This is a genomic window from Malonomonas rubra DSM 5091 (assembly GCF_900142125.1).
GTDB lineage: Bacteria > Desulfobacterota > Desulfuromonadia > Desulfuromonadales > Geopsychrobacteraceae > Malonomonas > Malonomonas rubra.
Map to the genome: position 1 here is coordinate 228,471 of NZ_FQZT01000005.1, position 55,748 is coordinate 284,218.

The 55,748-nt window shown below is 52.8% G+C and carries 56 protein-coding genes and 1 tRNA gene (2 of these 57 cut by a window edge); 42 read left to right on the forward strand and 15 right to left on the reverse strand.

Translation table 11 applies throughout. The features are described from left to right. The 5 genes from BUB13_RS09145 to xthA form a co-directional block, all read left to right on the forward strand. Positions 1-1,489, forward strand: partial view of an NADH-quinone oxidoreductase subunit M gene (locus BUB13_RS09145; protein WP_072908130.1) — the 3' portion only. The gene continues 98 nt to the left of window position 1, outside the view; 1,489 of the gene's 1,587 nt are visible here — the last part of the coding sequence; its start codon lies beyond the left edge, outside the window; the stop codon is at positions 1,487-1,489. A 46-nt stretch (positions 1,490-1,535) separates the two neighbouring features. Beyond that, positions 1,536-2,999 carry an NADH-quinone oxidoreductase subunit N gene (locus BUB13_RS09150; protein ID WP_072908132.1) on the forward strand — a complete coding sequence of 488 codons (1,464 nt, stop codon included), beginning with the start codon at positions 1,536-1,538 and terminating at the stop codon, positions 2,997-2,999. A gap of 88 nt (positions 3,000-3,087) precedes the next feature. Next, positions 3,088-4,398, forward strand: a complete 1,311-nt coding sequence (locus BUB13_RS09155) for a UbiD family decarboxylase (RefSeq protein ID WP_072908135.1) — start codon at positions 3,088-3,090, stop codon at positions 4,396-4,398. 10 nt (positions 4,399-4,408) lie between these two features. Further along, entirely contained in the window at positions 4,409-6,214 is a 1,806-nt protein-coding gene (recQ, locus tag BUB13_RS09160) for a DNA helicase RecQ (protein ID WP_072908137.1), read from the forward strand. A 12-nt stretch (positions 6,215-6,226) separates the two neighbouring features. Continuing rightward, positions 6,227-7,042 (forward strand): exodeoxyribonuclease III, encoded by an 816-nt coding sequence (gene xthA, locus BUB13_RS09165; RefSeq protein ID WP_072908139.1) that lies wholly within the window; start codon positions 6,227-6,229, stop codon positions 7,040-7,042. A gap of 259 nt (positions 7,043-7,301) precedes the next feature. Here xthA and BUB13_RS09170 read toward each other — a convergent pair whose 3' ends face one another. Continuing rightward, on the reverse strand, positions 7,302-8,459 hold the full coding sequence (locus BUB13_RS09170) for an MFS transporter (protein ID WP_072908141.1): 1,158 nt from the start codon (positions 8,457-8,459) through the stop codon (positions 7,302-7,304). An 11-nt stretch (positions 8,460-8,470) separates the two neighbouring features. Further along, positions 8,471-8,926, reverse strand: coding sequence for a YqaA family protein (locus BUB13_RS09175; RefSeq protein WP_072908143.1), 456 nt, complete (start codon positions 8,924-8,926; stop codon positions 8,471-8,473). 115 nt (positions 8,927-9,041) lie between these two features. Here BUB13_RS09175 and BUB13_RS09180 point away from each other — a divergent pair, with 115 nt between their 5' ends. Genes BUB13_RS09180 through BUB13_RS09210 form a run of 7 tightly spaced genes read left to right on the forward strand, consistent with a single transcriptional unit; the run spans position 9,042 to position 15,955 of the window. Next, positions 9,042-9,917 carry a UbiA-like polyprenyltransferase gene (locus tag BUB13_RS09180; protein WP_072908145.1) on the forward strand — a complete coding sequence of 292 codons (876 nt, stop codon included), beginning with the start codon at positions 9,042-9,044 and terminating at the stop codon, positions 9,915-9,917. Next, positions 9,917-10,510 (forward strand): UbiX family flavin prenyltransferase, encoded by a 594-nt coding sequence (locus BUB13_RS09185; protein ID WP_072908147.1) that lies wholly within the window; start codon positions 9,917-9,919, stop codon positions 10,508-10,510. The genes BUB13_RS09180 and BUB13_RS09185 overlap by 1 nt, the downstream gene beginning before the upstream one ends. 21 nt (positions 10,511-10,531) lie before the next feature. Beyond that, the gene (gene mqnE / locus BUB13_RS09190; protein WP_072908149.1) at positions 10,532-11,602 is read left to right on the forward strand and encodes an aminofutalosine synthase MqnE; all 1,071 of its coding nucleotides are present in this window, start codon (positions 10,532-10,534) and stop codon (positions 11,600-11,602) included. Between the two features lie 2 nt (positions 11,603-11,604). After that, positions 11,605-12,669, forward strand: coding sequence for a cyclic dehypoxanthinyl futalosine synthase (gene mqnC / locus BUB13_RS09195; RefSeq protein WP_072908151.1), 1,065 nt, complete (start codon positions 11,605-11,607; stop codon positions 12,667-12,669). Positions 12,670-12,717: 48 nt separating this feature from the next. Continuing rightward, on the forward strand, positions 12,718-13,767 hold the full coding sequence (gene hisC, locus BUB13_RS09200; RefSeq protein ID WP_072908153.1) for a histidinol-phosphate transaminase: 1,050 nt from the start codon (positions 12,718-12,720) through the stop codon (positions 13,765-13,767). Further along, complete coding sequence (gene mutY, locus BUB13_RS09205; RefSeq protein WP_084091904.1) at positions 13,760-14,833, forward strand: A/G-specific adenine glycosylase; 1,074 nt, start codon at positions 13,760-13,762, stop codon at positions 14,831-14,833. Before hisC ends, mutY begins: the two co-directional genes overlap by 8 nt. Continuing rightward, positions 14,834-15,955, forward strand: coding sequence for a ribonuclease D (locus tag BUB13_RS09210; protein ID WP_072908155.1), 1,122 nt, complete (start codon positions 14,834-14,836; stop codon positions 15,953-15,955). Here BUB13_RS09210 and BUB13_RS09215 read toward each other — a convergent pair. Next, positions 15,952-17,205 (reverse strand): YbfB/YjiJ family MFS transporter, encoded by a 1,254-nt coding sequence (locus tag BUB13_RS09215; protein ID WP_072908157.1) that lies wholly within the window; start codon positions 17,203-17,205, stop codon positions 15,952-15,954. The two genes, BUB13_RS09210 and BUB13_RS09215, sit on opposite strands and share 4 nt — an antisense overlap. A gap of 194 nt (positions 17,206-17,399) precedes the next feature. On the opposite strand from BUB13_RS09215, the gene BUB13_RS09220 reads away from it, so the two are divergent. After that, a complete protein-coding gene (locus BUB13_RS09220) occupies positions 17,400-18,737 on the forward strand; it encodes a hypothetical protein (RefSeq protein WP_072908159.1) in 1,338 nt (445 codons plus the stop codon). Positions 18,738-18,955: 218 nt separating this feature from the next. On the opposite strand, the gene BUB13_RS09225 is transcribed toward BUB13_RS09220, so the two are convergent. Beyond that, a complete protein-coding gene (locus tag BUB13_RS09225; RefSeq protein WP_072908160.1) occupies positions 18,956-20,011 on the reverse strand; it encodes a peptidase M42 in 1,056 nt (351 codons plus the stop codon). Positions 20,012-20,129: 118 nt separating this feature from the next. Next, positions 20,130-21,518, reverse strand: a complete 1,389-nt coding sequence (locus BUB13_RS09230) for a class II fumarate hydratase (RefSeq protein WP_072908162.1) — start codon at positions 21,516-21,518, stop codon at positions 20,130-20,132. Between the two features lie 114 nt (positions 21,519-21,632). Here BUB13_RS09230 and BUB13_RS09235 point away from each other — a divergent pair, with 114 nt between their 5' ends. The 4 genes from BUB13_RS09235 (at position 21,633) to BUB13_RS09250 (ending at position 25,248) form a co-directional block, all read left to right on the forward strand. Continuing rightward, entirely contained in the window at positions 21,633-22,505 is an 873-nt protein-coding gene (locus BUB13_RS09235; protein WP_072908164.1) for an EamA family transporter, read from the forward strand. Positions 22,506-22,509: 4 nt separating this feature from the next. Beyond that, entirely contained in the window at positions 22,510-23,220 is a 711-nt protein-coding gene (locus BUB13_RS09240; RefSeq protein ID WP_072908264.1) for a tRNA threonylcarbamoyladenosine dehydratase, read from the forward strand. Then, positions 23,220-23,975 carry a sulfite exporter TauE/SafE family protein gene (locus tag BUB13_RS09245; RefSeq protein ID WP_072908166.1) on the forward strand — a complete coding sequence of 252 codons (756 nt, stop codon included), beginning with the start codon at positions 23,220-23,222 and terminating at the stop codon, positions 23,973-23,975. The genes BUB13_RS09240 and BUB13_RS09245 overlap by 1 nt, the downstream gene beginning before the upstream one ends. Before the next feature lie 310 nt (positions 23,976-24,285). Then, complete coding sequence (locus BUB13_RS09250; protein ID WP_072908168.1) at positions 24,286-25,248, forward strand: porin; 963 nt, start codon at positions 24,286-24,288, stop codon at positions 25,246-25,248. 182 nt (positions 25,249-25,430) lie between these two features. On the opposite strand, the gene BUB13_RS09255 is transcribed toward BUB13_RS09250, so the two are convergent. Continuing rightward, a complete protein-coding gene (locus BUB13_RS09255; protein ID WP_072908170.1) occupies positions 25,431-26,087 on the reverse strand; it encodes a YccT family protein in 657 nt (218 codons plus the stop codon). 275 nt (positions 26,088-26,362) lie between these two features. On the opposite strand from BUB13_RS09255, the gene def reads away from it, so the two are divergent. The 6 genes from def (at position 26,363) to BUB13_RS09285 (ending at position 31,600) form a co-directional block, all read left to right on the forward strand. Continuing rightward, complete coding sequence (gene def / locus BUB13_RS09260) at positions 26,363-26,890, forward strand: peptide deformylase (RefSeq protein ID WP_072908172.1); 528 nt, start codon at positions 26,363-26,365, stop codon at positions 26,888-26,890. Then, positions 26,874-27,821: a methionyl-tRNA formyltransferase gene (gene fmt, locus BUB13_RS09265; RefSeq protein ID WP_072908174.1), complete on the forward strand. Its 948-nt coding sequence runs from the start codon at positions 26,874-26,876 to the stop codon at positions 27,819-27,821. The genes def and fmt overlap by 17 nt, the downstream gene beginning before the upstream one ends. A 39-nt stretch (positions 27,822-27,860) precedes the next feature. Then, positions 27,861-28,685 carry a zinc metalloprotease HtpX gene (locus tag BUB13_RS09270; protein ID WP_072908176.1) on the forward strand — a complete coding sequence of 275 codons (825 nt, stop codon included), beginning with the start codon at positions 27,861-27,863 and terminating at the stop codon, positions 28,683-28,685. Between the two features lie 268 nt (positions 28,686-28,953). Further along, a complete protein-coding gene (gene rsmB / locus BUB13_RS09275) occupies positions 28,954-30,312 on the forward strand; it encodes a 16S rRNA (cytosine(967)-C(5))-methyltransferase RsmB (RefSeq protein WP_072908178.1) in 1,359 nt (452 codons plus the stop codon). A gap of 26 nt (positions 30,313-30,338) precedes the next feature. Beyond that, complete coding sequence (gene rpe / locus BUB13_RS09280; RefSeq protein WP_072908180.1) at positions 30,339-31,004, forward strand: ribulose-phosphate 3-epimerase; 666 nt, start codon at positions 30,339-30,341, stop codon at positions 31,002-31,004. Next, positions 31,004-31,600: a CoA pyrophosphatase gene (locus tag BUB13_RS09285; RefSeq protein ID WP_072908181.1), complete on the forward strand. Its 597-nt coding sequence runs from the start codon at positions 31,004-31,006 to the stop codon at positions 31,598-31,600. Before rpe ends, BUB13_RS09285 begins: the two co-directional genes overlap by 1 nt. Here the strand turns inward: BUB13_RS09285 and grxC are convergent. Further along, the gene (gene grxC / locus BUB13_RS09290; RefSeq protein WP_072908194.1) at positions 31,585-31,848 is read right to left on the reverse strand and encodes a glutaredoxin 3; all 264 of its coding nucleotides are present in this window, start codon (positions 31,846-31,848) and stop codon (positions 31,585-31,587) included. The two genes, BUB13_RS09285 and grxC, sit on opposite strands and share 16 nt — an antisense overlap. Continuing rightward, a complete protein-coding gene (locus BUB13_RS18785; protein WP_139249341.1) occupies positions 31,823-32,137 on the reverse strand; it encodes a hypothetical protein in 315 nt (104 codons plus the stop codon). Before BUB13_RS18785 ends, grxC begins: the two co-directional genes overlap by 26 nt. Positions 32,138-32,139: 2 nt before the next feature. On the opposite strand from BUB13_RS18785, the gene BUB13_RS18790 reads away from it, so the two are divergent. The 3 genes from BUB13_RS18790 (at position 32,140) to BUB13_RS09305 (ending at position 37,262) form a co-directional block, all read left to right on the forward strand. Next, positions 32,140-32,373 (forward strand): hypothetical protein, encoded by a 234-nt coding sequence (locus tag BUB13_RS18790; protein WP_139249342.1) that lies wholly within the window; start codon positions 32,140-32,142, stop codon positions 32,371-32,373. Between the two features lie 246 nt (positions 32,374-32,619). Beyond that, positions 32,620-34,644: an FAD-dependent oxidoreductase gene (locus BUB13_RS09300; RefSeq protein ID WP_072908199.1), complete on the forward strand. Its 2,025-nt coding sequence runs from the start codon at positions 32,620-32,622 to the stop codon at positions 34,642-34,644. A gap of 68 nt (positions 34,645-34,712) precedes the next feature. Further along, positions 34,713-37,262 carry a molybdopterin-dependent oxidoreductase gene (locus BUB13_RS09305; protein ID WP_072908201.1) on the forward strand — a complete coding sequence of 850 codons (2,550 nt, stop codon included), beginning with the start codon at positions 34,713-34,715 and terminating at the stop codon, positions 37,260-37,262. A gap of 66 nt (positions 37,263-37,328) precedes the next feature. On the opposite strand, the gene mltG is transcribed toward BUB13_RS09305, so the two are convergent. The 3 genes from mltG to BUB13_RS09320 all read right to left on the reverse strand — a co-directional run bounded on the left by mltG (position 37,329) and on the right by BUB13_RS09320 (position 39,363). Continuing rightward, the gene (mltG, locus tag BUB13_RS09310) at positions 37,329-38,321 is read right to left on the reverse strand and encodes an endolytic transglycosylase MltG (RefSeq protein ID WP_072908203.1); all 993 of its coding nucleotides are present in this window, start codon (positions 38,319-38,321) and stop codon (positions 37,329-37,331) included. An 11-nt stretch (positions 38,322-38,332) separates the two neighbouring features. Next, positions 38,333-38,917: a glycerol-3-phosphate 1-O-acyltransferase PlsY gene (gene plsY, locus BUB13_RS09315; protein ID WP_072908205.1), complete on the reverse strand. Its 585-nt coding sequence runs from the start codon at positions 38,915-38,917 to the stop codon at positions 38,333-38,335. Between the two features lie 185 nt (positions 38,918-39,102). Then, entirely contained in the window at positions 39,103-39,363 is a 261-nt protein-coding gene (locus BUB13_RS09320) for a hypothetical protein (protein WP_072908206.1), read from the reverse strand. Between the two features lie 583 nt (positions 39,364-39,946). Between BUB13_RS09320 and BUB13_RS09325 the strand changes: the two genes are divergently transcribed. From BUB13_RS09325 to BUB13_RS09365, 9 genes are all read left to right on the forward strand, one after another. Continuing rightward, entirely contained in the window at positions 39,947-41,158 is a 1,212-nt protein-coding gene (locus tag BUB13_RS09325) for a tyrosine-type recombinase/integrase (protein ID WP_072908208.1), read from the forward strand. A gap of 74 nt (positions 41,159-41,232) precedes the next feature. Next, a complete protein-coding gene (locus tag BUB13_RS09330; protein WP_072908210.1) occupies positions 41,233-41,460 on the forward strand; it encodes a hypothetical protein in 228 nt (75 codons plus the stop codon). A gap of 19 nt (positions 41,461-41,479) precedes the next feature. After that, positions 41,480-41,689: a hypothetical protein gene (locus BUB13_RS09335; RefSeq protein WP_072908213.1), complete on the forward strand. Its 210-nt coding sequence runs from the start codon at positions 41,480-41,482 to the stop codon at positions 41,687-41,689. Between the two features lie 122 nt (positions 41,690-41,811). Continuing rightward, positions 41,812-42,579 (forward strand): hypothetical protein, encoded by a 768-nt coding sequence (locus tag BUB13_RS09340; RefSeq protein WP_072908215.1) that lies wholly within the window; start codon positions 41,812-41,814, stop codon positions 42,577-42,579. 138 nt (positions 42,580-42,717) lie between these two features. After that, positions 42,718-42,942, forward strand: coding sequence for a helix-turn-helix transcriptional regulator (locus tag BUB13_RS09345; RefSeq protein ID WP_072908217.1), 225 nt, complete (start codon positions 42,718-42,720; stop codon positions 42,940-42,942). A gap of 3 nt (positions 42,943-42,945) precedes the next feature. Next, the gene (locus tag BUB13_RS09350) at positions 42,946-43,236 is read left to right on the forward strand and encodes a helix-turn-helix transcriptional regulator (RefSeq protein ID WP_084091908.1); all 291 of its coding nucleotides are present in this window, start codon (positions 42,946-42,948) and stop codon (positions 43,234-43,236) included. A gap of 296 nt (positions 43,237-43,532) precedes the next feature. Beyond that, entirely contained in the window at positions 43,533-44,654 is a 1,122-nt protein-coding gene (locus tag BUB13_RS09355; RefSeq protein WP_072908219.1) for a phage major capsid protein, read from the forward strand. Between the two features lie 230 nt (positions 44,655-44,884). Next, complete coding sequence (locus BUB13_RS09360; RefSeq protein ID WP_072908221.1) at positions 44,885-45,211, forward strand: DUF2190 family protein; 327 nt, start codon at positions 44,885-44,887, stop codon at positions 45,209-45,211. Further along, positions 45,204-45,473, forward strand: a complete 270-nt coding sequence (locus BUB13_RS09365) for a hypothetical protein (protein WP_072908223.1) — start codon at positions 45,204-45,206, stop codon at positions 45,471-45,473. Before BUB13_RS09360 ends, BUB13_RS09365 begins: the two co-directional genes overlap by 8 nt. A 65-nt stretch (positions 45,474-45,538) precedes the next feature. Here the strand turns inward: BUB13_RS09365 and BUB13_RS09370 are convergent, their stop codons facing one another. Next, positions 45,539-45,739 carry a hypothetical protein gene (locus tag BUB13_RS09370; RefSeq protein ID WP_072908225.1) on the reverse strand — a complete coding sequence of 67 codons (201 nt, stop codon included), beginning with the start codon at positions 45,737-45,739 and terminating at the stop codon, positions 45,539-45,541. Positions 45,740-45,835: 96 nt separating this feature from the next. On the opposite strand from BUB13_RS09370, the gene BUB13_RS09375 reads away from it, so the two are divergent. The 6 genes from BUB13_RS09375 (at position 45,836) to BUB13_RS09400 (ending at position 52,751) form a co-directional block, all read left to right on the forward strand. Continuing rightward, entirely contained in the window at positions 45,836-47,407 is a 1,572-nt protein-coding gene (locus tag BUB13_RS09375; protein WP_072908227.1) for a DNA primase family protein, read from the forward strand. A gap of 315 nt (positions 47,408-47,722) precedes the next feature. Further along, on the forward strand, positions 47,723-49,126 hold the full coding sequence (locus BUB13_RS09380) for a primase-helicase zinc-binding domain-containing protein (protein ID WP_072908229.1): 1,404 nt from the start codon (positions 47,723-47,725) through the stop codon (positions 49,124-49,126). A gap of 29 nt (positions 49,127-49,155) precedes the next feature. After that, positions 49,156-49,968 (forward strand): DnaB-like helicase C-terminal domain-containing protein, encoded by an 813-nt coding sequence (locus BUB13_RS09385; protein WP_161947638.1) that lies wholly within the window; start codon positions 49,156-49,158, stop codon positions 49,966-49,968. Positions 49,969-49,980: 12 nt separating this feature from the next. Next, the gene (locus tag BUB13_RS09390; RefSeq protein ID WP_072908232.1) at positions 49,981-50,607 is read left to right on the forward strand and encodes a phage tail protein; all 627 of its coding nucleotides are present in this window, start codon (positions 49,981-49,983) and stop codon (positions 50,605-50,607) included. 41 nt (positions 50,608-50,648) lie between these two features. Further along, the gene (locus BUB13_RS09395; RefSeq protein WP_072908234.1) at positions 50,649-52,409 is read left to right on the forward strand and encodes a phage tail length tape measure family protein; all 1,761 of its coding nucleotides are present in this window, start codon (positions 50,649-50,651) and stop codon (positions 52,407-52,409) included. A 12-nt stretch (positions 52,410-52,421) separates the two neighbouring features. After that, positions 52,422-52,751, forward strand: a complete 330-nt coding sequence (locus BUB13_RS09400; protein ID WP_072908236.1) for a hypothetical protein — start codon at positions 52,422-52,424, stop codon at positions 52,749-52,751. 437 nt (positions 52,752-53,188) lie between these two features. On the opposite strand, the gene BUB13_RS09410 is transcribed toward BUB13_RS09400, so the two are convergent. The 3 genes from BUB13_RS09410 to tadA all read right to left on the reverse strand — a co-directional run bounded on the left by BUB13_RS09410 (position 53,189) and on the right by tadA (position 54,993). Then, entirely contained in the window at positions 53,189-54,196 is a 1,008-nt protein-coding gene (locus BUB13_RS09410; RefSeq protein WP_072908240.1) for an SDH family Clp fold serine proteinase, read from the reverse strand. A 208-nt stretch (positions 54,197-54,404) separates the two neighbouring features. Further along, positions 54,405-54,492, reverse strand: a tRNA-Ser gene (locus BUB13_RS09415). A 6-nt stretch (positions 54,493-54,498) separates the two neighbouring features. Beyond that, on the reverse strand, positions 54,499-54,993 hold the full coding sequence (tadA, locus tag BUB13_RS09420) for a tRNA adenosine(34) deaminase TadA (protein WP_072908242.1): 495 nt from the start codon (positions 54,991-54,993) through the stop codon (positions 54,499-54,501). A 223-nt stretch (positions 54,994-55,216) separates the two neighbouring features. Here tadA and BUB13_RS18625 point away from each other — a divergent pair, with 223 nt between their 5' ends. Then, positions 55,217-55,748: the 5' portion of a NifB/NifX family molybdenum-iron cluster-binding protein gene (locus tag BUB13_RS18625; RefSeq protein ID WP_084091914.1), read on the forward strand. 224 nt of this gene lie beyond the right edge of the window; the window shows 532 of its 756 coding nt (coding positions 1-532); it begins with the start codon at positions 55,217-55,219; its stop codon lies beyond the right edge, outside the window.

Here is a 55,748-nt window from a genome sequence, read left to right on the forward strand (position 1 = left end):
GTTCACCCTGGTAGTTACGTTGATTACATTTGTTATCAGCCTGCCGCTGGCTTTCAATGATGTTTTTGCAACCTCTGGTGGGATGCACTACCGTGAGTTTGCTGAATGGATCAACATCGGCGGCTTTTTCCAGATGAACTACAATCTGGGTGTTGACGGCATCAGCCTCTGGCTGGTGATGCTGACCACTTTCATCATGCCGATCGCTGTTCTCTCGACTTGGAAAGCTGTCGAGAAGAACACCAAGGGCTTCATGGCATTGTTGCTGTTGCTCGAGACCGGCATGCTGGGTGCGTTTGTTTCTCTCGACCTGTTCCTGTTTTACATCTTCTGGGAACTGATGCTGATCCCGATGTACTTCCTGATCGGTATCTGGGGTGGCAAGAACCGCATCTACGCCGCTGTTAAGTTCTTCATCTACACCGCCGTCGGTTCTTTGCTGATGCTGGTGGCGATCATCTTCGTTTACTACTATGCCGTGCAGAGCGGTGCTGATATCAACGGTTTCGGAATTCAGGAGTTCTACAAGCTTGACCTGCCGTACAACGCACAGTACTGGTTGTTCCTGGCCTTTGGCTTCAGCTTCGCGATCAAGGTTCCGATGTTCCCGCTGCACACCTGGTTGCCTGACGCACACACCGAGGCACCAACGGCTGGTTCCGTTATCTTGGCTGCTGTTTTGCTGAAGATGGGTACTTACGGTTATGTCCGTTTCGCCATGCCGCTCTTCCCTGATGCACTGCAGACCTTTATTCCGCTGCTGGCGACTCTCTGTGTTATCGGTATTATCTACGGTTCGCTGGTTGCCATGATGCAGGAAGACGTTAAGAAGCTGGTTGCCTACTCATCTGTTGCCCACCTCGGCTTCGTTATGCTCGGTGTGTTCGCGATGAACATGCAGGGTATGGCCGGTGGTATGCTCCAGATGATCAACCACGGTGTTTCGACCGGCGCGCTGTTCCTTATCGTTGGCTTTATTTACGAGCGCCGCCACACCCGCTTGATCACTGAGTTTGGTGGTCTGGCCCATAAGATGCCTGTGTTCGCCACTATCTTCATGATCGTTACTTTGTCTTCCATCGGCTTGCCTGGTACCAACGGTTTCGTTGGTGAATTCCTGGCCCTGATGGGTGCATTTGAGAGTGGTCTGCGCTGGTATGCAGTGATCGCGACCTCGGGTGTTATCTTTGCTGCTGTTTACATGCTGTGGATGTACCAGCGCGTTATGCTCGGCACCGTGACCAACCCAGCTAACGAGAACCTGAAAGATCTTAATGCTCGTGAAATCGTTCTGATGCTGCCACTGCTGCTGTTCGTCTTCTGGATCGGTGTTTACCCGAATACCTTCTTCAGAAAAATGAACCCGGCTCTGGAACAGATGTTGACCCAGATGGGTCATAAGCCTGCGATTGTTGAAGTTCATAATCCTGTGGCCGCGCCAGCAGCACATGCGACTGAGCATGCGCCGGCAGGACACGGGCATAATTAATATTTAATTTAACTGAAGTAAACTCTGGTTCCCAAGGAGCTGTTTGATGGACGCAAATCTAGTTCAAGAAGCCATCCAGAATGTGAACTTTTCGGCGATCATGCCGTCGTTGGTTCTCAGTGTCTTCGGTATGGTGCTGCTGCTGGTGTCGGTCTTCTCGCAACGCGGTAAGACAACACCGATCGCCTGGTTGAGCTTTATCGCATTGGTTATTACCGGTATTGTTACCTTGTCTGGTTGGAATAATCCTCAGGCTGGTTTTGCCGGGAGCGTTTTGCTCGATAACTTTGCGACATTCTTTAACATGATCTGTATCATCGCTGCTGCGCTGACCATCCTGATGTCCGATAACTATCTCAAACGAGAAGGATATCCGGTTGGTGAGTACTACGCTTTGATCCTCTTTACAACTGCCGGCGCAATGTGGATGGCTTCAGGCACCGACCTGATGACTATCTTCCTTGGTTTGGAAGTTCTTTCGGTATCCCTCTATGTTCTGGCCGGTTTCTTCCGGGACCAAACCAGATCAAATGAGGCAGGTCTCAAGTACTTCTTCCTTGGCGCTTTCTCGACCGGTTTCCTGCTCTACGGTGTTGCTCTGCTGTATGGTGTGACCGGGACGACCAAGATTCACGGAATTGCCGAATACGTTGCTGCTAACTCGGCCGCATCTTCGAACATTATGTTTATCGCAGGTGGTATGCTGCTGTTGACCGGCTTCCTGTTTAAGGTCGCTGCTGCTCCTTTCCACATGTGGACACCTGATGTTTATCAAGGGGCACCGACACCGATCACTGCTTTTATGAGTGCTGGTCCTAAAGCTGCTGCTTTTGCTGCTTTCATTCGTGTCACCATGGTCGCTCTTGAAAGTATGCAAGCTGACATCACCGCAGTTTTCTGGGTACTTGCAGTTCTGACCATGACCGCAGGTAACTTCATCGCCCTGTCGCAAAAAGATATCAAGCGGATGCTGGCTTACTCGTCAATCTCTCATGCTGGTTATGCCTTGGTCGGCTTGGTTGCATGGAACGAGATCGGTTACACCGGTATCATGTTCTACATGCTGGTTTATACCTTCATGAACATGGGTGCCTTTGCAGTGCTGGTTCTGATCGGTAAGAAGGGCGAAGATAACCTGACTGTTGATGGTGTTAAAGGAATGGGTTACAAGCGACCAGTTCTTGCTATCGCACTCAGTATCTTCTTACTTTCCCTGATGGGTATGCCACCAACAGCTGGTTTTGCTGGTAAGTTTTACATCTTTGCTGCCGCTGTTAAGTCAGGATATATCTGGCTGGCCGTTATCGGCGTACTGAACTCTGCAGTTTCTCTTTACTACTACCTGAGAGTCATGGTTTCCATGTACTTCAAGGATGCAGAGGAAGACTTCAGCTGGGCCGTGATGAACACCGGTACCGCAATCTCCATCGTTATCGCTATCGCTGGCGTCCTGTTGCTAGGCGTTCTGCCAGGTCCTGTTATGGAAATGGCTAAACTGGCAGGCTTCTAATCGAATAGATTGGGAACGATTCAAGCCCCTCGGTTATCCGAGGGGCTTTTTTTATGCCTGACTTCCAGTAATCAGCTAAAATTGAACAATGAACTTCAGAGACTATCTACAAGCATTGAAAGAACAGGGGCAACTGACAGAAATTACTGCCCCGGTCAGTTGCGACCTTGAGGTTGCGGCGATCGCCCGCCAAGAATTCAAAAAAACAGACGGGGGAAAAGCTTTACTTTTTCAAAAGCTGCCTGATAGCGATTATTCGCTAGCTGTCAATGTTTTTGGCAATGAACGGCGTATGCTAGGCATACTACAAGATGATTCATTTCCAGCATTCACTCAGAAGTTAAAAAATATCCTCCAACTTAAAAATCAGGGATATCCTTTCGGTAACAGCTTAGAGAACGCATCATTTTTACAGCACAAAGCTTCTTTTGACTTATCCAGGATTCCAGCGTTAAGAAGCTGGGCTGGAGAAAAGGAGCCTTATCTTACTCTTGCCGTTGCTGTTTCGAGAAACCTGGATAATGGTGTCGTTAATCTTGGTCTGTACCGCGCACAAATCAAATCGGCCAAAGAAATAGCTCTGAACTGTTCAGCAGGATCAGGACTGGGAAGGCACCTTGAACTGGCAAAAAAAAAGAATGAAAAATTACCTGTAGCCTTGCTGTTAGGCTTGCCTCCGGTTTACTGGTGGCTAGCAGCGGCCCCCTTGCCGGAGGAGGTCAATGAATTGTCTTTTGCACATAAACTGTTTACTGATGGTGCACGTTTTTATGCCACGAAAGAGCATCATTTTCCCATTCCTGACGACGTTGAAATGGTCATTGAAGGGGAACTGTCTATTACCGAAACATGTGTCGAAGGCCCTTTCGGGAACCATACAGGTCAATATGTCATGCGGCGAGACTGTCCGCTGATGCGCGTACAATCTGTTCAGCACAAAGATGATGCGATAATCCCTGCGACAGTTGTAGGGCCTCCGCCGAGTGAAAATGTTTACTTCGGAAAAGCAAACGAGTGTCTGATTCGAGAATTGATAAAAAGCGAATTTCAGGAAATTCATGATATATCAATGCCGCTAAGCACCATCTTCCATGGAGCAGCAATACTCCAGGTTTCTTCCCTTAGTCAGCGCAGTCGCCGTGAATTGATAGAAGCTCTCTGGCAGGTCAGTCCATTGAACAGAAGTCGCTTTATTCTGCTGGTCGATCGTGATATCGATCTGTTGTCTTTTGAACAATGCTGGTGGCGCGCAATAAATGGACTTAAGTCTGAACGGGTTTACATGAACGGCGGGCGCATCGCGATAGATGCGACAGGCCTTGACCCAGCTAAGAAGGTCGCTGAAGACCCTGAGATTCTTAAATTGCTCGCAGCCCGTGCAACTGAGTACAAGCTATAGTGATCCCCTGATGAATGCACCAAGGACCGGCATATTAAAAACACTGCGGAATGTATTCGGCTATCAGAATTTTCGGCAAAACCAGCAAGAGGTTATCGCTACCCTCTTGGAAGGAAATGACGCCTTTGTTTTGATGCCGACGGGCGGCGGGAAATCTCTTTGCTACCAGATCCCTGCTTTGCACCGATCTGGTGTCGCTATCGTGGTTTCACCATTAATTTCGCTGATGAAAGATCAGGTTGATGCCCTGCTTGCCAACGGCGTCAACGCAGCTTGCTATAATTCGTCACTTTCGGCTGACGAGGCACGGGGAACGCTAGCCCGAATGCATGCAGGCGAACTTGATCTGCTTTATGTTGCGCCAGAGCGTCTACTGGCTGAAGGATTTCTAGAGCGGTTGAGAGACGTTGAGGTTGCTCTGTTTGCGGTTGACGAAGCGCACTGCGTTTCTCAGTGGGGGCATGATTTCCGTCCGGAATATGTTCAGCTCGGCCAATTACGCTCTTTATTCCCATTGGTTCCGATGATCGCTTTGACGGCGACTGCCGAAAAGCAGACGCGGATGGATATTCTGCAGCGTTTGCAGCTGCAAGATGCAAAACAAGTCATTGCCGGATTCGACCGACCGAATATCCGCTACACTGTTATCGATAAATCCAAACCCTTCAGCCAGCTTTGCGCGTTCCTGGATGCCCGTCCTGAAGAATCTGGCATCATTTATTGCCTGAGTCGCAAAAGAGTCGAAGAGGTTGCTCACAAGCTGCAGCTTGAAGGGATTGATGCTGCAGCCTACCATGCTGGCCTGGCAGCCGATGAACGTAAACATGTACAGGAGCAATTCATCCGTGACGATCTGCAGATAGTTGTTGCCACCGTTGCTTTCGGCATGGGTATTGACAAGCCAAATGTACGCTTCGTTGTCCATTATGACCTGCCGAAAAATATCGAAAGCTACTACCAGGAAACCGGCCGCGCCGGGCGGGATGGCTTGCCGGCAGAAGCGCTGCTTCTTTTCGGTTACGGTGATATCGCCATCAGCAGGGGCCTAATCGAAAAAAGCGACAACGCAGAGCAAAAACGGATTGAAATACACAAGCTCAATGCAATGGTTGCCTTTGCCGAGTCAGGAACTTGTCGCCGTCGCGCGTTACTCGGCTACTTTGGTGAAACTCTGGCGGAAGATTGCGGCAACTGTGATATCTGCCTAAACCCGCCTGAAAAGATTGATGCGACCGACGATGCGCGCAAAGCTCTTTCCTGCGTTTATCGTGTTGGGCAGCGTTTCGGCATTGGCCATGTTATCGATGTCCTGCGCGGAGCAAAAACTCAACGAATCTACGATCTGCAGCACGATCAGCTGTCAACCTATGGCATTGGCAAGGAGCAGAATCAGGATCATTGGAACCACCTGTTGCGCCAGCTCATTCATTATGGCTATCTGGAACAGGATATTGCGAATTACTCTGTTCTTAAACTGACGGAAGAAGCACGGCCGTTGTTGCGGGGCGAAATAACGCTGACAATGACCAAGCCACGGTTGAAAACAACGAAAAAGAAAAAACCGGCAACAAAGATTGTCGGGCTTGAGTATGATCAGGAGTTGTTCAACCTGCTGCGTGCGAGAAGAAAGCAGATCGCTGACCGTGATGGTGTTCCACCCTATGTCGTTTTTGGTGATGCCAGCCTTGCTGAGATGGCAGCAACCTTGCCAACAGATAGCAAGGCATTGCTGCAAGTCAACGGTGTCGGTCAAACCAAATTACAACGCTACGGAAATGAATTTATTGAAGAAATCGTTTCCTTCCTGTGCCGCTGACAAGGAGTCAATGTGAAAATTATTTCTTTTAATGTCAATGGATTGCGTGCTCGCCCCCACCAGATGCAAGCGCTGGTTGAGCAACATCGCCCAGATATTATTGGCCTGCAGGAAACAAAGGTGCATGACAGTGAGTTTCCCCAGGAGATGATCGATGACCTTGGCTATCAGGTGATTCATCATGGCCAGAAGGGACATTATGGGGTTGCCACGCTGTTTAAAGGGGAAGTGACAGCGGTGCAGAGAGGGTTTCCCGGCGAAGATCCTAAGCACCAGCGACGGATGTTGATGACTACCCATTCGCTTGGAAATGGGCGGATACTGCGCGTGCTCAATGGTTATTTCCCGCAGGGTGAAAATCGCGAGCACCCGGAGAAGTTTCCCAACAAACGGAATTTCTATGCAAACCTGAAGCATTGGCTTGAGAACGAGGCTGATCCGTCGGAACTGCTTGTCGTTATGGGAGATATCAACATTTCCCATCGGGACGATGATATCGGTATTGGTGCTGACAACGCCAAACGTTGGCTGCGTACCGGTAAATGCAGCTTCCTGCCGGAAGAGCGGGAATGGCTGGAAGAGATTTACGCCTGGGGAATAAAGGATAGTTTTCGTAAACACCACCCGGATACGAACGACCGGTTCAGCTGGTTTGATTACCGGTCGCGCGGCTTCAATGCGGAACCGAAGCGGGGTCTGCGAATCGACCAGATTATGGTGACTGAATCACTTTATGAACTCTGCAGCGATAGCGGGATCGACTATCAGATACGGGGTATGGAAAAGCCTTCTGACCATTGTCCGATCTGGGCAGAGTTTGATCTGTAATCGTGGCGCCGGTGCAACAAAAGTGTAAAAAAATAATTCACAATAGGGAAAACGATCCTTATAGATGAGCTAAATACTGTAAATAAGAGAAAATATTTATTGGCATTGTGCGTGCATATGGTTCATTAAGTTTTGATGTTGCGCGTGGAGTCTTGCTGATGAAAAAATTACGCCGTAATCTGCTGGTTAATATTATCCCCGGTGCATTGCTGATGGTGTTAATGGCCGTGGCCATGTATCTCGTTAGCTTGAAGTTTGGTTAAGCGGGGCTGTTGTCCGGTCGGTAGCTGAAGATCCAGCGGCCAGAAAGGACAATTGTCGCTGCACAGAAAAAAAGGACTGTATAGCCGAATAAATCACCAAGCTGGCCGAGAATCAGTGCACCGACAAACGAACCGGAGTCAATGCCTCCGGTAAAAATGCCAGTGACCTTGCCACGGACCGAGTAAGGCTCGTCCCGAATGGCCATGCTGTTAATCGCAGGAAACAGCAGGCCGTGCCCTATCCCGAAGATAAACCCGCAAACCCCTAATAACAGGTCATTGCCGACAAACGGCACAACAATTAAGCCGCCTGCAGCAAGATAAAAACCCCAGGGGATAATCTGCTGCTCCCCGATTCGATCCGCCAGTCTGCCGGAAAAGAAACGTATGCCGACAGCTGCACAGGAATAAGAGAGATAAAAAAGGGAGATCAGCTCAAGCTGGCGATCTTGTGCCAAGGGAGCGATGAAGTTACCGGTTGCTGCCAGGCCGAAACCGAACACCAGAGCCAGGCAGGCACTCACCAGTAATTTTCGTTGTTTCAGCAAGGCAAAAAAGGAGACAGCTGGTGAGTCAGCATGCTGCCTGCCATGATGCGGGTCGCGCAATGGCAGGTGGACCAGCAGGCCGAACCCAGCCAGACCGGCGGCCGTTAGAAAATATGCGTTGTAGCCGAAGTTGCTCAGAACAGGCTCTGCAATCATCGGCCCGACTGCCAGCCCGATCAGGCCGGAGGTGCCGAACATGCCGATCCCCTCATTCAAGCGTCCTTCAGGAATCAGGTCGACAATAAAGGTGAAAACGGCCGTAAAGCAAATGGCTAGGCCGATGCCGTGAACGGCCCGCAGAAGCAGCAGAGGCAGGTAGAAGCTCGTAAGGGGTCCGCTGAAAAACAGGTGCAGCAACGGCATCAGTGTCATTATGGTGCAGCCGAGGCTGTAGCTGCGCTTTCGACCGAAACGGTCGATCATTTCCGACACCCAGGGGCGGCAAAGGGCGGAAGCCAGGGCAAAGCAGCCCATGATGATGCCGATGTCGCGCTGACTTCCGCCGTGATCAGTGATAAACAGTGGAAACAGGAAAAATGCGGCAAAGCTGGCGACAAGCGACAGGTTGGCAGCAAAAAGCGAAGCAAAGGCAGGGGTGTAAAGCATTTTATCTCCGGCTAGCTCAATGAGCTGATGCCTTGCAGGGTAAGAAAAGCAAGGCTGGTATAGCGTGCGCCTTTACCTATGGTGACCAGCAGGGCAAAACGCAGCAGGGGTGTTTTCAGGCTGCCGCTGACAACGCACAGTGGATCGCCGACAATCGGTAGCCATGCCAGTAGTAACGCCCAGCTGCCGTAGCGGTTGAACCAGATTTCGGCACGTTGTTGCTGTTTTGTATCGATGCGCAGCAGGCGACTCAGCAACCAGTCACCTCCCCAGCGGCCGATCAGATAGTTCGTTGCCGCACCCAGCGAGTTGCCAAGGGTGGCGACGGCAACAGTCGATAGCGGGCTGACCCCCTCGAGGAGAAGCACAACAAGAAACCATTCGGAACCGAGCGGCAGCAGGGTTGCAGCACAGAAGCTGAGCAGGAAGAGTGATAGCAATCCGTATTCGGTCAGGAGTTCAGGCATGCGGCATGATAGCAGAGCCTGCAAGCGATGGAAACGACAGAAAAGCCCTTGTTTCAAGGTTTTGCCGGGTGTAAAGTAGCCGCTTGTCAATTGATTGCAATAAAGGAATTACTTGATGGATATGGAGAAGATATACCTGAAAATAAAGACCCTGTTGGAGATGATAAAATTCTCCCACACGGTTTTCGCATTTCCTTTTGCCCTGATGGGACTGGTGCTGGCCTCGGTGGCGAATGGAAGCCCTCCCAGCTTCGCTCAGGTGTTCTGGATCTGCGTTGCCATGGTCGGCGCCCGCAGCGCGGCGATGGGCTTGAATCGGTTAATCGATACCAAGATCGATGCCGAGAACCCGCGTACCGCTGATCGTCACATTCCAGCAGGCAAAGTGTCACAGCTGGAAGCTGGCCTGTTCATTGCCGGGTCGATTGTCGTACTGTTGTTCGCGGCCTGGATGCTCAACCCTCTCTGTTTTTTCCTGGCCCCGATCGCGCTCGGTTTTTTCGTCCTGTACGCCTACAGTAAGCGTTTTACCCACTATGCCCACGTCGTCCTCGGCATATGTCTGGCTGGTGCGCCGATCGGTGCCTGGGTCGCTCTGCGCGGTGACCTCGGCTGGTCGGTTATCTCCCTGGCGCTGGCAGTCCTGTTCTGGGTCGCCGGGTTCGATATTTTCTATGCCATGCAGGATTACGACTATGATGTCGAAAAAGGTTTGCACTCGGTCCCGTCGAGGCTGGGAGTCAAGAAATCCTTCTGGCTGGCAGAAGTCTTTCACTTTCTGATGATTTTTTTCCTGCTGCTGGTCTACCCGGGCAGCGGGCTCGGTGGCATTTACCTGTTCGGTGTTCTCGTGGTTGCCGGCATGCTGCTCTACGAGCACAGCCTGGTCAAGCCGGATGACCTGTCGAAGCTGGATATGGCCTTTTTCAACATGAACGGCTATATCAGCGTGACGATTTTCATTTTTACCCTGTTGGATGCTTTGATCTGATGGAGAAATTTGTCATCGGTATAACCGGAGCTTCCGGTTCGATTTACGGCCTGCGCCTGATCGAGGAATTATTGCGAGCGGGCAAGTCGGTTTCGCTGTTGCTCAGCGATGCCGGCCGGCAGGTTCTCGGCTACGAAACCGGCTTACAGTTGGCTGCAGAGCCGCAGGACTGCCTGCAGCAGTTGAGAAAGTATTTTTCTGCCGGCGAAGAGCTGAATCATTACGGCATCAGTGATTTTTTTGCCCCGGTGGCCAGCGGCTCAAGTGCTCCCGATGCGGTGGTGATCTGCCCCTGTTCCATGGGAACGGCTGGACGGATTGCTGCCGGGCTGTCGGATAATCTGCTCGAGCGCGTGGCAGATGTGGCTCTGAAAGAGCAGAGAAAACTGCTGGTGGTCCCGCGAGAGACCCCGTTCAACCAGATTCACCTGGAAAACCTGCTGCGGTTGTCGCAGGCCGGTGCGCAAATCCTTCCGGCGATGCCGGCCTTTTACCAGAAGCCGCAGTCGGTCGAGGACCTGGTCGATTTTGTGGTTGGAAAAGTTTTGGATAGCCTCGCTGTTGAGCACAAGTTGTTTCAGCGCTGGGGCTAATTTTGAAAGTTTGAGAGAGTGATGTTTGAAACGATAAAACAGAAAGTTGCAGACGGGCAGCGCATCACGGACGCTGAAGCTCTGGCACTGTTCGAATCGAACGACCTGCTGGCGATTGGCGAGCTGGCGGCTGAAGCTAATCGGCTGAAGAACGACGACCGGGTTTTTTTCAACGTCAATCGTCATATCAATTACGGCAATCTTTGTGTCAATCGCTGTAAATTCTGCGCCTTCTCCAAGGAAAAGGGAGAGCCGGGCGAATACACCCTGGCGATGAAGGATGTCCGGCAGAAGGCAGCCGAGGCGGCCGCAGCCGGAGCGACGGAGATCCACATCGTCGGTGGCCTGCACCCTGATCTTCCGTTCGATTTTTATTTGCAGATGATGCGCACAATCAAGGATGTTTCCGTTGATCTGCATATCAAGGCTTTTACTGCAGTGGAGATCGACTATTTTGCCAAACTGGCTGGTTTAACCATCCCGCAGGTGATCGAAGAGCTGAAAGCGGCCGGACTCGATTCTTTGCCGGGTGGTGGTGCCGAGATCCTCGGCCAGAAGGTACGGGATAAAATTTGCCCGGAAAAGATCAGCGGCGCACGTTGGCTGGAAGTGACCGAGATGGTGCACAACGCCGGTCTTAAGTCGAACGCCACCATGCTGTTCGGCCACCTTGAAGAATATCAGGACCGGGTTGAGCATCTGCATTTGATCCGTGAACTGCAGGACCGCACCGGTGGCTTTCAGACCTTTATCCCGCTGGCTTTCCAGCCCGACAATACCCGGGTGCCGGGTGCCAAGGGGGTTGGCGGTGTTGATGCCCTCAAAACTCTGGCGATCAGCCGCCTCTATCTCGACAACTTCCAGCACGTCAAAGCCTACTGGGTCATGCTCGGCCTGAAGATTGCCCAGACTTCGCTCTGCTTCGGCGTCAACGATCTCGACGGCACCGTGGTCGAGGAAAAGATCGGTCACGACGCCGGTGCCGATTCACCACAGGCGATGGCCAAAAACGGCATCATCGAACTGATTCGCAAGGCCGGTCGAACCCCGGTGGAACGGGACACCCTGTATAACCCGTTGAAGGCCTACTAACCATGCTTGAAACGATTCAAAAACAACTGGCAGCCGGGCAGTCAATCGACCGTGAACAGGCGCTCTGGCTATTGACGGCAGCAGACCTGCTGCAGGTCGGCAAACTGGCTGACAGCATCCGTAGAGCGAAACATCCGCACAACCGGGTGACTTTTGTGATCGACCGCAACGTCAACTACAGCAACGTCTGCGAGTCAAAATGCAAGTTCTGCGCGTTCTATCGCAATGAAGGTGATGACGACGCCTACCTGCTCGATTACGATGCCATCTTCGCTAAAGTACAGGAGCTGGTCGATCATCAGGGGACCCAGCTGCTGATGCAGGGTGGCTTGCACCCGACCCTGAAAATCGACTGGTTCGAAGAGTTGTTCCGTCAGCTCAAGCAGCGCTTCCCGCAGGTGCAGATCCATTCGCTCTCGCCGGCAGAAGTGACCCATGTCGCCAAGCTCTCCGGGCTGTCGATGCCGGAGTGTCTGCGCCGGATGCAGGCGGCCGGACTCGATTCGGTGCCGGGTGGCGGTGCCGAGGTGCTGGTCGATGATGTGCGCCAGGAAATTTCTCCGGACAAGATCGGCTGGCGGCAGTGGGCAGCGGTGATGGAGGAGGCCCATCGGATCGGCATGCGCACCACTGCGACCATGATGTTCGGCAGCAAGGAAAAACCGAAGGATATTGTCGAACACCTGTTCCGGGTGCGGGAAATTCAGCAGAAAACAGGTGGCTTTACCGCCTTCATCCCCTGGACCTTTCAGCCGGAGAACACCGAACTCGGGGGCGAGACCGCCAGTGGTGTCGAGTATCTGAAAGTGCTGGCGCTCTCAAGGATCGTTCTCGACAATATTGAAAATATTCAGGCCAGCTGGGTCACTCAGGGATCGCGCATGGCGCAGGTCGCCCTCTTCTTCGGCGGCAACGACCTGGGAGGCACCATGCTGGAAGAGAACGTCGTTGCCGCGGCCGGCTGCTCCTTCCGCATGTCGTATGAAGAGATCGTCGAACTGGCCCGTGGCGCCGGCTTCATTCCGGCGCGGCGGACGACCGAATACCAGATCCTGGAAGAATATTAAACAGAAAGACAGTGGGAGGGGATTTGCAGTAAAGGATGTATGAGAAAAATGTTACCGCTCCGTAAGAATATTGCCGAAATGGCCGGCTACGTGCCCGGTTTTCAGCCGCAGGAAGATGGCTGGATCAAGCTGAATACCAACGAAAATCCCTACCCGCCGTCAGCGAAGGTGCGCGAGGCGATTATCGCCGAGCTTGGTGCCGAGGGCGAATCCCTGCGAAAATACCCGGACGCTGCCAGCAAGGAAGCGCGTGCCGTGGCTGCCAGGCTGTATAAAGTCGACCCCGAGTGGGTAATCATGGCGAACGGCTCCGACGAACTGCTCAATAACCTGATCCGCGCTTTCGCCGGAGAGGGCGAGGAAGTCGGCTACATCCATCCGTCCTATTCTTACTATGCGACGCTGACGGAGATTCAGGGCGCAAAGATTCGCACTTTTGGATTGACCGATGATTTCAAAATTGCCGATTTTCCTGAGCGCTACGAGGGAAAACTATTCTTTCTTACCAGCCCGAATGCTCCACTTGGATTCATTTTCGACAACGCTTATATCGAAGAGCTGGCGCAGCGCTGCGCCGGGGTGCTGGTGGTTGATGAAGCCTACGTTGATTTCGCCGACAGCAGCGCCATGCAGCTGGTAAAAAAGCATGAGAATATTGTCGTTACCCGCACCTTTTCCAAAAGCTATTCACTCGCCGGAATGCGCCTTGGACTGGCTGTGGCGCGGCCGGAAGTGATTGCCGCACTCGATAAGATTCGCGATCACTACCATCTCGACAGGTTGGCGCTGGTGGCTGCCACTGCAGCGCTTGAAGATCAAGAGCAACTGCGGCTGAACGTGGACAGGGTCTGCAACGTGCGTGATTGCTTCAGTAACGAGCTGCGCAAGCTCGGCTACGAAGTGATTCCGTCGCACGGCAATTTCGTTTTCGCTGTGCCGTCCGATCGGGATGGTAAGCGGGTTTACGATGCCCTGTTCGAGCGGAAAATCCTGGTGCGTTACTTCTCCGACCCTCTGCTCAAACATGGCCTGCGCATTACTATCGGCACCCGCGAGGAGATGATGAAAATCAAAGAGGCGTTGACGGAGATTGGCTGAACTGCCGTTCCCGGCTGAGGCCGTCGCAAAACGTCTGCTGCAATGGTACGGGCGAGAAGGACGTGACCTGCCTTGGCGTCAGACGGATGATCCCTACCGCATCTGGCTGTCGGAAATCATGCTGCAGCAGACTACGGTCGCGGCGGTGGTCGGGTATTATCAGCGTTTTTTAGACAACTTTCCCAGTATCGAGCATCTGGCCTCTGCGCCGCAGGAGGCAGTGATCGACCTCTGGGCCGGGCTCGGTTATTATGCCCGCGCCCGCAATCTGCATGCGGCGGCAAAAGTGGTGGTTGAGCAGTTTAGCGGGGTATTTCCGCAGACTGTTGATGAGCTGCAGCAGCTACCGGGGGTGGGGCGTTCCACCGCCGGGGCAATAGCGGCGCTGGCGTTCGCGCAAAGAGCGCCGATCCTCGATGGCAATGTCCGCCGGATTCTCTGCCGCCTGTTTGCATTGCAGCAACCGCCCCGCTCCAGCGCAGCAGAAAAACAGCTCTGGGTCTGGGCTGATTTGCTGACGCCGGCGCAGCATGTGCACGACTACACTCAGGCGATCATGGATCTGGGGGCAACGGTGTGCCTGCCGCGCAAGCCGCTCTGTGGACAATGTCCACTGCGTGAGCTCTGCCAGGCGCAGCGGCTTGGACTGGCGCAGCAGCTGCCACTGAAACAGAAGAGCAAGCCGCTGCCGACCCGACGGGAAGCGGCAATGCTGCTGGAATGGAAGGGGCGTTACCTGGTTCGGCGACGCCCGGCCAGCGGACTGCTCGGCGGCCTCTGGGAGTTTCCGACCATCAGTTTATCCGGGGAGGAAACAGCGGAACAGCAGCTTAAACGACTGATGCTCGATTTCTCTGTTCGTGGAAAACTGCAACAGCTCGGGAATATTAATCATATTTACAGTCATTTCCGTCTCGATCTGCAGCTGTTTCGCCTGTCAGTCGATGAGATGCCACTGGTTGGGGAGAACGAAAACAACTGGTATCAGCGGGAACAATTGCATGATTTGGCGCTTCACGGCGCCCATAAAAAAGCGGTCGGAAAAATACCGATCACTGGAGAATAGATGTCTTTACCCCCAATTCTGACAACCACCGAAGAAGTTGCTGCGCTTGCGGCGAAACTGCAGCAGGAGCAGGTGATCGCCGTCGATCTGGAAGCGGATTCGATGCACAACTACCAGGAGAAGGTCTGCCTGCTGCAATTTTCAACCGAAGCGGAAACCGTGCTGATCGACCCCTTGGCCGGGGCCGAGCTCGACCCGCTCAAAGCGGTGTTGGCCGAGCCGCAGATTCGCAAGATTTTTCACGCCGCCGATTACGATATCCGCTGCCTTGCGCGCGATTTCGACATCGAGATCAACGGCCTGTTCGACACCATGATTTCCAGTCAGTTTCTTGGCGAGGAAAAATTCGGTTTGGCCGATGTGCTGCGCAAATACTTCGCGGTCGAGCTGGATAAACAGTACCAGCGCGCCGACTGGTCGAAGCGCCCGCTTTCCGAGGGAATGATCCGCTATGCCGCTGAAGACACCTGTCACCTGCATCGCCTGGTGGAGATTCTGGAGCAGAAGCTGATCGAAAAAGGCCGACTGGATTGGGTGCAGGAGGAGTTTGCTCTGCTGGAAAAGGTTCGTTTCGCCGTACATGAGGGCCCTCTGTTTCTGCGCTTTAAAGGTGCTGGAACCCTTGACCGGCGCCAGCTTGCGGTGTTGGAGGCGTTGCTGCAGTGGCGGGACGCCGAAGCCCAGCGGCGGGATTGCCCGCTCTATAAAGTGCTCGGCAACAAGTCGTTGCTGCACATGGCTAAACTGAAACCGACCGGGCGTAATAAGTTGCAGGAAGTTGAGGGGTTGTCTCCACGCCTGATCGATCGTTACGGTGGCAAGCTGCTTCACCAGATAGGCACGGCTCTCGAGCTGCCGGAGTCTGAATTACCGGTTTATCCGCGGGGTGAACGACGGCAGAAAGATCCTCAGGTTGAGAAACGGATGTCCCGACTGAAAGATTGGCGCAAACAGGTTGCTGCTGAACTGGAACTCGACCCGGGCGTGCTGATCAACAATGCCCTGCTTGACGAGTTGGCTCGCAAGCAGCCGCAGGCTGAAGCCGATTTTGCCCAGATTGACCAATTGAAAAATTGGCAGCGCAAGGTCCTGGGCGAAGGGATCCTGCGGGTTTTGAGCTAGCCTTTGCCCCCTGTGGATGGCGAGGGAAGAAAAAATGCCAGGATGACGGCCAGCAGCGTCAGGGCCGCTGAACTGAGATAGCTGCCACTGAAGGTCCCGGTCCTTTCTGCCACGGCACCGGCTGCCGCGGGCCCAAGCGTTTGGCCGATCGCGAAGCCGAAAGTAATCAGGGAAAAGCCGGTTGCGGCTCTCGCCTTGCCCAGGTAGTCGCCGATTGCCGCGGCCATGATGGCCGGAATAGCAAAGGCGGCCAGCCCGTAAAGAATCACCGAACTGAAGATGGCAATTGTGCCGAGCTTCAGCCCCGCCAGCAGGTAAGCCAGTGTCTGCACACTGAATACCGCCATCAACCCGCCTTTTCGTCCGATTTTATCCGACAGAGTGCCGAACAGGGTGCCGGAAAAAAGACTGAAAAAACCAACCCAGGACCAGAAGTGTCCAGCGCTGGCTTCGGCAAAGTTGTATTCTTCGATCATCGTAGTGACGATGAAAGTGCCGTAGATCACGTAGGTCGCACCAAAAGCGAAATAGAGTCCCCCGAGGTGGGAGAGAATCCGCAGCCTGCTGAAATTCCCCTTGGTCTCGGCTGGATCGTAATTCTCCTGCTCTTTTGCACCGACCGCTTCCAGGCCTTTTTCGGTCGGATTGTTGCGGATCAGCAGGGCCGCGATAAGGGTGATCAGCAACACAATCAGCGCAATCAACAGCCAGCCTGCACGCCAGCCGTCGGTGCCGAAGCGGACATTGAGCAGGGGGATGGCAACGCCGGAGAAGATTATGGCGAAGCCGCTTCCGGCAACAATCAGGCCGGCTGCACGGCCACGGCGATCGCTGCGGAACCAGTAGGAAACCAGCACCATCACTGGGATGTTGGCCAACCCGCTGCCGCAGCCGACCAGGGTGTAGAGGAGCAGTACCGGCAGGTAGCTGTTACTGATCCCGATGCCGAGGGTGCAGCAGCCGATTAACAGTAGCCCCGCGGAGATCAGCTTACGAGGTGAGAGCCTGCGCAGCAGCAGTGGCGTGGTGGCGACCGCGACCAGATAGCCGGCAAAGTTAGCCGTACCGAGCAGGCCCATTTGGTCGTACGACATCCCCAGTGCATCACGCATCGCTGGCAATAACATACCGAAGGCGAAGCGCGCCAGGCCAAGGCAGGCGACGATGGTCAGGGTGCCGACAAAAACAATCACCCAGCCATAGTGGACAGAGGAGGGCGATGTCTCCGGCTTTTTCTGCAGATTCCTCATAACGATGGATATTACCCGGACTGGAATGGGAAACAAAGTGAAAGATTAGTCCTTTTGACCGATTGATTTTTATCAATCCGGGGATAAATTTTAATGAAATTTTAAGCTGTTATTTCTGATGCAATTCTTTTTTTGTTACCGGGTGCCACATGTTTTCGATGTTTATCATCCGCAAGGTGCAAAGGAGAGTTGTGATGAAAGGGGCATGGTTAACGTTTTATCTTCGAATGTTGTTCGGTTTGTTTTTGTTCGCTGCGGTTTTGTCGCTCGGGGCCTGTATCCATCGCCCGGTGCAAAAGGAAAAACCCTATTTGCTGATCGCTAAAATCGCCAGCGCCAAAGGGGTGGTGAAAACCCTCAAGGGAGAGCGGGAAACTGTATTCCGTGGCCAGGTTGCCTTTAAGGTGACGACTGCTGATAAGGGGCAGTTGAAGCTTGCCCTTTACCGGCTCAACTTGTGGAGTCCGGGAGTTGTCACCAGCCGTGGTGAGTCGGGGGTTATCGGTATGACTCTGGTCGGGGAGGAAGGCACGACAAGTTACAGTGGTAAAAGTGGCCGTCTGAAGGCCGAATCGACTCTGACCCTGCATTATCCGCTGATCGATAAAATCAAAGGATATCGCTCCAAACCGGGAGGCGGTGACACGAACTTCATCCCCTTTACCGAGACAGTAAAAGGAAAGCTGGTCGGCGAGTTTAAGCAAGGACTGAAGCCAGCAAAAGGAGAAGGCGTCGGCTTCAACGGCGAATTGGTTTTTGAGCTCGATGATGGTGATCCCGCGCTGCTGCCGTGGATGCGCTGTGTCATCTCTCTCGAATTTATCTGGGAAAGGCTGTTTGAGTCGGCCGAAATCCTGAAAATTCAGCCCGTTTTTATCGGCAGCGGTGAAGACGATCCGACGGCAACGGGGGAGAGTTTCGATACGCTGGTTCGGCGTGCTTTCGACTTATGGAATCGGTGCGGTACCGAGCGCTGCATCCGGCTGCTGGTCGACCCGCCAACTTATGTCGACAACGATGCCTATCGCGTTCTGGACAATGACGCTGAGGCTGTCGCCTTGAAGGATGAGGTCAATGTCGCCGATGCCATCGAAATCTTCGTCGTCGAGAGGTTTGTCGATTCCATGGCGGTAAACTGGGGTGGTGGTGGAACTTTCAGTAGCGGAACGGCCGCATCCAAAATCGTCTCAAGCGATCAGAACCTCGATGTTCCCTGCCCGGAACCCTGTACCAGCCATGAAACGACTGCCGGGAGCAATGCCGCCATGTGCACGCGCTGCGGCGACACCTTGGGCTGCGGTGATGTCAACTATCAACACCTTTCTCACGAACTGGGGCATGTGCTCAATCTGGGCCACCCGCTTAACCCGAACGGATTGGCCGACAGTACCGATAACTCGGTGATGGAGCCGAGTGGCCTCTGCTGCGACAATCCGGATGTACAGAGCGGGCTCAACTGCCGAAATGCATCGAACCCATTGTTGTACTGGGGGTGGGCAACCTGTGAAGAATCACCGGATATCACTGATTGATAGGACTGGATCAGCTGAAGGAAAAATGAACTTTTCGTATCGTCTTTTGTGATGGAGCCGGTCGGACAGACCGGCTCCTGACGCCCCACAGCTGGGGCAGGAACCGGCTATTGTCGCCGGGTCGAGCCGCCGCGAGCGTCTCTGCCGGAAATTCCGCCAGGGCTTCATTTCGATGTTTCGTGCGGAGCTCAAGGAAAAGTACCGCCGCAGGTAACGAGTCAGTGTTCCAGCCCGGCCAGGTGCAGCAGCAGCGAGTGGAAGGCCTGGCTGGCCGCAACGGTCGCGGTTTCTGCCATGGTGTGGTATCCGGCGGTCGGTATCTGCAGCGTGGTTCCCTGGATGAATCCTTTGGACGCTGTGATGATCCGTCCCATCTCCGTGCTCCCCAGTGACAGCGTACTTCCTCCCGTTTTGTGCGCCTGCAGGTTGTGTTGTTCGATGTAGGCATCCTTGAAGCTGTAAGTCAGCCCCAGCTTGTTGCAGAGAGTCTCGAGTCGCCAGGTGGTTTCCCGGTGAAAGCTGGCGTTGGCGTCTTTACGACGCAGCACCAGCTGCTGGCGGTTGGCCTGCTCGCGGTCCGGGTAGGGGCTGGTGTCGACGACGATGAGCCGGTTGGTGCCGCCGTTGAAGCGGCGGAACCATTCCAGCAGGTAGCGCCAGCTGCTCCCCGACTCCTCCTGGGCGGTAAAGAAGGCCGTCCCCTTGAAGCCGAGGCTGAAGAGGTGCACCAGGTGAGCCGCCGCAAGAACGTTGTCCAGCTGTCCGCTGAGGATGTCGTCCTTGATGGATAGGCGGTCACTGAAGGCAACCGGGGTGCCGGCGACCAAGTGCTCCAGGCCCTCGACTTCGAAGATCAGGTTGTTACGGAATTCGCAGACATAGGTTCGGGTGATGACCCCTGCGCCGCGGTAGCTGCCCGACCAGGGCTCATAGGCCATCACCGGCACCGACTGGAAGCGGTCGACGATCTTCTTCATCAGCTTTTCCGAGACCGAGTTGCCGAGCAGGTCCGAGCGGCGGCCGGTGACGAAAGCCGCATACTGAAACTCGTTCGGACCGGTACAGATCAGTCCGTGGCGGTCGATGTGGGCGGAAAACATCGCCGAGTCCGGCTCGTCCCCTTGGGCCACCAGCAATCCTTCATACCAGGTAACTTTTGCTCCCCGTTCTTCCAGTTCGCGTTGCAGAACGCGAAAGAAGGAATGTTCTGCTCCAACGACGCTTGGGTGCCGCACCAATGACTTGAGTAGATCGATAAAGGGTTCGTACTGCATGCTGTAGATCTCCCTGGAGCGTGACGATGGACAGAGCGGGTATTTTACGCGTTTTTCCGCAAAAACCCAGCAAGATCAGCAGCAGTGCGGGGGAAAAGGTCCCCTGCGACCCATGACCTTATGCCCTCGGTTCGGTCATCGTCGCCGGGTCGAGCAGCCGGTCGAGTGTCTCTGCCGGCACCCCGTCCTCCAGCGCTAGTTCGCGCAGGGTGCGGCCGGTTTTGTGGGCCTGTTTCGCCAGTTCGGCGCTGCGGTCGTAGCCGATTTCCGGCACCAGCGCGGTGACCAGCGCCAGGCTTTGCTCAAGCAGGTCGGCGCAGCGTTGCTCATCGGCTTGTAGACCGCTCAGACACTTCTCTTCGAAGGCGCGGATGCCGTTACTCAGCAGCTCGATGCTCTCCAAGATGTTGTGTACCAGCACCGGCATCATCACGTTCAGTTCGAAATTTCCGGAGAGCCCGCAGAGGGCGACGGTCGCATCGTTACCGATGACCTGGGCGCAGACCTGCATCAGGGATTCCGCCATCACCGGGTTGATCTTGCCCGGCATAATAGAGCTGCCCGGTTGCACGGCAGGCAAGACCAGTTCGCCGATACCGCAGCGCGGACCGCTGGCGAGAAAGCGGATGTCGTTGGCGATTTTGAACAGGCCGACGGCGCAGATTTTCAAGCTGCAGCTAGCCGTGACCAAAGCATCTTTCGAGCTTTGAGCTTCGAAATGGTTGGTCGCTTCACGAAACGGCAGGCAGGTTTCGCGGGCAATCGCGGTGATGGTTTTTTCTGCAAATTCCGGGTGAGTGTTGATCCCGGTGCCGACGGCAGTGCCGCCGAGCGGCAGTTCGTAAAGCGGGCTGCTGCAGACCGACAGTCGTTCGTGGGCCAGTTCGACCTGGCGGGCATAGCCGGAAAAAACCTGTCCCAGCTTGACCGGGGTGGCGTCCTGAAGATGGGTGCGGCCGATTTTCAGCACATCTTTAAACTGTTCAGATTTTTCCGTCAGTTGCTGCAGCAGTTGCTCCAGCGCAGGCAGTAATTGCTTGTGTAGCTGCTCGGCACAGGCGATATGGATAGCGCTGGGGAAAACATCATTGCTTGATTGGCCGAGGTTGACCTGGTCATTCGGGTGGACCGCTTTGCTGCCGATCGGTTGGCCGAGCAGGCCGGCTGCGCGATTGGCAATCACTTCGTTGACGTTCATGTTGCTGCTGGTGCCGGAGCCGGTCTGGAAAACATCGACCGGAAAGTGCTTGCTCAGTTTACCGTTTATCACCTCGGTTGCCGCCCGGATTATCGCGTCGGCGATCTCAGGAGGGAGCAGGCCGAGTTCCAGGTTGGTTTGTGCAGCGTGTTTTTTCACCAGCCCGAGGGCGCGGATCATCGGTTCTTTCAGCGGGATACCGGAAATCGGAAAATTGTCGACAGCGCGAGCTGTCTGGGCGCCGTAGAGGGCGTTCTCGGGAACCTTCATTTCGCCGAGAGAATCTTGTTCTATACGATAAGCGGTCATGAGCGTACCTTTCGTTTAGTCACGGAATTTTTTCGCTTCAGTTCAAGAATAGCGGGCAAATCGCAACTGTCAAAGCCGCTTTCTTTCCCGCTTGCCATCGGCTATGATGCCGCCATGGATAGCATCGCTTTAGCACTCATCGTCTTTTCCGCACTGATGCACGCTCTCTGGAACCTGCTGGTGAAACAGAGCCGGAACAAGACGGTTTTCATCTGGTGGATGTTTGTCTGCTCCTGGAGCATGATGAACGTTTTCATGGCGACAGCAGGTTACGGTTGGCCCGTGCTGACGCCACGTTCGCTGCTTCTCGCTTGCGCGGCGGCGGTCTGCTTTGTTCTTTATCACTGGTTTACCGGCCGTGCCTACCGCGAGGGGGATCTGTCGATGACCTATCCCCTGGCGCAGACCTCGATGCTTTATGTGCCGCTCTGGGGGGTGTTGCTTTTGGATGAAAGCCTGACACCTCTTGGAATTGCGGGGATTGTTTTTATCATCCTAGGGGCCTACTGCATTCAGCTCCGCGGCCTATCGGCGGCAGAGATTTTTCGGCCCTTTTCCCAGCTTGGCAATCGCTCGGTTCAGGCGGCACTGCTGGCGGGGTTTGTCTACTCGATCGGTGCGATACTGGATAAAACCGGGGTCGATGATTATTCCGCTTACGAATTTACCTACGTGCTGGTGTTTTTCATGCTGGTGATCATGTCGCTCAACCTGCTGCAGCCGAAGTATCGCGGGCGAGTGCTGGAAGAGTGGCGGCAAAGCCGCAAGCTTGTGCTCTGGTCGGGACCGGTGATGCTGGCCTCTTTCCTTTCCTTTCGTTACGGGCTGCAGTTGGCGCCGGTCAGCTATGCGGTCCCTGTGCGGCAGATCGGCTTGCTGTTCGGGGTGTTGATCGGTTTACTTTTTCTCGGCGAATCTTTCGGCAGGATCCGCCTGACTTCGGCAACGATGATCCTCGCCGGGGTGGCGCTGGTCTGGCATGGTTGAGACGATGGCGAGCAGGTTCGATCGTATGGAGCTGCTGATTGGCAGCGACGGGCTGGACCGACTGCAGGCCGCATCGGTTGCGGTGTTTGGCGTCGGCGGGGTCGGTAGCTATGCCGTTGAGGCGCTGGCGCGAGCCGGAGTCGGCAGGCTGACGCTGGTCGATTTCGACAATGTTTGTCTGACCAATATCAACCGGCAGATTCATGCTCTTGAAGAGACTGTCGGCAGGCCGAAGGCCGAGGCGATGGCCGAGCGCTGTCGGGCGATCAACCCGCAGGTCGACGTGTCTGCTGTTGCCGAGCGTTACTCGTCTGACAACAGTAAAGAACTGCTGGCGCATCCTTTCGACTTTGTCTGCGACTGCATCGATGACATCAGCGCCAAGTTGCATCTGCTGCAGAGCTGCTTTCAGCAGAAGCTGCCGGTGATTTCTTCGATGGGGGCGGCCAACAAGCTCGACCCAGCGCAGGTGCAGGTGGCTGACCTGGCGAAAACGACAAAATGCCGACTGGCGCGCATCATCCGTAAAGAGCTGCGCAAGCAGGGCATCGAAAAGGGGATCAGGGTGGTCTTTTCCACCGAGGAGTTTCGGCCGCTGGATAGCGCTGAGGGTGAACGCAAGCCGCTACTCGGCAGTTCTTCTTGGTTGCCGCCGATTTTCGGCCTGACCATGGCAAGCGAAGTGATTCGAACTTTAATCGGGGAGATCGATTGATGGACGCATATATCTGGCAATTGCCTTTACTTTTTGCTGTCGGCATCATCGCCGGAATTCTCAATGTCTTAGCTGGCGGGGGATCGCTGCTGACCTTGCCACTGCTGATTTTCATGGGCTTGCCCTCGGCGGTTGCCAATGGCACCAACCGCATCGCCATCTTCTGCCAGAATATTTTTGCCATCCGTGGTTTCCGCAAGCGTGGCGTAATGCCGATGGAATTGGCATTGCTCTGCACGCCACCGGCGCTGGTCGGGAGCTGGGTCGGTGCAAGCCTGGCGATCAGCCTGGATGACCAGATATTCAACCGGTTGCTGGCGCTGATTATGCTCGGGGTGCTGGTTTTTACCACCCTCGACCCGATGAAGCGATTGCGCAAAGAAGGGATTGAGATCGCTTTCGCCCGTAAAGCGGTGATCGTTGTTTCCTTCTTTGGTGTCGGTATTTACGGCGGTTTCGTTCAGGCCGGGGTTGGTTTTATTGTCATTACTGCACTGCTGGTGCATGGCCTCGACCTGGTGCGGATCAACGCCATTAAGGTGTTTGTCATCTTTTGCTACACTTTCATCGCCCTCGGCGTTTTTATCTGGCACGATCAGGTTAACTACCTGCTAGGTTTTGCCCTGGCGGCAGGCAATTCTCTGGGGGGCGCTATCGGCCCCAAATTGGCGGTAGACAAGGGGCACGACTGGATCAAAAAGGTAGTCACGCTGACAGTGCTGGTTTTTGCACTGAAACTTCTCTTCTTCCCTTGATCGGATAAATCTTTATCTTTTTATTTTCCAACAGTTGTCAGCCTTAAACTAGAACTGTTGCGAACTCGTTTTTCATCTTCCGGGGTGGCCAAACTGCCACCCCAGCCTGATTTTCTCTCCACATCAAAAACAAATAAAACCATAACTTGATCCAAATGTTTGGGTGGTTGCATAGCGGCGCTCAGGAATTGGTGTTTTCCCAAGCAAGAGTTGATTTATTTGGTGCTGTCCAAAGGGCGGCACCATCTTTTTGACAGGCGTTGCGAAGGGCAGCATGTGGTTGCCCAAACTACCTAAGGAGAAAAGTGAGATGAAGAAGATGTTTTCAAAAGCAGTTGTCGCAACTTTGGTTGCAGGGCTCTTCGCGGTAAGTTCGGTTCAGGCTGCGACCGTTTACAAAAAAGATGGGTTCACCTACAAAATTAAGGGTGATCTGCAGATCCAACTCCGCCAGGATCCGGGTGTCGATCAGGACATGGATGTCGAGTACGATGACCTGGAAATCAAAAACTCGGTTTCGTATGACCTGGACGATAACATGACCGCGTTCGGTCAACTCGATTTTGGTTTCAAGGATGCTGCTGATGATGATGGTCAAGATAATCCCGAACTCGAAGAAGCCTACATCGGCTTCGGTTTCGATAAGTTCAGCGTGCTGGTTGGTAAGACCGATAGTGCTGCGGATGAGTTTGGTATCCAGGGTGCTTACGAGCACCCGCTGGACGAAGATGCTTTTGACTACACCGGCTACACCGATGGTGATGACCTGATCAAGGCCGAGGCTGATTTCGGTGCCGTTACGGTTGTTGTTGCCCACGAAATTGAAGCTGAAAGCGAAAAGAGCGATGGTAACGGTGAGTTCACCGACATCTTTGTCGGTACTGAGTTCTCCGGCATTGAACTGGGTCTGGCCTACCAGACTGCGGAAGTCAGCGATGTTGAATTCGACACTTATGGTGTCAGCATCGGTTACAGTGCAGATATGTTCAGCGTTGCTGCCGATTACAGTGAAGTCGACTCCGATGATGACGCTGATGATATGACCGAGTGGAACCTGTTCGCCAGCGTCAAAGTTGCAGATACAACCACGCTGGGCGCCGGTTATGCGGTCCAGGACTTTGACCTGTCTGACGAGGAAATTAAAGGCTGGTACGCTAACGTAACCTACAAGTTTCCATCTCAGAAAAACGTCAAAGTGTTCGCTGAAATTGCCGACACCGACGAGGATGACAGCGACATGGGTTACCTGGTTGGTGCTCAAATCAAGTTCTAGCCTGTTTGTTTAAAAACAGTGCTTTAGAGAATGGGCAGCTCGCTTAACGGGCTGCCCATTTTTATTTTATGCACTTTTTCCGTGGTCGGGATTGATCTGCTTGAAGGGTTTCCTGTGAAGGGCCGTTTTACAGATAAACAGGAGGCCGCTTGTTGAAGCGGCCTCCTGTTAGTTTTCTGGACTTAACGTTTCAGCCATGCTTTAAAACGCTCTCTGGTTTCCTGGTCGGCCTGGTTGTACCAGTAATACAGCATCTGCTCGGCCATCTGGGCTTGTTCGCTTTGCTGGGCCTGTTGGCTTGGTGCTGGCTGATGGCTGGCAACCGGTTGGCGGGAAAATGTCTGTGGTTGCTTGTCTGCAGCTGTAAGCTTAAGTGCCGCAGGTGAGTCGGACTTGTTGAAAGCAGCCAGCTCCCGGGCATAATCGCGCATCAGCTGAAAGCCCTCTTTCTCAAGTTTGTCGATCTGGCGAGTGATGGTTTTGCCATGACTGTCGGTGAGAACAATTTTCGGTTGCTGGTTGAATTCTTTGAGTTGGGCTGCTTTATGGATATTCCATGGCTGCATGCTCAGTCTGGTGTTGTTAGCGTTAAAGGTGACAACGAAAACATCCGAACTCATGATCTCAAAATCGTTTCTTGAAGCCTTCAGCTCTCCTTTGAAGCGGACAGCGATTTGATTCGTCCCGTCAGGCAGCTCGACTGAGTTGCTGTCCTCGGTGTTTTTACCGTTTGCTGCGAGAAGCTTTACGTTCTCCGGCAGGTTCAAGGCGACTTCGGCAGATGCGGTGGTGCTTAGGCAGAGCATGCCAAAAAGAGTAAGTGAAGCGAGTGGTTTCATTGTTTCTCCAACGTGTAAAGGGGATTGATTGCCTGAATGACAATACAGAAGAGCGCAAAATAATTTACACTTTATTATCGCTCTGTTAGTGAACGGTTAGGCGCCGGTTTGACTGTACAGAAAAGGTTTAAGCGAGGGTTGAATTTTTGGTCAAGGCAGTTGCAGTTGACTGGCGCAGATAAGCCACGTATCATGAGATGGGAGCCCTCCTCGTGGGGGTTTTTTCTACGTGGTTTCAAAGGATTGGTGGTTTTTGCCGCCGGAAAGAAAGATTGATGGCTTTACGAAAAATACTGCATTACCCCGATCCGCTGCTGAAGCGGAAATCGGAGACGGTTACAGAATTTAACGACGAGTTGAGACAGCTGACTGAAGACATGGCCGAGACCATGTACGATGCGCCGGGTGTCGGCTTGGCGGCACCGCAGGTTGGTGTGCTCAAGCGGGTGGTGGTGATCGACTGCTCCGCCAGTGAAGAACCGAACGATCTGCTGGTGGCGGTCAATCCGGAGATTATCGCAACCGAAGGGGATTCGGTGGAAGAAGAAGGCTGCCTGTCGGTGCCCGGCTTCTGGGCCAGCGTCAAGCGGGCGGAGAAAGCGACCCTGCGCTACCAGGATGTTGACGGCAACCTTCACGAGCGCACTGCCGACGGCTTACTCGGTATCTGTATGCAGCACGAATTGGATCATCTCGAAGGGGTTTTATTTGTCGATCGCCTCTCGCCGTTGAAGCGGTCGATGTTCAAAAAGAAATATATGAAGATGTTGAAGGAGCGGGAGCAGAATGCAGCTGAAGCCTGAGTCAATCCGAACCGTTTTTATGGGCACGCCGGAGTTCGCCCTGGACACATTTCAAGGGTTGATCGATTTCGGCCTGAACATGGTCGGTGCCTACACCCAGCCAGACCGGCCGAAAGGGCGCGGTAAGAAAATGGCGGCCCCTCCGGTTAAGGAGCTGGCGCAGAAGTATGAAATTCCGGTATTTCAGCCGCAGAAGCTGCGTGAACCTGAGGTAGTAGAAGAGCTCAAGGCACTCCAGCCCGACCTGATCGTGGTCGTTGCTTACGGCCAGATCCTGCCGAAATCGGTGCTGGAGATACCGCAGTATGGTTGCATCAACGTGCACGCATCGCTGCTGCCGAAATATCGCGGCGCGGCGCCGATCAACAAAGTGATTGTCGATGGTGAAACCGAGTCCGGTGTCACCACCATGTACATGGATGTCGGTCTCGATACCGGCGACATGCTGATCAAGCGCAGCTGCCCCATCGGCGAAAACGAAACCGCCGGTGAGCTGCACGATCGCATGGCAAAGCTCGGTCGCGACGCGATGGAAGAGACCCTGCGGCAGATCTGCGACGGGACGTTGCAGGCGGAGAAGCAGGATGATGCGCTGACCTGCTACGCGCCGATGATGAAAAAAGAGGATGGCCTGATCGACTGGTCGCAGCCGGCGCAGGTGGTGCATAACCTGGTCCGTGGTCTCGATCCCTGGCCGGGAGCTTATACTTATCTCGATGGCGAGGTATTGAAGGTTTCAGCAACGAAAGTCGAGACCGATCTTTCCGGCAAGCCGGGTGAGATTCTTTCCGCCGACAAGACCGGTGTTCGGGTTGCCTGTGGTGACGGTGGACTGGTGATCGACGGCCTGCAGCTGCCGGGTAAAAAGAAGCTGGCAGCAGTCAATTTCCTCAGCGGCAAGCCGCTGTTTGCCGGGACAGTTCTCGGCTAAAACCAACAAACAAGAAGAAAAGGATAAAAGGACAAAAAAATGAATACCATGCGTACTGTACTCTTGATGACTCTGCTGACTCTGGTGCTGGTTGGTGCTGGTGGTGCTCTCGGTGGACAAGGGGGCGCGCTTTTCGCACTGATCATGGCCGGGGTGATGAACCTTGGCAGCTACTGGTTCTCCGACAAGATCGTGATCAAAATGTATCGCGGTCAGGAAGTGCAGAGTGGCCCGCTCTACGAGGTGGTCACTGAGCTGGTGCAGCAGAACGGCCTGACCATGCCGAAGGTTTATACCCTGCCGCAACCGACTCCGAACGCTTTCGCCACCGGCCGCAATCCGCAGCACGCGGTTGTTGCTGCAACCGAGGGGATCATGAACATCCTCTCGCGTGAAGAACTCAAAGGGGTGATGGCGCACGAACTGGCGCACGTGCAGAACCGCGATATTCTGATCGGTTCGATCGCCGCGACCATCGCCGGTGCCATCAGCTATATGGCACATATCGCCCAGTGGTCGATGATTTTCGGCGGCGGTAACGACGAAGATGACAACCCGGTTGCGATGATCGCGCTGATGATCCTCGGCCCGATCGCCGCCATGCTGGTACAGATGGCGATCTCACGTTCGCGCGAATATGGTGCTGATGCGACCGGGGCCAAGTTCTGCGGCAATCCGCATTCATTGGCCAGCGCTCTGCGCAAACTGGAGATGTCGAACAAGCAGATGCCGATGCAGCGGGTGAACGAAGCGACCGCACACATGTTTATCGTCAGCCCCTTGAGTGCCAGCAAGCTGGCCGGACTCTTCTCAACCCATCCGCCGATGGAAGAGCGGATCCGTCGTCTGGAAGGGATGCAGTAGTGTCCTCTCACGGGTCACCTGTCATGTTCAGCGAGGCGAGAAGTGACCAGATGCAAGACGCGCGAGCGTAGGACTAATAACATTAATTCAAGCGAACGCAACACAGCAGATGGGCGTTTCTCGCCTCGCCCTACGGGAGCTGCCCAAAAGCATCAATACGGCGTTGCAGCCCTTGACAAGGGAGTCGCCATTCTCTGCGGTCTGCGTCTTGTCTTGATGCTTTTGGGCAGCTCTGAATACGACAGTTGCCCCGAGACAGGACACTGAATTGTCATCAACTCCTGACGACAGCCCGCGCAGGGCTGCCTATGAAATATTGCTCCGGGTCGACGAAGGTGCTTTCGCCGACTTGGTGCTCGATACCGTACTGACACGATCCCGGCTTGATGGCCGGGATCGTGGTTTAGTGACTGAACTCGTCTATGGTGTGTTGCGCTTACGTGGGCGGATTGACTTCGCCTTGGAGCAGTTCTGCAAGCAGCCGCTGAAACGTCTGCAGCCGGAAGTTTTGCGGTTGCTGCGTCTCGGTGCTTACCAGTTGCTGGAACTCGACCGGGTCCCGGCGCATGCTGCTGTCGGCACCAGTGTTGAGCTGGCCCGCGAGTTGGGCCATCCGCAGGCGACCGGTTTTATCAATGGTGTGCTGCGTTCGCTGGAGCGGGGCAAAGAGCAGATCGACTGGCCGCAGCCGGAGAATATTCGCCGTTACCTGCAGCATGTCTGCAGTATGCCGGTCTGGTTGACGAAAGAGCTGATGCGATTGCTGCCGAATGCCGAGGCTCGCGCTCTTGGCGAGGCGCTGGCACTGCCTGCCCCGCACAGTCTGCGCGTCAATACCCTGAAAACAGATCGTGCCGCTTTGCTCGAGCAGCTTGCTGAGGCGGGGCATCAAGCCCGTGCCTGCCGTTTTGCCCCGGAAGGAATTATCATCGAAAAGCGGGGAGAGGGCCCTCTGCCCGGGAATGTTGAAGGGCATTACCAAGTGCAGGATGAAGCCAGTATGCTGATGGCACACCTGCTTGATGCCCAACCGGGACAGCGCATCCTCGATTGCTGCGCCGCACCGGGTGGTAAAACCACGCACATTGCTGCCTTGACGGAAAATCGTGCTGAAATCGTCGCTCTGGAAAAATACCCGCAGCGGGTCGAGTTGATCGAGCAGGGAGCGAAACGTCTCGGTTGCGAAATGATCACGGCGAAAGAATGGGATCTGACCGAGCCACCGCAGTTTCTCGAAGAGCACAGCTTCGACCGTATTTTGCTCGATGCCCCCTGCAGCGGTTTGGGGGTGTTGCGGCGCAATCCGGAGAGTCGCTGGAGTAAGTCGGCCGTGAACATTCGTGAGCTGGCCGAATTGCAACGAGAGCTATTGTTCAATGCCGCTCCTCTGGTTAAGCCGGGCGGCAGGCTGCTCTATTCGCTGTGTAGCTTTTCCCAGCTGGAGACCGATGGTGTGGTAGCAGAGTTTCTTGAGGCGCACCCGCAGTTTGAGCTGGAGGACCTGCGTGAAACCTGTCCGTCGGACTGGGCAGAATTGTTCACGGAAAAAGGCACCCTGCGCAGCTATCCCCATCGTCACGATGATATGGACGCTTTTTTTGCCGCCCGTTTTGTGCGGAGCCAATAATTTGTTTTACATTTTGGAGTTAAAGAATGATCAAGATCGCCCCTTCTATACTTTCTGCTGACTTTGCCCGTCTGGGTGAGGAGATCAAAGCGATCGACGCCGGTGGCGCCGATTACGTCCATGTCGACGTCATGGATGGCCATTTCGTACCGAATATCACTATCGGCCCGCTGATTGTCGATGCCATCCGCCCGGTGACCGAGTTGCCGCTGGATGTTCACCTGATGATCGAGAACCCGGATCAGTACATCCCTGAATTCGCCAAGGCTGGTGCCGACATCATCGTTGTCCATGCCGAAGCGAGCACCCACCTGCACCGCACCGTGCAGCTGATCAAGTCGCTCGGTAAGAAAGCCGGGGTGTCACTCAATCCGGCGACTTCGTTGAGTGCTCTCGACATGATTCTGCCCGATATCGATCTGGCGCTGCTGATGACGGTCAACCCCGGCTTTGGTGGTCAGTCGTTTATCGAGAATTGTCTGCCAAAAATCAGCGAATTGCGTCAGCGTATCGATGCTCTCGGAAAGCCGATCGAACTGCAGGTCGATGGTGGTGTCAAGGTTGATAACATCAAGCAGATCGCTGCCGCAGGGGCCGATGTTTTCGTTGCCGGCAGTGCCGTGTTCGGCGCGGATGATTATGCAGCGACTATTGCCCAGCTGAAACAGAACGCGCTCGCCGGGCAGGCTTAATGTCTCCTCTGCTGCAGATCGCCGAACAGTTGGCCTGCTTTGATGCCAAGCCGATCGATTTGGGTGAACTGCGTCCGGCGGCGGTTCTGGTGCCGCTGTTTCTGCGCGATGGTGAACCCTGGGTGCTGTTCACCCTGCGCCCGGAACATCTGGAAAAACATGCCGGTGAGATCTCTTTTCCCGGTGGCAGTGCAGAAGATGAGGATCGCGATTTCTGGCAGACGGCGTTGCGGGAAACGGAAGAGGAAGTCGGCATCCGGGGCGCAGACGTCCAGCGCCTGGGCCGGCTTGACGATTTTTATTCCGTCCATGGTTACCGGGTGAAGGTTTGTGTCGGTAGCTTCCCGAGCGACTATCCCTATCGGCTGGACAGTAATGAAATTGACGAAATCATTGAACTGCCGCTGGCCCGGCTGCGTGATCCGCAGATCTATCATCAGGAAGACTGGACACATAAAGGGCGTATGTTTCCGGTCGATTTCTATCACTTGGACGGGCACAATATCTGGGGGATGACGGCTGCAGTGTTGAAGCAGCTGCTAGCGAGGACCGAAGCTGTTGCTGCTCAGCCTCCGGTTGTTCAGGCGCTGAGTTGAAGCAGTAGCGGGTCGAGCTTTCCCTGCTCGTCGAGAGCGAAGAGGTCATCGCAGCCGCCGATCGCCTTTTCGCCGATGAAAATCTGGGGAACGCTGGTGCGACCTGTGCGCTGTCGCATTTCCTGTTCGCGTTCTTTGTCGTGCGTGACGTCGATTACTTTGTAGCTGGCGCCTTTGATGTCGAGAAGAGCAATGGCGCGGTGGCAGTAAGGGCAATAGTCTTTACTGTAAATAACGATTTCCTGCATTTCTAGCTCCAGTATCTTTGCTGGCAAGTGTTGCCTGCTGAAGGTGAGACAGTTTAGCTGATTTCTTCTGCTCTTCAAGAAAGTTCATTTTAATAAAAAGTTTTGGAGTCGATTTTGAACCAGCGTCTTTTTCTTTTGTTGCTTTGCCTGTTTCTCCTTGGAGCCTGTGCCCGTTCCTTTGATCCTCGAGCTGACTTGCTAGACGATTCCAGGCATTTTCGAGATGCGTTGCGCTGGCAGGACTATATCGGCGCTGGCCGGCACATGCAGGATGATGTGAAGCAGTCATTGATGGATATTTTCCAGGATAATGAGGATTTGCGCATTGTTGACAGTTCCATCTATCGGGTCGATGTTGCTCCGGAGGGCGATCGCGCTGAAATCGAATATCGCATGCAATATTATCGTTTGCCATCGATGCGGGTGCAAAAATGGCATTGGCTGCAACAGTGGCAATTGCAGCCAGGTAAAGGTATGAATCAGGGTTTGTGGCTGATCGTCAATTCCCCTCCTCCACTCGATTGAAATCACCGGTTCAAAGTGTGGGATTTCGCCCTAACGGATTGTTTTCCCTTGCGTTTACATGATCTTCCAGAACCGTGAAAATTGAAAAAATAGCCTTGATTTAAGACCCTCATTTGTGGTATCTACCTGCATACTGTATACGATTTAATTCAACGAAAACAGCCAGAACATCGGACGATTATCCCCGTTTTTGGGGTTCACGACCTTCCTCTTGGGGAAGGTCGAAGCAGGTCATAGGAGGCCGGTTTGTCACAGGTTACTTTTTCCAGCTGGGGAAGACAGGTTGTCGATAATCGGCAGGGTGGCGACGCCGAAGTCGAAGTCGCCAAAAAGAAGTTGCCGGTTCATTTCGGCGGTGAAAAAGAGATCGCCGCCTTCATGGGCTGGGACGGTCTGATTCTGAAAGATCCCAATGTCGATGTGGTGGCGATGGCCGCCGAATACGCCAAGCGGGTGCAGGAAGATTATTGCTGTGCCAAGTGCTCGCCCGGTAAAAAGGGAACCCGGGTTATGCAGGATACGCTGGCCCGTATCGTCGACGGAGAGGGAACAGAAGCGGATCTCGATACCCTGTTGAATATTGCAGATCTGTTGCAGAACTGTAAATGTACGCTCTGTCAGACATCGGCGATTCCTGTTGCCGATACCGTCAAGCATTTCCGTGCGGATTACATTGACTATATCAATGGCAACAAAAAGGAAAAGAAAGCCGTTGATTACAAGGTCAAGATGACGGCTCCCTGCCAGGATAAGTGTCCGGCTCATATCGATATCCCCTCGTACATCGAGGCGATCAAAGAGCGTCGCTTTGATGAGTCGCTTGAAATTATTCGTGAAAGCATGCCGCTGCCGGCAGTCTGTGGCCGCGTTTGCCCGCACCCTTGTGAAACGGCCTGCCGCCGTGCCAATGTTGACGATTCGGTCAATATCATGGTGCTGAAGCGGACTGCCTCTGACTACGAGTGGATGCATAACCACCAGCCACCAATGCAGGCGAAGCCGAAGAAGGACAAGAAAATTGCCATCGTCGGTGCCGGCCCAGCCGGTCTGGCCGCAGCCTACTACCTGGCTCTGGAAGGTTACCCCTGTACCATTTACGAGGCCCTGCCGGAAGGTTACGGTGGTGGCATGATCGCTGTTGGTATTCCGGCTTACCGGATGCCACGTCATATTCTGCAGCGCGATATCGACATCATCTGCTCGATGGGTGTTGAAATTAAATACGAAACCAAGGTTGGTGTTGATGTCAGCCTGATGGAACTGAAAGAACAGTTTGATGCTGTTCTGCTTGCGCCTGGTGCCCACAAGTCGAAACCGGCAGGCATCGAGGGTGAGGATCAGGGCTACAAGGGTTTCCTCGCCGGTGGTATCGAGTTCCTGCGTGAAGCCTACATGGGTAAGCCGACCGGCATGGGCAAGAAAGTCTGCGTTGTCGGTGGTGGTAATACTGCTATTGACTGTGTCCGGGTTGCCCTGCGTGAAGGTGCTGAAGACTCGGTTCTGCTCTATCGCCGGACCCGTAAAGAAATGCCGGCGGACGTCTGGGAAGTCGACGGTGCCGACGAGGAAGGCGTTCAGTTTGAATTCCTGGTCCTGCCGAAGAAGATCATCGTTGATGACAACAAGCAGGTTACCGGTGTTGAGTGCGTCCGCATGGAACTGGGCGAGCCGGATGATTCCGGTCGTCGTCGTCCACAACCGGTTGAAGGCAGCGAGTTTGTTGTTGAGTGCGACACCCTGATTCCGGCGATCGGCCAGGACCCGGACCTCTCCTTTATTACCGAAGAGACCGGTATTGCCATCACCCGTTGGAATACGGTCGTGACCAAGTTCGTGCCGCTGAAGAGTGAAGCGGGCCGTGACCTGAATGACGACATGGGTAACCCGCTTTCCCGCGTACTGATCACCGACATGGACGGCGTTTTCGCTTCCGGTGACGCCGAGATCGGCCCACTGACCGTTGTTGCCTGTGTTGGTAATGCTCACCGTGCGGCTAAGGTCATCCAGCGTTATCTGGAAGAGGGCGAAGCCTACCTGACTGATGAGGACTTCCACGAGGATCTTCTCAGTCACATGGGCGTCTACGACAAGAACGAAGATGTGCCTTGGCTCGACGCAGTACAGCGCTTCAACCAGCATGAGATTCATGGACAGGAGCGCGCCAGCAAGGGCAACTATAATGAGGTCGAACTTGGCTTCAATGATACGGAAGCAGTCAAAGAGGCAGAACGCTGCCTGCGCTGCTACCGCGTTTCAATGATTGCTGTTTAACAGATTGTTCTGAACACTAAGACTGCACTGCCGATTGGCGGTGCAGTCGACATTCGAGGTGAATATATATGGTCAGCTTGACGATTGACGGTAAGTCGGTAAGTGTGCCGGAGGAAACAACTATCCTTGAGGCAGCACGGCAACTGGATATCCACATTCCGACTCTCTGCTGGTTGGAAAAAGTTTCGCCGACAGGCGCTTGCCGCATCTGTGCTGTTGAGATTGAAGGTGTCGATCGGCCGATGACAGCGTGTAATACCCCGGTTAAAGAGGGGATTGTGGTGACCACCCAGTCGGAAAAGTTGACCCAGATCCGCAAGCAGATCATGGAACTGATTCTGGTCAACCACCCGCTTGATTGCCCGGTCTGCGATGCGGGTGGTGAATGTGACCTGCAGAATACCTGCTACGAACTGGGCGTCAGTGAGCAGCCGTTCAAAGCGCTGGATGTCAACCCCGAGACTATCGATCGTTGGCCGCTGATCCAGCAGGTTCCTTCCCGCTGTGTCATGTGTGAAAAATGTGTCAAGGTCTGTCATGAAACGGTCGGCTCTGCATCTCTCTTCGTCAACGACAAAGGGGACAAGGCGTTCATCGATAAAGACCTCGAAAAGTGTATTTTCTGCGGCAACTGTGTTTCCGTCTGCCCGACCGGGACCATGATTTCCAAGCCGTTCAAGTTCAAGGCTCGCCCTTGGGCGTTGCGGAAAGTCCCTTCCGTTTGCACCTACTGCCCAAGCCAGTGCCAGATCGATATCAACGTTCAGAATAACGAAATCTTCCGCGTGACCTCCGATGATGAAGGCACTGTCAACAACGGTAATCTCTGTATCGGTGGTTTCTTCGGCTATGGTTACGTCAATAGCCCTGAACGCCTTAAGGCGCCGACAGTTGATGGCTATGACGTCGACTGGGACAAGGCGATGGAAGTGATGGTGGCAGGGATCGAGAATGTAAAAGAGACCGCTGGTGCTGCGGCTATCGCCGGTCTTGCGTCTCCGCGCCTGACAAACGAAGAGAACTACCTTTTCCAGAAGCTGTTCCGCGCAGCAATCGGCAGTAACAATATCGATTCGGAGGCCCGCTTCGGGGCTCTGCGCGCCCTCAGTGCTCTCGACAAAGGTGTCGGCCTTAAAGGGTCCAGCAACCTGCTTTCTGCAATCGGCTCGGCAGATGCGGTTCTGGTTTTCGGTGCCGACCCCTCGGCGGAAGCACCGGCTGTCGACTGGCAGATTCAAAAGGCAACCCGCATTGCGGACGGCAAGCTCGTTATCGCTAACATGCGTGAGATTCACCTGACTCCGTTCGCCAACAGCCAACTGACCTACAAGCCGGGCAGCGAGATCGCGCTGGCCAACGCACTGGGTCGCCTGCTGGTTGATCGTGGCCTGATCGACGAAGATTATCTCAACAGCATGGTTGCCAATCTGGATGAGCTGAAAGATCAACTGGCTGCTGTTAATGTTGATGAGGCGGTTGCCGCTACCGGTCTTGACCGTGCCGCGTTGGAAGCTGCAGCTGATATCATCGGCAAGGCTGAAAATGTTGCGATCGTCTTCGGCGGCGATATTACGAAATCTGAGCTTGGTACTGCCAAGTCGGCTGCTGTTGCCAATCTGGCGATTTTGAGTGGTGCGCTGCGTAATCAGGGTGGGCTCTTCCCGCTGGATGAAAAAGGTAACATGCAGGGCCTGCTTGATATGGGGGTTTACCCAGAGGCGTTGCCCGGGTTCCAGACATACGATGAGAGCAAAGATAAGTTTTCTCGCGTCTGGGGTGCTCAATTGCCGGATGGTGGTCTGGACGCTGAGGGAATCCTGGAGGGCATTGAGTCGGGTAAAATCAAGTTCCTCTACCTGGCAGCAGTCAATCCTCAATCGTTCCCGAACAGTAGTCGCTGGATGACGGCACTGGAAAAGGTTGAAACCCTGGTGGTCCAGGATATTCTGCCGACAGCTGTAACCAAGCTGGCAAAGATTGTTTTGCCTGGAGCCTCTTTTGCTGAAAAGAGTGGTAGCGTGACCTCTCTTGATCAGCGCGTCAGATCGCTTGAACAAGCGATTCGGCCGGTCGGTAGCGCTCGTGAAGATTGGTCGATCTTTGCCGAATTATACGGGCGCCTGACCAAGCAGCCGGTGACTTTCAGCCAGGCCAGCATCCTGACTGAACTGAGCAACTTGACTTCAATTTACGGTGATGTCTGCTTTACTGGTGACGATCGTCATCGCCCGTGCCTGAAGCAGCCGTACAGCCCGGCAGAGAAAAGCCTGAAGTATCAACTGGTGACTGTCAATGACAACGCCGATGGTCTGCAGCTGTTAAGTGGGTCCTCCATGAGCCACTTCGGCACCACTTCAACCTGGGCAGCAGCCCCGATGGAAGTTGAGCCGGAAGGACTGATTCAGATCAGCGCTGCAGATGCAGATGCTGCTGGCGTCAAGGATGGCGACAAGCTGAAGCTGACCAGCGCTAAGGGATCAACCGTTGGTAAGGTCAAGGTTTCAAAGACCTTGCCTCAGGGCTTGTTGTTCGCCCCAAATAACTTCACCGAACTGGGGGTTGCCAAGCTGATGAACGATGGCAGCAATCGCACCGCAGTTGAGGTGGCAAAAGTCTGATTGAATGCTCTCAGCATTTAACGTGCATACGCCCTGGATTCTATCCAGGGCGTTTTTTTTGTTCTGTTAGCGATTGAGTTGGTACTTGCGTACGGCCCGATTGTGTTCTTTCAGGGTTTTTGAGAAGTGGTGAGAGCCGTCCCCTTTTGCAACGAAGTAGAGGTACTGGCTTTCTGCCGGGATTGCTGCCGCTTTTAGCGCAGCAAGGCCAGGGCTCGCAATCGGACCTGGCGGCAAGCCTCGAATGATATAGGTATTGTAGGGGGTTTTGCTCTTCAGGTGTTTACGGGTCAAATTGCCATCAAAATTTTTGATACCGTAAATAACAGTTGGGTCTGTTTGCAGTTGCATCCCTTTTTTTAATCGATTATGGAAGACAGAAGAAATCAAAGGCATCTCTTCCATTTTTCCCGTCTCTTTTTCGATTATTGACGCGAGCGTCACCAGCTCGTGAAAATCCAGTTTATTCTTTTTCGCTGCGGCCAAAATATTTTGTGGAAGATTGCTTAAGAACTGTTTCACCATCATTGTCAGAAGCTGCTTTTCGCTGACGCCTGGGGTGAAAAGGTAGGTCTCAGGGTAAAGATAACCTTCAAGGCTATCTGCCTGTAAAGAAAAGGACGCGATAAATGACTTATCGTAAGCAAGCTGCAAAAGTTTAGTTTTGTCGCCATAACCGAGTTTTTGAATCCGTTCGACGATCTGCTGTAAGGTGAAACCTTCAGGAATGGTAAGTGAAACTTTCTCAACATCTCCGGTCGCCAGGCGGTGAAGGATCTGCTGCGGAGTTGCTTGCTCACTGAACCGATAATGGCCCGTGTGAATTTTTTCACCTACATCTTCAAGGCGTGCAAAAAAACGCAAGGAAAGAGATGTGCGAACAACTCCGGATGATTCAAGATCTCTTGCAACCTTGATCAGGCTAGCTCCTGGTTGCAATTGATAATCGATGGTTTCGGTAGGGGTGACAGGGGAGTATAGCAGGTAATAAGTCAAGCTGCCGAAGGAGAGAGCCAGTAGTAATGAAACCAGCAAAACGCCAGTCAGCAGCTTGCGCATCAAATAACTCTTTACAGGGAAAACTTATTCTCTTTTTTTGCCAACAGGCGCTCAATGTTTTCTTTGTGACGATAAATAACCAAAGCAGCCATACAGAATGTCACAAAAAAGAGCATCATCTGCTGCTCAACCAGTAATACCAGGTAGGGTAGAGCTGCAGCGGCAGAAATCGATGCGAGTGAAATATAGCGCCAGCGACCGAGGACAACCAGAAACAGAGAGAGTGCTAAAAGAATAGAGCCTGGAGAGATGACCAGGAAAACGCCAAATGCAGTAGCAACGCCTTTGCCGCCTTTAAAATTAATGTAGGCCGGGTAGCAATGGCCAAGAAGGGCCATGAGGCCGACCATGCCGAGTTCTGCTCCCTGAAATCCACTGACGAGAGCAATCAGAGCCGGGATGATGCCTTTGAGACTGTCGCCGGCGAGCGTGACCAGGCCCATTTTTCGGCCGGCAGTCCGGTAAACGTTGGTTGCTCCGATGTTGCCACTGCCGACAGTGCGCAGATCTTCGCCGCCGGTTATTTTGGTCATGATAATACCGGTCGGAATGGCACCAACAAGGTATGAGAATATTAGTAACAGAAAAAGGCCCATAGCGAAGATTCCTCCTTGGCTTCAGAAACAGAAAAGCGACCTGCTAGGCCGCTTAAATAGAAACGAAATCATTGCAAGCGACCGTATATTTTTAACATTCCCCGCCGGATAAAAGCAAGAAGGTCGGCACCTGTAGGCACCGGGGGAGGTGTAAAAAGTCGCAGATATTTGTGTTTGAATAAAGTTTATTCGCAAAGGCCGCTAGCAGGAGAGTAGCTCAGGTTGCTGGTGCACTGAGGGCTAGCAAAACATTTATCGGCTATAGGATCGAGATTCATGCCCTCCGGGCAAGAAAATTCATCCGGTGGAGCAACTTGGCAGCGGTTGAGTTCGCGCACGAACTCGCCTTTAGCGCAGAGAGGTTGAGAGCTTTCAACGGCAACAGCAGCAGTCAAAAGAGCAAAACAGAACGAAAGAGCAGTAACACTGAAAATAATTTTTTTCACGAAAATCTCCTTAATGCGGTATCGCAATATCTTTTGCAGGGAGCGTTTTCATTTCTGGCTGGAAGATATATGCTTATATTGCGATATTGATATACCAAGAGGATTTTAATGTCCAGTAAAAAATGAGTCTTCGCCGACCTTTTAATGCTTCGTTAAATGGGCGAATAAGAAAATACTTTTAAATCAGAAAGATAGGAAAATATTATGAGAGCCAGGCAAAAGCAATGCTTGTGAACGCTAAGTGAGATAAGAAAAAAGCTGGTTTTTATGATTATAAAAAAAGAGGAATCAGCAAACACTGATTCCTCTTTTAGTATGGCGGAGAGGGGGAGATTCGAACTCCCGGTCCCTTGCGGGACAACAGATTTCGAGTCATTTGCCTCAGTAAAATCATACAACCTCATACTACATCAAAATTCAGAAAATACAATCGTTAAAACGGTAACTTATCCATCCTTGTTGACTCAGGCGACATCATCCGCTATCTTTTAAAAACATTCAATTTTGCTACCCAAGTGCTACCCATAAATTACCCAGCAGGGCAACAGATTATCAATCTGTCGTCTTGAAAAGGATGGCCAATATGCGTTTTACAGATCGCAGCATCGACCTTCTTAAGCCGAAAGACGAGCGTTATGAGCGGTGGGAGTCGGGGCGGAAAGGTTTCGGAATCCGGGTTTCGCCTAAGGGAAGAAAATCTTGGATTTTCCTTTATCGCTTCAACGGCAAAACTCGCCGGATGACATTCGGCACATATCCAAAGGTGACGCTTGCTGAAGCTCACCTGAAACACTCCGAAGCGGAAGCTTTATTGGATGATGGTATTGATCCAGGGCAGATCGAGCAGGAAGAAAAAGATCGGGTCCGGAAGGCGCCAACTGTTGAAGACCTGGCGGGTGAATATATCAAGAAGTGGGCAAAGCCAAACAAACGTTCCTGGCAAGAAGACCAACGGATGCTGAAAAAGGACGTCATTCCAACATTGGGAGCCAAGCGAGCTGCTGATATCAAAAAGCGTGATGTGGTTTTGCTGCTTGAAGATATTTATGACCGGGGGGCCAAGGTTCATGCAAATCGGATGCTAGCCTTGGTTCGTAAGATGTTCAACTTTGCTGTTCAAAGGGACATCGTTGAGTTCAACCCCTGCCTTGGGATCGGTAAGCTACACAAAGAAGACCCCAAAGACCGTTGCTTGTCGAAGGACGAAATCAAAGAGTTTTGGGGCGGTCTCGATAAGGCAGAAGGGATTACCGATCCGGTTAAGCTGGCGTTGCGGCTGGTTCTGGTCACCGCCCAGAGACCCGGTGAGGTTCTTGGTATGCACTGGTCGGAGATTGATGGTGAGTGGTGGACTCTTCCTGGCGATCGAACCAAGAATGACGAAGTGCAACGTGTCTACCTTTCTTCGCTTGCGCTTGAACTGCTGGGACTGCCTGGAGAGGGGTTTGTTTTTCCGTCTCCTAGGACAGATTGGCCCATCAAAATTAACGCTCTGGCCCATGCTCTGAAGCGCGCGCAAACCCCCGAGGACAAAGGCGATGATCCGGCGATCAACACAAAACCTTTTACTCCTCACGATTTGCGGCGAAGTGCGGCAACGCATATTGCTGAGATGGGCTATTCAGAGTTTTTGATCGGGAAGATTTTGAATCACAAGAATAAGAGCATTACGGCTGTTTACAACCGACATCAGTACGACAACGAAAAGAAGCAGGCGTTAGAGGCTTGGGGCCGGAAGCTGAAGTCGATTATAGAAAAGAAGCAGCCTGATAATGTGATTGAGCTCAGGCGCTAAATAGAGCGGCCCGGGAGGAGGGGTGGATTCCTTCAGCCGGGCCTACCACAACACACCTAAAGAGGAGGTGCATTATGGCGACAGAAAAGGTAGCAAAAATTCAACCGGAAGAAAATGTTGATTTCTCAGATATCCACGACAGACTTCATCAGTTAGGGAGTAAGCTCGGTCTGCTTGCGGATGTTGATTATGGTGAGATCTCATTTGGTGGCGCAGAAGGGATAAGATATTTTTTACGAGAAATGGCCAGTGAGCTTAGCTTGTGCGCAGAGGATGTTTGGAATCTTAGGGGCTCTGATTAAATATTGAGTGGAGGAAATCATGCTTGAATCCGTTAAGGGGTATGAAACTCCTGACTTGAGTGATGCTGAAAATAGCCTTAGTTATTGTGTCGATAGGCTCTATTTTGTTTCCGATGGTATCTGCTGTGAAGCCATTACAGAAAAAGGAGAGCAGGGCCTGGCACATATCGTTAGAGATGTTTGTGATGAACTTGAAGCGATAAAAGAGCTGATAAAAAATAGTCGGTAGAGATGAGGAACGAACTAGAAAGTCGCAATTTGCCAGCCCTAGGGTAGCTCCCGAAAAGCCGATTCCCTTCATCGGCCTGGGCTGGCGATCTTCTGAAGGGGTAGCCAGGAAGGGTGGCTTGTGTGGCAATTAATAACCTTGATGAGCTAAGGGATTTCTATCACGTTTGGTTTGAATACCTTATTCGAACACCAGCTTTTGGTGTTGCTCTGTTTGAAGAAGAATGCCTAGAGCATAATAGGAAGTTGCCGGGAAAATGGACTGACCCCGATGGCTTCACATGGGACCCATATACACCAGAAAACATTTTGTTTTTGAGAAGATATGAGGAGTGGTGGAATAGATGGAAGCTAGAGGGTTGGACTTTTGAGCTCTTCTGGAATGACCATTGGCAAAAGCTAGAAAGACTTTATTTTGGCGTAGAGACTGAACGCTCAGCCCGAAAATGTCGATTTTTGCTACCGGCCCCTGGAACTCGCTGGGGTGAAAAAATGTCTGATAGCTACAAGAAAAAACTCAACCATTTTGTAATGAGTAGGCAATTTTCTATAGGGCAAGTAATCAGGGGGGGCATGTGGCAGAGTTATTGCGGTGCTTCCATTATAGAAAAGGGTGTCGTGGTTGCTTATGATCACTCTTCGTGGAAAGGGATTGATCTTCCATTTGAGGCAAGCGTGAAAAAGTCTTGGCAAGACTATTATGCAAAGGCAGAGCTACGCCCAAGCAATAATGAATTTCCTTGGTCAATCGACAATAGAGTTCCCTATCGCGAGATGAGGGACTGTGATGAAGAAAGGCAGCGCTTAAACTCAGACATTCGGTTTGTTAAAGAAATTTTTAATAATGTTGAAAACGGTTGGTTTCCTCGCGCTCCCAAAAAAACAATCTGAAAACACATGCTTACCTAAACTTGCTCTAAAAATTCCAGTCACTGGAAAAAACTAATCACACCTAAATTGAATCATGTTTAGCTGCTAGCGTCTTCCTCATAAGAACAACCTGAAGCAATCAGGCAAGAGGAGGAAAGCATGGCCCCAAGTGAAAAACTCATACCTGATGATTTTGTCCGCCTCAAAGATTTTGCGGAAGAACACAACCTTCCACTAAGCGAGACAACCCTCTGGCGTATCAGTCAAAACCCAACATTCCCGACTGCATACCTCATAACCCCAAGAACAAAGCTGTATTCAAAAAAATCTCTCGCCGCATGGTTTAACGGGTGTGGTGAGATTCTACAGACGAGAAGGGGCTAGATCATGCCTCTCTCGCCTTCTCATCTTAAAAAAATCAGTGCTGAAGTTCGCCTGTCTGGAATCCCGAAGCATTCCCAGACAATCATTCTCGCGGCTTTGGAAAACAATATCCCAGATCAAATCATTCGCCCACGCGATCTGAAGTCTGTTGTCGGTTTGAGCAAGTGCCACGTCGACAGACTTGAGCGTGAGGGCATGTTCCCCCAGCGGGTCAGGCTCGGCAAAGCCGCTTGTGGCTGGCGATACAGTGAAATCAAGGAATGGTTTGAGACTCGCGAGCGAGGGCTCAACTAACGATTAAGTTGTGGCCAAGGGGTTTTCTCCTTCTACCCCGCTCCGGATAGGCCGGTGTAGTGCCGCAGGCAGGCCTGAGGCGGTTCGCGAGTCCTGCCTCAGGCCTGCAAATATAGAGTTTAACCAATAGCTTTCAAGCGTGGTGGGGGCTACCTGATCGCTCAGCACTCTCTTTGGATAGGCCATCGAAAACACCGCAACGGTCAGCGGGCATGATTCCTTAGGGCTTGTTCGTTCCCTTCTTCTCCCCATGCCCCGCTGACCACCTTTAAAACCTATAGTGATAGGAGAAAAAAATGCCATATCAAGCACGTGATTTGAAGCTTTGCGATTACCGCGATGAGGCCACTGAGCTCCTCGCTCGGAACGCCGGCTTAAAAAACTGCATTATTTCAGAGCGCTCTAACCGGTTTGAGAATCTTTTCGGTGACGTCACCCTGCGTGATCTAGCCAGGGCCTCCCTGAGGGAGGCAGGCTTGGAGATTCCGAGTGATGCCAACCAGTTGATAGGGCGGGCTTTGACGACAAGCGATTTCCCTAAGATTTTGTCCGGCGTGGTCAATAAGGCCCTGGATGAAGGTTTTGGGTATGCGAGTCAGACCTTTCTCGATTGGGTTGCAAAAAAAGCTGTTCCGGACTTTAAGTTGGCGGAGTTTCCTCGCCTTGTACCAGCGGCAGAACTTTTCGAATGCATCGAAGACGATGAAATTAGAAGCCTTGTTCTTGCCGAAGGTGCCGAGTCTGGACGAATTAAAACATACGCGGGGATTGGTGCGATCAGTCGCCAGGCTTTGGTGAATGATGATCTTGGGGTTTTACAAGATTTTGGTGGTGCGCTCGGGCAAACTGCAGCAAATACTCAGAGCAAGCAGGTTTACAAGAAGCTTTTAGAAAACCCTGCCCTCTCAGATGGTGTGGCGATGTTCCACACTGATCGCGACAACCTGATTTCCGGTGCAGGTTCGGCCTTGTCCCGGGGTTCTTTGGCGGGAGCCTTGAAGGTTTTTCGCACCATGACCGACTCGAACGGGACTCCGCTAGCTATCGAACCGAAGTTCCTACTGGTTCCGCCCTCGTTGGAGGTCACTGCTTTTGAACTCTGCTACTCGGATTCTGTGCCAGGGCAGACAAACTCAGCAGTGATGAACCTTTTCAAGAAAATCGGCTTGGTTCCAATTGTTGAACCTCGCCTGGAGTCTCCGCTTTTTAGTGGTTCATCTTCAACTGCTTGGTATCTCCTGCCGGATCCGAACATCCGTTCGGTTATCGCAAGTCTTGCCCTGGGCGACCCGAACAAGTTGCAGCCATACGTCAAAGAAAAAGCAATGTTTGAGCGAGATGCGACCGAATACAAGGCCAGGATCGACTTTGGCGTGGTGCCAATGTCGCCATATGCCGTGAAGTCGGAAGGCGTCTAGCTCTGGCTTTTGACTTTCTGCTGCCTGGTTCAATGAGGTGCTGTCTAATTCTAGATCAGTTAGCATCATCCAGGCGGCAGTTGGTGAAAATGTCAGATTGAAGAAGTGTCAGTCTGTCCGTGGGCATTTCCTCTCGGTACTCATTGGATGCGTGGGGCGGGCTCTCCCCGCCTTGGACAGAATGTCCAGGCGGGGAAACTTAATAGTTGAAGCATACAAGGAGTGTCGAAATGAAAAATTATATTCAACCTGGTGCGGTGCTTACATGGGCCAACGGAACTGGCAGCGACGTTTCTTCTGGTGACTTAGTAATCATTGGTCAGCGGGTAGGCGTTGCCAGCGTGGATATTGTTGATGGGGAGTCTGGGTCGGTTGCGGTGGATGGTGTTTTCGAGGTGTCGAAAGAGGCGGCACTTGAAGTGTCGCAAGGCGATCTCCTCTATTGCAATGCAACCGGCGGAGAGCTGGACAAAACAAATACAAACACACTTGCTGGGTATGCCTTTGAAGATGCGGTAGGGGCGGCAGCAGAGGTTCGGGTGAAACTCAATGGATAAAGGGCAGGCCCGACTTTCTTCGACGCTAGGAACCCACTGCCAGAAAATCGATTTCGAGATATGGCTTCTTAAGGATCAGCTGAAGAACATCAAAAAGTTTGTTCGGGATATTGATCGCCATGGGGGGCTTGACCTTCACGAAGAGCAGACTCTGTCCGGCATGAGTCGAGCCATGTCGAAACATTGGCTCAATATTCACCGTGAGTTAGGCGATGTGCGCAAGGCTCTTGATGAGGCCATGAATAAAAAGTCTGTCGCTTGATGGCTGGGCTGCGAGGATTAAATTCCGAATGCTCCCCAACCCCTCCCGAAGGGTAGACCAAAAGGTTAAGACGAGCACCTGTTTGCCTGCCAGCGATCTGTAGAAAGAAACAGCATGGCAGAGGCTTGTAGATGTTCATGGGTCCTTTCTGGAAGGTCCGCCTTGCGGGCGGGCAAGCTCTCGTTTTCTGGGTCCGTTTGTAATTTTTGAAAATAGTGGAGGAATGGAATTTTGCTGATGGAGGCTGCGCGGATCTTTGCTTCCATCGTAGTTTTCTGGGTCGGAGTTTCCTGCACCATATAGGGTATGGGTTTTTATGGTTTTTCTTCTCACTTTAATGTTTCACGGATGGGGTTTGCTCAATGTCAGGCGTTGACGATCTTGCCACCATCCAGCAGGCCGTGGAGACCCGCGTGGCCGAAGAAGCCGAGCAGCTCGGCGACAATCGACCAGGGGTCACCGGCGTGTCGAAGAAATTCGTGCGTTCCTGTCTCAAGGCCAACGAAGTTGGCGACGGTATGCTGTTTATTGAGTTGATGCGCGGGCAGTTTATCTGGAATACCTCGGCCGGCGAATGGCTCTATTGGGCTGGCCATTATTGGCAACGTGACACCAAGGATCGCGCCGGGTCTGCTGTCGAGAACGTCGCCATGGAATATGTCAGTGCCGCTGATGGCCTCGATGATCTGATTAAGAAGGCCCAAACCGACGAGAATAATGACCTGGCCAAAAAGCTCACAACCCTGCAAGGTGACTACTACAATCGGGCGAAAAAACTCCGCTCAGTCAATGGCATTGCTGCATGCCTTAAAACCGCCCGAATGGGTTCTCTCGGATTGTCTGTTGATGGCGAACAGCTCGACCAGAATCCCTGGCTGCTCGCCTGCGAGAATGGAGTTGTCGATCTCCGCAACGGGCTGTTGCGCGATGGCAAACCGGACGACCATCTCACCATGGCCTGCCCGACCGAATACCTTGGGCTCGATGTTGACACCTCGCCGATCGAGGCGGTCTACCTCGACGTGCTCAACAACCGCCAGGACGTTGTCGACTACAAACGCAAGGTCCTCGGCTATGCCATCACCGGGCACAGCAAGATTCACGACTTTTTCGCCTGGAACGGCATCGGCCGCAACGGCAAATCGATGATAATCGAAGCGATAGCCGATACCTTGGGCCCGCTCGCCCAACCGATTCCAGCTGAAATGCTTCTTGAGCAACCTGGCGCACGCGGAGCTGCCGCAGCCAGTCCCGACATTATGAGTCTGCGCGGACTGCGCATCGCCTACGCCAGCGAAACTGACGAAGGCCGGAAGTTTAGTAGTTCCCGCGTCAAATGGCTCACTGGTGGCGACAAACTCACCGGACGATGGCCGCACGACAAATATCCTGTCACCTTTACGCCGACTCACACCCTGTTCCTGCTTACCAATCACAAACCACGCGCAGGAGCAGATGACTTTGCCTTTTGGGAGCGCTGCAGGCTGCTGCACTTCGAGCTCAGCTACATCAAGGACCGCAAGCCAGATCCGGAAAAGAACGAGCGCCGCGCAGATCCCGACCTGCCAGAAAGGCTCAAGCAGATGCGCAGCCTTCACCTGTCCTGGCTGGTCAACGGTTGTCTCGAATGGCAACGCGATGGCCATTTGGCACCACCGCCATTCGTCCGCGCGGCAACCGCCGAATATCGCCGCGAAGAGGATCTGCTTCAGGAGTGGCTCGACGATCGCTGCAGCACCGAAAATCCCGACGCAGAGACCAAGGCCAGCCAACTCTATTCAGATTTCGAGCAGTGGTACAGGGGTACTGTCGGCAACAAACCGCCAAGCGCCAAATGGTTCGGAAAACAGCTCCAGCGGAGGCACGAAAAGATTAAGCGCAGCAGCGGATATTTCTACATTGGCCTGCGTATCGAGGATGGTTATGACGCGTAGTCTGTACCATCCTCCGCACCAAGTGCACCATTGCTGCACCGTTTATGTGGAAGGGTGCAGGGCATAACCGGTTGATACTTATACCGGTTTCTCCAACGTGTGCACCATGTGCACCATTTTTACAATTTACGCACGTGCGCGCGCGTGAAGAGGGGACTTAGATAGTTTTTTACTTACAACATTATTTATATAAAAAGGTTCACAAGGTTCATAGGTAAGTAAAAGTCATTGTTTTTATTGCTGGTTTAGGTGTGGCGTGTTGTTTTTTAAAGGTGCATCAATGGTGCACCAAGGTGCATAGAGAGGAAAGGGAAAGTGATTTTTCAACTGCTCTCAGATCACGGCATCACGCCGAAGCGTATCAGTAGCCACAAGGGCGGCGAATATCACTCGCCTTGTCCGCGTTGCGGTGGGACTGATCGCTTTCACGTCTGGCCGGAGCAGTATGACGGGCAAGGCTCGTTTTGGTGTCGCAACTGCGACATTGGCGGTGATTGCATCAAGTTCTTGATGGAGTACAGCGGTTACAGTTTTCGACAAGCAGCAGATCGCACTGGCAAGAAGCTCGATGAGCAGGGGCAGGGGCAGGGGCAGGGCAGCGGTTATTCCACGCCTAAGCTGAGCAAGCAGCAGCAGAAAAAGCCGACGCAACCGCGCGAATGCCTGCCGCCAATTGAAAGCTGGCAGGCTGCTGCCCGTGATTTGCTCGAAAAGGCGCAAGTCGCGTTGCTCGCCAATCAGGAGCAACTTGCTTATCTCGCCGGTCGTGGCCTGCCGATCAAAGCAGTTAAGCAGTACGGCCTCGGCTGGATCGATACCAAGGAGAAAGATTGCACCTTCTCAAGCCGTAAAAAATGGGGCATCGACCCCAAAGCAGAAAACAAGCGACCTGACGCACTTTGGCTACCGCGCGGCATCCTCATTCCTAACATTATTGCCGATGGGCAAACTGTCCGCGTCGACAGTCTGCGTATTCGGCGACCAAAAGCGGATAGACTGCCGCCGCTCGAAGCTCTCAGTTATCACGTTGTTCCAGGTGGCGGCACAGCACCGCTGCTGCTGCACGATCAGCAGTTGGCGATCGTTGTGGTCGAAGCCCAGCTCGATGGCATGCTTTGCCATGACAAGGCAGGCGATCTGGTCGGCGTCCTTGCCCTTGGCAACAGTACGGCCAGGCCCGACGAACGCAGCATGGCTGCTTTGCGACGCGCCAAACTGATTTTGGTTGCCCTTGATTTTGATGACAATCACGCAGGAGGTAAGGCTTGGGAGCGCTGGCAGCGCGACTTTGATCACGTCAAGCGCTGGCCGGTTCCGCAAGGCAAAGACCCCGGTGAAGCCTATCAGGCTGGTGTCGATATCCGCTCTTGGCTGCTCTCAGGACTTCCGCCGGTGTGGCGCAAACAGCAGATTGTGCCTGCCATCGAAGAATACACCGCCCCAGAAAAACCTCGTGCCTGGAAACTGCACACTAAGTCAGGACGCGAGATCTGCATTGTTGCCGATAAACGCGACAAGCAACTCTACTTTGAAAAGACTGGGCTAGTTACGCTTGATGAAACGGATCTTGAAAAACTCAAGCAGATGGACAGAGGCACCAGAAATGAATGCTTGAAAGTGCTGGCGGTGTTCGGCGGGAGCGTCGAATCAACTGGACCATATCAGGATAAAGAGAAAGCCACGACATTGCGGGTACAAGATGTGTTCATCAAAAGATAGGAAACAATCATAACGGTAGGAAAGAGAGGTTGAATGCATTTACATCTAAGCAGATAAAAATGATCATTTCTGCACAAGACAATACCAAGGGCGTATTTTCCGATGTTGGTAGGGGCATGGATCGTCTATCAAAGGCTTCGAAACAATTGCGGGCCGCGATTGCTGGTATTGTGTCAGGTTTGGTTGTTCGAGAGTTAACCCAACTGGTCAAAGCCAACTTGGGGGCTGGCGATGTGTTAGCAAAAACCGCCGACAAGGTAGGTATTGCTGCCGAAAGTTTGCAGGAAATGCGTTATGCCGCTGAGTTGACAGGTGTGCAGACCAGTACGCTGGACATGGCTATGCAGCGTCTTTCTCGGCGTGTTGGCGAAGCTGCGCGGGGCAAGTATGGCAATGTCGGCGTTGTTGGTATTGACTATCTTGGCCTGATGTCAGCCAAGGACGCGCGCACAGAATACGAGCGTATTTCCTATTGTGCTGAGCAATCAAAAAACATGGCTAAGCGGCTCAACATGCCGGTTGTCATCCTCACTCAGATCAATCGCCAGTCAGCCAGAGACGGCAAAATAGAGATGCACAGCGCAAAAGGCAGCGGGGCCGTTGAGGCCAGCGCTGATTATATGCTGAGTCTTGAGCGCAACAAACAGAAAGAAATTATTGTTGGCATTCTGAAAAATCGCAGCGGTGAAGCAAATCTGCAGTTTGTAGCTGATCTTGATGTAAAAATTCTGAAGTTCAGGGGGCTGGAACCGTACAACGAGATTTGCCACAAGAATGTTTCCAGGGGGCTGGAGCGGGCAGGCCAGAAACACAGGAACTGGCGCGAGATGGTCTCGCAGTAAGAAGGGCTAAACATGGATCTTTCAATAAAACTAGAAGGTTTTGATCGGGCAATGATGCTGTTCGACAGCAAGAAGGTTATCAAGGCGAGCTCACACGCTATTAACGATGTTGCCAGTAGGGCAAGAACGGCGGCAGACAAGCAGATCAGAAGTAAGTTTGCCCTTAAGGCCGGCTTTACTAAGCAGAAGGTCAGGGTTTCTTCCAGAGCAAATAGGAGCGCCTTGAGAGCGATCTTAACCGCTCAGAGTACACCAATCAGTCTAAAACATTTCCCGACCAAACAGATAATTGACCGGAGAGGAGGGGTTACTGTTCGCTCAGGTAGTCGCAGATTTGATGAATATAGAAAGTCTAGCAAGGGGGCGCGGGGGCTAAGCGCAAGGATAACGCAAAAAGGTGGCTATCGCCCGATAAAGCATGGCTTTTCTCTGCGCCATTCTCGGGGAGGGGTGAGCTATTGGAGGAGGACTGGTCCTGGTAGATGGGGGACTATGGAGGGAGCCGAAATGTTGCGAGTTATAACTGTGGCAAGCATGTTTAAACAGGCTGCGGTTAAGGAATCGGTGCGCCGGGCAATTCGTGAGAACTGGCCCAAGAGATTTAAGTACCGGCTTAGCAAGGAACTTTCCAGGCGTTAATCGTCGATTGATGCTTAGACTTAGCTAGATGGAGGAACACTGTGGTTGGATCTGAAAAAGCAAAAGTTATTATTTCAGCGGAAGATAGAGCAACAAAAACCTTTAACCGCATGCGCGGCAGTTTGACCAGCGTGCAGACAGCGGCAGCATCTCTTGGTCTTACTTTCGGAGCATTAAGTGCTGCTGCTACTGTTACTGCTTTTGTTAAGCAACAGGACGCAGTGCAGCAGTTGGAGCAGCGGCTAAAATCGACTGGCGGCGTTGCTGGGAAGACAATGCAAGACCTGCAGTTGATGGCCAGCGGGTTGCAAGCAGTGACTCGCTATGGCGATGAGGCTACATTGGAAATGCAGGCGCTGCTTTTGACTTTTACGAAAGTACAGGGGGGGGTGTTTGATGCGGCAACGGAAGCAATAATGAATGTCGCGACAGCAATGGGGACCGATTTAAAGTCGGCGGCCCTACAGGTTGGGAAGGCATTGAACGACCCAGCCGGACAGCTTTCTGCGCTGTCCCGTTCTGGCATCCAGTTTACAGAGGACCAGAAGAGGACAATCAAAGCAATGACTGACCTGGGAGATGTTGCTGGCGCCCAAAGGGTGATCCTGGCAGAGCTTGAGACACAATTTGGCGGCGCTGCTCGGGCAGCGCGGGAAACTTTGGGGGGGGCTATCGTTGGCGCACAAAACGCAATGGGTGACCTTGCTGAAAACATCGGCATGGTGTTTTCTCCAGCAGTTGACCAGGCTGCAAGCTCGGTTGAGGAATTGGTAAACGCCCTTAACCGGCTCATAAACCCTAATATCAATCAGCAGATTGAAAGCTTGGTAGGTAGGGTTTCAGAAATAGACGATCAGATAAAAGGGCGGTCGCAATATGAAGGCCGCGGGGCTCTTGGTAACATCTTTGCTGCTATGTATGGAAGCAGGGAGGAACTTGAGGCCGAAAAGCAAAGAATTATTGAGCAGCTTAATTCTTTACGGGCGTCAGTCGGCACTGGCACCAATCCTGCGGATGGGGGGAGGGGCTGGCCAACAGCGGCTGGGGGCGCAGGTGGGGCTGAGCAAGGGCTTATGGCAGACGGCGAAGCCTTCCGGATCGGCGGCGACTTTGGCCTGATGGACAACCCGCAAAGCATGCTTGACAGAATAGCCGAATTTAACGGCTCGAAATACGAAATGGAAAGCGCTCACCAAATAGCGATGTTCGATTTGCGCACCTCGGTTATTGACCAGACGCTTGAAGTCGAGCGCACGGCGCATGCGGAACGCATGATGATGGAACAGGAAATGACAGATTTCCGCGTCAGCCAGAACCAGTCAGCGCTTGGCAATGCTGTTACCTTCCTGGACATGCTTGGACAAAAGAACAAGGCCGCTGCGATTGCCGGAATTGCCCTGCAAAAAGGCATTGCTTTGGCGACAACATACACATCGACCGCCAGCGGTGCGCAGTTGGCTTATGCTTCGCAGCTTATCCCCGGCGATCCAACATCTATAGCGCGGGCGCAGGCCGCCCACGCTTCGACCTGGGCCATGGGCAAGGTTAATATGGCGCTTATCGCCGCGACAGGTCTTTTTCAGGCTGCACAGGTTGCCAGCGGTGATAGTTCATCTGGTGGCGGTAGCTACACTAGCCCGGTTGTCACCCAGCCGGCACAGGCCGGGGCAACAGATGGTCAAACAATTACAATTGTTTTAAAGGGGATGGTCGATGAGGCATATGTTGAAGAGAACCTTGTCCCAACCCTAAAAGATCTGAGCGCAAGAAGGTCGATTGACCTTGTTTTTGAAGCCCCTTGATAAGGAGAAAACATGGGTAATGTCATTGATTTTCCATCGATTGAACAGAGGACAAGAGAGATGGCTGCAGAGCTAGCGTCAGGGGACCCTGAGTTTGCTAGCAATTTTAGTGAGGCATGCTCTTCAATCTGCCGCCTAGCGGTGGAAGCCAACCGAATCGAAATTGAACTAAATTTGTCTACCGACAGTGATTCGATCTGCGAAAACATAGACGTTTTGAAGGATGCCGTGCGAAAGTCACTTAAGGATAGCTACGGAAAGTTTATTTGCAGGCTACTGGATTTGCTCTTGGAGGAGAAGGTTGATAACTGTAGGTTGTTGTCTGCGTTAAACAGTGAATAATCAAATCAAAGCGCAGGAAAATTAACGTTTCCTCCATCGCAATATCCCCGGGCAGTCGTCCAGAAGCATATTTATGGTCTCTTCTGTCCGGGAATTGTTTTGCCTGACTTCCGCTGAATCAACCAGGCGGTCAACGCCAAGATCGATCAAGGAGTCTTGAATAGATTTGCCCGTGGCCAGGCTGTACGCCTGAACCATAATCGAAGTGTAACCCGCCATGTGACCCCTCCCGTGCAAAATGAAAACAGTATAGTGTGAGGGGCTGACAGGAATCTGATTCGGAACAAGGTGTGTCTAGGTTTACTTGTCGTAATTTGAGCTGTTGCTGGTGGAGGGAGCACAAAAAAGCCCCTGTTTGTAAGCAGGGGCTACTTTGAGTGTCTACGGTTTACATTTTTGATGCTAGGTTGCCTGTCCCCCTTGGAGGGCTCGCCGCTTCAGCAGCTTTGTGGCTGACTATTTTGCTTGTCTTCGAATTCTGTATGGACAGCTTGCTGATCTGTCTGGCTTTGTGTCGCTGTATCTCTCTCGCCTTCTTGATGTCCTGGTTCGTCGCTATTGTTGTGAGGATCAACCTCTTCATTGTTTTTCTCCGTCGGGCTGTTTTCAGCCCTGCTTTGTAGTAGATCAATTACGTCGACAACTATTGGATCAGCGGTTGGATACTCATGTGATTCGATTATACCACGAGCCCAGTCATAAATGTTAGAGGTTGTGTTGTCTGGCGCTGAAACTGTATTGAAAAGTTCTCCTGCCTCTTTCCTGTCTATGACAAAGCCGTGCGATGGGTAGCTGGCTACAAGTTTTGCTATAGCATCTGGCTTCAGTGAATCTGCCATTTTGTTCAGGCGGGCCCCATATTCATATCCTATCTTCATGGCCCGTTCATGTTCGCCCAGCGTGATCGGATCGATGTGTGATGTGATCGGGGAAATAAAACCCTCAGCCAGCTTTGTTGCCACTTCTGCGGCAATTTTAGTGCTTATTCTGCTGCCGGCCCTAAGGTCGATGAGGTTTGATCTGAACGATGTAAGCATCTGCTCCTGAAGAGCGCTTAGGGCCTGGAGGATGTCGAGCCCGGACATGTTTTCAAACATCTCGTCGGGTTTTGATATTTGGATATCCAGCGGACCAAGTTCTCCGCGGTCACCGAAAATCAGTTTTTTGGCCCCAATACAAATCAAGGTGCCTGCGGATTTGCAAATATCAGGGATAAGGATCTCGAAGTCCTCATAGTGGTGATTTGTTGCGCGAGCAATGCGATACCCTGCATTTGGATCGCCACCGGTCGTAATTAAAATGAGGCAGGCTTTTTTTGATTTTGCCTGATTCTTTTCTTTTTGTTCGTATAGAGCGGATAGTTGATTGTACCCGGCCTTGCTGACCGAGCCGAAATACAAATAAACATCACCATCATATTCTTTGAATGGTTTTTCTTCCGTCATTTCTCTACCCTCCATTGCTTAATCAAAGAAGTATAGCCGGATAGCCTGACAGGAATCTTAATAGGAAATTCGACCAGCATTTAAATTTGCGACTGGGCAAATATTGCACGCTGGTGCTCCTGTGGGAAATGCTACCCTAAGCGCTACCCAATGGTCTTTTGAAACAATAAAAGGGGTTGGCGACTCAGCGCTAACCCCTTGTTATATATGGCGGAGAGGGGGAGATTCGAACTCCCGGTGGCTTGCGCCACAACAGATTTCGAGTCTGTCACCTTCGGCCTCTCGGACACCTCTCCAAACTGCTATATGTGATTCTTTTTTTGTTGCTTCTTCTTTTCCCGCAATTTCCGAAAAAAGTGACTCAGTTGTTCGCTGCATTCTTCCTGCAGGATTCCTTCGCGAACTACGACCTTGTGGTTGAAACGATCGTCGGTCGAGAAATTGTAAATCGAACCAACCGCGCCTACTCGGGGATCGCGGCAACCGTACACCAACTCAGGAATCCGCGCCAGTATGATTCCACCCATGCACATGACGCAAGGTTCGAGAGTAACGTATATCGTGCAATCGAGCAAGCGCCAAGAGCAGAGGGTTTGTGCCGCTTGCCGGATAGCTATGATCTCGGCATGGGCAGTCGGATCCTGGTCGGTTTCACGTAAATTGTGACCGCGACCAATGATTTCACCTTCTTTGACGACAATCGCTCCGATCGGCACCTCAGCCAATGTTTCGGCTAGCGCAGCTTCCTGCATGGCCAGACGCATGAAGTGCCGATCCTGCTCTACTAAAGAACTCATTCCGGCCTGTCAGCCTCCCTTGCAATCGCTGCTGAGGGGACCTGTTAATATCATGAAGCATATGTGAAAACAAGCAGAAAGTCATCCGTTTGCCGCGATCCAGAAGCATCGAATGTTTTACGGCTGTTTTGTGTAAAAACATTCTTGACAGCGGTTTCTTTCGGGCGTATTGTGCATATGCACATAATATTCAACAATCAATTATTTGATAAAGGAGCAAAAGATGATCGTTGCAGTTACCGCACAGGAAGGGCGTATCGATTCCCCGATTGATGAGCGTTTCGGCCGTGCCCCGTTTTTTATGATCGCTAATAGCGATACCATGGAAGTCTATGCTTTCGATAACAGCGAAGGTGTCAATGCAGGCAATGGAGCAGGAACTGGCGCAGCTCAATTGATGGCTGAGCAAAAAGTTGAGGTTCTCTACACTGGCAAGGTCGGTCCGAAAGCGTCCGAAGCCTTGGATAAAGCCGGCATCAAGGTTGTTGAAGGCATCAGTGGAACGGTTGAAGAGGTGCTTTCGGCGGCTTTGCAGAATGTTGTAATGGAACGTGCCGCAGCCTCCCAACAGGAACTCGAGATTCCGCCGTCCAAGCCCGTTTCTGATGGTGCTATCCGGGTCGCGATTCCTTCCGACAGCGAAGATGGCATGGCATCGACTCGCTCAGGTCATTTCGGTAAATGTAACTACTATACACTGGTCGATATTGCCGGGAGCGAGGTTGTCGGCGTGCAGTCAATGAAAAACGGCGGTC

Excerpts from the sequence above, each read along its gene's own strand:
- BUB13_RS09175 (WP_072908143.1), bottom strand. The coding sequence starts at position 8,926 with ATGCCTGAACTCCTGACCGAATACGGATTGCTATCACTCTTCCTGCTC.
- mqnE (WP_072908149.1), top strand. The coding sequence starts at position 10,532 with ATGTTTGAAACGATAAAACAGAAAGTTGCAGACGGGCAGCGCATCACG.
- BUB13_RS09240 (WP_072908264.1), top strand. The coding sequence starts at position 22,510 with ATGGCGAGCAGGTTCGATCGTATGGAGCTGCTGATTGGCAGCGACGGG.
- BUB13_RS09225 (WP_072908160.1), bottom strand. The coding sequence starts at position 20,011 with ATGCAGTACGAACCCTTTATCGATCTACTCAAGTCATTGGTGCGGCAC.
- BUB13_RS09150 (WP_072908132.1), top strand. The coding sequence starts at position 1,536 with ATGGACGCAAATCTAGTTCAAGAAGCCATCCAGAATGTGAACTTTTCG.
- BUB13_RS09250 (WP_072908168.1), top strand. The coding sequence starts at position 24,286 with ATGAAGAAGATGTTTTCAAAAGCAGTTGTCGCAACTTTGGTTGCAGGG.
- BUB13_RS09210 (WP_072908155.1), top strand. The coding sequence starts at position 14,834 with ATGTCTTTACCCCCAATTCTGACAACCACCGAAGAAGTTGCTGCGCTT.
- BUB13_RS09220 (WP_072908159.1), top strand. The coding sequence starts at position 17,400 with ATGAAAGGGGCATGGTTAACGTTTTATCTTCGAATGTTGTTCGGTTTG.
- BUB13_RS09155 (WP_072908135.1), top strand. The coding sequence starts at position 3,088 with ATGAACTTCAGAGACTATCTACAAGCATTGAAAGAACAGGGGCAACTG.
- BUB13_RS09350 (WP_084091908.1), top strand. The coding sequence starts at position 42,946 with ATGCCTCTCTCGCCTTCTCATCTTAAAAAAATCAGTGCTGAAGTTCGC.
- BUB13_RS09180 (WP_072908145.1), top strand. The coding sequence starts at position 9,042 with ATGGATATGGAGAAGATATACCTGAAAATAAAGACCCTGTTGGAGATG.
- BUB13_RS09270 (WP_072908176.1), top strand. The coding sequence starts at position 27,861 with ATGAATACCATGCGTACTGTACTCTTGATGACTCTGCTGACTCTGGTG.
- grxC (WP_072908194.1), bottom strand. The coding sequence starts at position 31,848 with ATGCAGGAAATCGTTATTTACAGTAAAGACTATTGCCCTTACTGCCAC.
- BUB13_RS09390 (WP_072908232.1), top strand. The coding sequence starts at position 49,981 with ATGGATCTTTCAATAAAACTAGAAGGTTTTGATCGGGCAATGATGCTG.
- BUB13_RS09330 (WP_072908210.1), top strand. The coding sequence starts at position 41,233 with ATGGCGACAGAAAAGGTAGCAAAAATTCAACCGGAAGAAAATGTTGAT.
- hisC (WP_072908153.1), top strand. The coding sequence starts at position 12,718 with ATGTTACCGCTCCGTAAGAATATTGCCGAAATGGCCGGCTACGTGCCC.
- BUB13_RS09325 (WP_072908208.1), top strand. The coding sequence starts at position 39,947 with ATGCGTTTTACAGATCGCAGCATCGACCTTCTTAAGCCGAAAGACGAG.
- BUB13_RS18790 (WP_139249342.1), top strand. The coding sequence starts at position 32,140 with ATGGATATTTTCCAGGATAATGAGGATTTGCGCATTGTTGACAGTTCC.
- BUB13_RS09170 (WP_072908141.1), bottom strand. The coding sequence starts at position 8,459 with ATGCTTTACACCCCTGCCTTTGCTTCGCTTTTTGCTGCCAACCTGTCG.
- BUB13_RS09335 (WP_072908213.1), top strand. The coding sequence starts at position 41,480 with ATGCTTGAATCCGTTAAGGGGTATGAAACTCCTGACTTGAGTGATGCT.
- BUB13_RS09410 (WP_072908240.1), bottom strand. The coding sequence starts at position 54,196 with ATGACGGAAGAAAAACCATTCAAAGAATATGATGGTGATGTTTATTTG.
- BUB13_RS18785 (WP_139249341.1), bottom strand. The coding sequence starts at position 32,137 with ATGACTGCTTCACATCATCCTGCATGTGCCGGCCAGCGCCGATATAGT.
- BUB13_RS09345 (WP_072908217.1), top strand. The coding sequence starts at position 42,718 with ATGGCCCCAAGTGAAAAACTCATACCTGATGATTTTGTCCGCCTCAAA.
- fmt (WP_072908174.1), top strand. The coding sequence starts at position 26,874 with ATGCAGCTGAAGCCTGAGTCAATCCGAACCGTTTTTATGGGCACGCCG.
- BUB13_RS09215 (WP_072908157.1), bottom strand. The coding sequence starts at position 17,205 with ATGAGGAATCTGCAGAAAAAGCCGGAGACATCGCCCTCCTCTGTCCAC.
- BUB13_RS09230 (WP_072908162.1), bottom strand. The coding sequence starts at position 21,518 with ATGACCGCTTATCGTATAGAACAAGATTCTCTCGGCGAAATGAAGGTT.
- rpe (WP_072908180.1), top strand. The coding sequence starts at position 30,339 with ATGATCAAGATCGCCCCTTCTATACTTTCTGCTGACTTTGCCCGTCTG.
- BUB13_RS09255 (WP_072908170.1), bottom strand. The coding sequence starts at position 26,087 with ATGAAACCACTCGCTTCACTTACTCTTTTTGGCATGCTCTGCCTAAGC.
- BUB13_RS09245 (WP_072908166.1), top strand. The coding sequence starts at position 23,220 with ATGGACGCATATATCTGGCAATTGCCTTTACTTTTTGCTGTCGGCATC.
- BUB13_RS09375 (WP_072908227.1), top strand. The coding sequence starts at position 45,836 with ATGTCAGGCGTTGACGATCTTGCCACCATCCAGCAGGCCGTGGAGACC.
- BUB13_RS09305 (WP_072908201.1), top strand. The coding sequence starts at position 34,713 with ATGGTCAGCTTGACGATTGACGGTAAGTCGGTAAGTGTGCCGGAGGAA.
- mqnC (WP_072908151.1), top strand. The coding sequence starts at position 11,605 with ATGCTTGAAACGATTCAAAAACAACTGGCAGCCGGGCAGTCAATCGAC.
- BUB13_RS09360 (WP_072908221.1), top strand. The coding sequence starts at position 44,885 with ATGAAAAATTATATTCAACCTGGTGCGGTGCTTACATGGGCCAACGGA.
- BUB13_RS09400 (WP_072908236.1), top strand. The coding sequence starts at position 52,422 with ATGGGTAATGTCATTGATTTTCCATCGATTGAACAGAGGACAAGAGAG.
- BUB13_RS09235 (WP_072908164.1), top strand. The coding sequence starts at position 21,633 with ATGGATAGCATCGCTTTAGCACTCATCGTCTTTTCCGCACTGATGCAC.
- plsY (WP_072908205.1), bottom strand. The coding sequence starts at position 38,917 with ATGGGCCTTTTTCTGTTACTAATATTCTCATACCTTGTTGGTGCCATT.
- def (WP_072908172.1), top strand. The coding sequence starts at position 26,363 with ATGGCTTTACGAAAAATACTGCATTACCCCGATCCGCTGCTGAAGCGG.
- BUB13_RS09185 (WP_072908147.1), top strand. The coding sequence starts at position 9,917 with ATGGAGAAATTTGTCATCGGTATAACCGGAGCTTCCGGTTCGATTTAC.
- tadA (WP_072908242.1), bottom strand. The coding sequence starts at position 54,993 with ATGAGTTCTTTAGTAGAGCAGGATCGGCACTTCATGCGTCTGGCCATG.
- recQ (WP_072908137.1), top strand. The coding sequence starts at position 4,409 with ATGAATGCACCAAGGACCGGCATATTAAAAACACTGCGGAATGTATTC.
- BUB13_RS09365 (WP_072908223.1), top strand. The coding sequence starts at position 45,204 with ATGGATAAAGGGCAGGCCCGACTTTCTTCGACGCTAGGAACCCACTGC.
- BUB13_RS09285 (WP_072908181.1), top strand. The coding sequence starts at position 31,004 with ATGTCTCCTCTGCTGCAGATCGCCGAACAGTTGGCCTGCTTTGATGCC.
- BUB13_RS09355 (WP_072908219.1), top strand. The coding sequence starts at position 43,533 with ATGCCATATCAAGCACGTGATTTGAAGCTTTGCGATTACCGCGATGAG.
- BUB13_RS09370 (WP_072908225.1), bottom strand. The coding sequence starts at position 45,739 with ATGGAAGCAAAGATCCGCGCAGCCTCCATCAGCAAAATTCCATTCCTC.
- mltG (WP_072908203.1), bottom strand. The coding sequence starts at position 38,321 with ATGCGCAAGCTGCTGACTGGCGTTTTGCTGGTTTCATTACTACTGGCT.